Annotated in this window: 53 protein-coding genes (2 of these 53 only partly in view); 30 read left to right on the plus strand and 23 right to left on the minus strand. The window is 64.7% G+C overall.

Going from position 1 to position 56,308, the window contains the following annotated elements:
- From NKH22_RS24590 to NKH22_RS24615, 6 genes are all read left to right on the plus strand, one after another.
- Positions 1-395, plus strand: partial view of a D-tagatose-bisphosphate aldolase, class II, non-catalytic subunit gene (locus NKH22_RS24590; RefSeq protein WP_023673474.1) — the final stretch only. 883 nt of this gene lie to the left of the window's left edge; only the last 395 of its 1,278 coding nucleotides appear in the window; its start codon lies off the left edge, out of view; the stop codon is at positions 393-395.
- A 52-nt stretch (positions 396-447) separates the two neighbouring features.
- Positions 448-1,038 (plus strand): DUF922 domain-containing Zn-dependent protease, encoded by a 591-nt coding sequence (locus NKH22_RS24595; RefSeq protein WP_023673473.1) that lies wholly within the window; start codon positions 448-450, stop codon positions 1,036-1,038.
- A gap of 194 nt (positions 1,039-1,232) precedes the next feature.
- Positions 1,233-2,318, plus strand: coding sequence for an ABC transporter ATP-binding protein (locus NKH22_RS24600; protein WP_023673472.1), 1,086 nt, complete (start codon positions 1,233-1,235; stop codon positions 2,316-2,318).
- Between the two features lie 39 nt (positions 2,319-2,357).
- Positions 2,358-3,683 (plus strand): ABC transporter substrate-binding protein, encoded by a 1,326-nt coding sequence (locus NKH22_RS24605; protein WP_352911373.1) that lies wholly within the window; start codon positions 2,358-2,360, stop codon positions 3,681-3,683.
- A 141-nt stretch (positions 3,684-3,824) separates the two neighbouring features.
- A complete protein-coding gene (locus NKH22_RS24610) occupies positions 3,825-4,724 on the plus strand; it encodes a carbohydrate ABC transporter permease (RefSeq protein ID WP_373432851.1) in 900 nt (299 codons plus the stop codon).
- A gap of 1 nt (position 4,725) precedes the next feature.
- The gene (locus tag NKH22_RS24615) at positions 4,726-5,628 is read left to right on the plus strand and encodes a carbohydrate ABC transporter permease (protein ID WP_023673469.1); all 903 of its coding nucleotides are present in this window, start codon (positions 4,726-4,728) and stop codon (positions 5,626-5,628) included.
- A 31-nt stretch (positions 5,629-5,659) separates the two neighbouring features.
- On the opposite strand, the gene NKH22_RS24620 is transcribed toward NKH22_RS24615, so the two are convergent.
- Positions 5,660-6,364 (minus strand): SDR family oxidoreductase, encoded by a 705-nt coding sequence (locus tag NKH22_RS24620; protein ID WP_352911375.1) that lies wholly within the window; start codon positions 6,362-6,364, stop codon positions 5,660-5,662.
- A 117-nt stretch (positions 6,365-6,481) separates the two neighbouring features.
- Here NKH22_RS24620 and gcvA point away from each other — a divergent pair, with 117 nt between their 5' ends.
- Positions 6,482-7,381: a transcriptional regulator GcvA gene (gene gcvA / locus NKH22_RS24625; RefSeq protein WP_352911378.1), complete on the plus strand. Its 900-nt coding sequence runs from the start codon at positions 6,482-6,484 to the stop codon at positions 7,379-7,381.
- 20 nt (positions 7,382-7,401) lie between these two features.
- Here the strand turns inward: gcvA and NKH22_RS24630 are convergent, their stop codons facing one another.
- Entirely contained in the window at positions 7,402-8,505 is a 1,104-nt protein-coding gene (locus NKH22_RS24630) for a flavin-containing monooxygenase (RefSeq protein WP_023735436.1), read from the minus strand.
- 455 nt (positions 8,506-8,960) lie between these two features.
- Positions 8,961-9,377, minus strand: coding sequence for a winged helix-turn-helix transcriptional regulator (locus NKH22_RS24635; protein WP_023673465.1), 417 nt, complete (start codon positions 9,375-9,377; stop codon positions 8,961-8,963).
- Between the two features lie 137 nt (positions 9,378-9,514).
- On the opposite strand from NKH22_RS24635, the gene NKH22_RS24640 reads away from it, so the two are divergent.
- The gene (locus NKH22_RS24640; RefSeq protein WP_023673464.1) at positions 9,515-10,102 is read left to right on the plus strand and encodes a dihydrofolate reductase family protein; all 588 of its coding nucleotides are present in this window, start codon (positions 9,515-9,517) and stop codon (positions 10,100-10,102) included.
- A 95-nt stretch (positions 10,103-10,197) separates the two neighbouring features.
- On the opposite strand, the gene NKH22_RS24645 is transcribed toward NKH22_RS24640, so the two are convergent.
- Positions 10,198-10,626: a VOC family protein gene (locus NKH22_RS24645; RefSeq protein WP_155922514.1), complete on the minus strand. Its 429-nt coding sequence runs from the start codon at positions 10,624-10,626 to the stop codon at positions 10,198-10,200.
- 247 nt (positions 10,627-10,873) lie between these two features.
- On the opposite strand from NKH22_RS24645, the gene NKH22_RS24650 reads away from it, so the two are divergent.
- Positions 10,874-12,082, plus strand: coding sequence for an MFS transporter (locus NKH22_RS24650; RefSeq protein WP_023735437.1), 1,209 nt, complete (start codon positions 10,874-10,876; stop codon positions 12,080-12,082).
- A 30-nt stretch (positions 12,083-12,112) separates the two neighbouring features.
- Here NKH22_RS24650 and NKH22_RS24655 read toward each other — a convergent pair whose 3' ends face one another.
- The gene (locus NKH22_RS24655) at positions 12,113-14,407 is read right to left on the minus strand and encodes a cation:proton antiporter domain-containing protein (RefSeq protein WP_023735438.1); all 2,295 of its coding nucleotides are present in this window, start codon (positions 14,405-14,407) and stop codon (positions 12,113-12,115) included.
- A 238-nt stretch (positions 14,408-14,645) separates the two neighbouring features.
- On the opposite strand from NKH22_RS24655, the gene NKH22_RS24660 reads away from it, so the two are divergent.
- Positions 14,646-15,377 (plus strand): DUF2270 domain-containing protein, encoded by a 732-nt coding sequence (locus tag NKH22_RS24660; RefSeq protein ID WP_023673885.1) that lies wholly within the window; start codon positions 14,646-14,648, stop codon positions 15,375-15,377.
- A 37-nt stretch (positions 15,378-15,414) separates the two neighbouring features.
- On the opposite strand, the gene NKH22_RS24665 is transcribed toward NKH22_RS24660, so the two are convergent.
- On the minus strand, positions 15,415-15,759 hold the full coding sequence (locus NKH22_RS24665) for a PQ-loop domain-containing transporter (protein WP_023673886.1): 345 nt from the start codon (positions 15,757-15,759) through the stop codon (positions 15,415-15,417).
- 284 nt (positions 15,760-16,043) lie between these two features.
- Here NKH22_RS24665 and NKH22_RS24675 point away from each other — a divergent pair, with 284 nt between their 5' ends.
- Positions 16,044-16,349 (plus strand): hypothetical protein, encoded by a 306-nt coding sequence (locus tag NKH22_RS24675; RefSeq protein ID WP_023689804.1) that lies wholly within the window; start codon positions 16,044-16,046, stop codon positions 16,347-16,349.
- Positions 16,350-16,401: 52 nt separating this feature from the next.
- Here NKH22_RS24675 and NKH22_RS24680 read toward each other — a convergent pair whose 3' ends face one another.
- A complete protein-coding gene (locus NKH22_RS24680; RefSeq protein WP_023730380.1) occupies positions 16,402-17,034 on the minus strand; it encodes a Vgb family protein in 633 nt (210 codons plus the stop codon).
- A gap of 29 nt (positions 17,035-17,063) precedes the next feature.
- Positions 17,064-18,284, minus strand: a complete 1,221-nt coding sequence (locus tag NKH22_RS24685) for a hypothetical protein (protein WP_023685490.1) — start codon at positions 18,282-18,284, stop codon at positions 17,064-17,066.
- A 389-nt stretch (positions 18,285-18,673) separates the two neighbouring features.
- On the opposite strand from NKH22_RS24685, the gene NKH22_RS24690 reads away from it, so the two are divergent.
- The 3 genes from NKH22_RS24690 (at position 18,674) to NKH22_RS24700 (ending at position 20,838) form a co-directional block, all read left to right on the plus strand.
- Entirely contained in the window at positions 18,674-19,426 is a 753-nt protein-coding gene (locus NKH22_RS24690) for a DUF899 domain-containing protein (RefSeq protein WP_023695474.1), read from the plus strand.
- 86 nt (positions 19,427-19,512) lie between these two features.
- Entirely contained in the window at positions 19,513-19,785 is a 273-nt protein-coding gene (locus NKH22_RS24695; protein ID WP_352911383.1) for a hypothetical protein, read from the plus strand.
- Between the two features lie 48 nt (positions 19,786-19,833).
- A complete protein-coding gene (locus NKH22_RS24700; protein WP_023693809.1) occupies positions 19,834-20,838 on the plus strand; it encodes a zinc-dependent alcohol dehydrogenase family protein in 1,005 nt (334 codons plus the stop codon).
- 18 nt (positions 20,839-20,856) lie between these two features.
- On the opposite strand, the gene NKH22_RS24705 is transcribed toward NKH22_RS24700, so the two are convergent.
- The 3 genes from NKH22_RS24705 to NKH22_RS24715 form a co-directional block, all read right to left on the minus strand.
- Complete coding sequence (locus NKH22_RS24705) at positions 20,857-22,719, minus strand: ATP-binding cassette domain-containing protein (protein ID WP_084779757.1); 1,863 nt, start codon at positions 22,717-22,719, stop codon at positions 20,857-20,859.
- A gap of 71 nt (positions 22,720-22,790) precedes the next feature.
- A complete protein-coding gene (locus tag NKH22_RS24710; protein ID WP_032895848.1) occupies positions 22,791-23,936 on the minus strand; it encodes a sugar ABC transporter substrate-binding protein in 1,146 nt (381 codons plus the stop codon).
- A gap of 158 nt (positions 23,937-24,094) precedes the next feature.
- Positions 24,095-24,751: an SGNH/GDSL hydrolase family protein gene (locus tag NKH22_RS24715; RefSeq protein ID WP_023695479.1), complete on the minus strand. Its 657-nt coding sequence runs from the start codon at positions 24,749-24,751 to the stop codon at positions 24,095-24,097.
- 166 nt (positions 24,752-24,917) lie between these two features.
- Between NKH22_RS24715 and NKH22_RS24720 the strand changes: the two genes are divergently transcribed.
- From NKH22_RS24720 to NKH22_RS24730, 3 genes are all read left to right on the plus strand, one after another.
- Positions 24,918-26,153: an ROK family protein gene (locus tag NKH22_RS24720; RefSeq protein ID WP_023695480.1), complete on the plus strand. Its 1,236-nt coding sequence runs from the start codon at positions 24,918-24,920 to the stop codon at positions 26,151-26,153.
- Between the two features lie 243 nt (positions 26,154-26,396).
- Positions 26,397-28,946: a caspase family protein gene (locus NKH22_RS24725; protein WP_023695481.1), complete on the plus strand. Its 2,550-nt coding sequence runs from the start codon at positions 26,397-26,399 to the stop codon at positions 28,944-28,946.
- A 14-nt stretch (positions 28,947-28,960) separates the two neighbouring features.
- Complete coding sequence (locus tag NKH22_RS24730; protein ID WP_023695482.1) at positions 28,961-29,266, plus strand: hypothetical protein; 306 nt, start codon at positions 28,961-28,963, stop codon at positions 29,264-29,266.
- A gap of 24 nt (positions 29,267-29,290) precedes the next feature.
- Here NKH22_RS24730 and NKH22_RS24735 read toward each other — a convergent pair whose 3' ends face one another.
- A complete protein-coding gene (locus NKH22_RS24735; protein WP_023695483.1) occupies positions 29,291-29,653 on the minus strand; it encodes a hypothetical protein in 363 nt (120 codons plus the stop codon).
- Positions 29,654-29,787: 134 nt separating this feature from the next.
- Here NKH22_RS24735 and NKH22_RS24740 point away from each other — a divergent pair, with 134 nt between their 5' ends.
- Positions 29,788-31,884, plus strand: coding sequence for an alpha/beta fold hydrolase (locus NKH22_RS24740; RefSeq protein WP_031195131.1), 2,097 nt, complete (start codon positions 29,788-29,790; stop codon positions 31,882-31,884).
- A gap of 9 nt (positions 31,885-31,893) precedes the next feature.
- Here the strand turns inward: NKH22_RS24740 and NKH22_RS24745 are convergent, their stop codons facing one another.
- Positions 31,894-32,511 carry a TetR/AcrR family transcriptional regulator gene (locus NKH22_RS24745; protein WP_032934286.1) on the minus strand — a complete coding sequence of 206 codons (618 nt, stop codon included), beginning with the start codon at positions 32,509-32,511 and terminating at the stop codon, positions 31,894-31,896.
- A gap of 458 nt (positions 32,512-32,969) precedes the next feature.
- Here NKH22_RS24745 and NKH22_RS24750 point away from each other — a divergent pair, with 458 nt between their 5' ends.
- From NKH22_RS24750 to NKH22_RS24760, 3 genes are read left to right on the plus strand one after another with little or no spacing between them, the layout of a single operon-like run.
- Positions 32,970-33,464 carry a (2Fe-2S)-binding protein gene (locus tag NKH22_RS24750; protein WP_023712507.1) on the plus strand — a complete coding sequence of 165 codons (495 nt, stop codon included), beginning with the start codon at positions 32,970-32,972 and terminating at the stop codon, positions 33,462-33,464.
- Positions 33,461-34,444 (plus strand): FAD binding domain-containing protein, encoded by a 984-nt coding sequence (locus NKH22_RS24755; protein ID WP_352911388.1) that lies wholly within the window; start codon positions 33,461-33,463, stop codon positions 34,442-34,444. The genes NKH22_RS24750 and NKH22_RS24755 overlap by 4 nt, the downstream gene beginning before the upstream one ends.
- Positions 34,441-36,741: a xanthine dehydrogenase family protein molybdopterin-binding subunit gene (locus NKH22_RS24760; protein WP_352911391.1), complete on the plus strand. Its 2,301-nt coding sequence runs from the start codon at positions 34,441-34,443 to the stop codon at positions 36,739-36,741. The genes NKH22_RS24755 and NKH22_RS24760 overlap by 4 nt, the downstream gene beginning before the upstream one ends.
- 184 nt (positions 36,742-36,925) lie before the next feature.
- On the opposite strand, the gene NKH22_RS24765 is transcribed toward NKH22_RS24760, so the two are convergent.
- Complete coding sequence (locus NKH22_RS24765) at positions 36,926-37,936, minus strand: zinc-dependent alcohol dehydrogenase family protein (protein ID WP_352806883.1); 1,011 nt, start codon at positions 37,934-37,936, stop codon at positions 36,926-36,928.
- 106 nt (positions 37,937-38,042) lie between these two features.
- Between NKH22_RS24765 and NKH22_RS24770 the strand changes: the two genes are divergently transcribed.
- Both NKH22_RS24770 and NKH22_RS24775 read left to right on the plus strand, forming a co-directional pair.
- On the plus strand, positions 38,043-38,990 hold the full coding sequence (locus tag NKH22_RS24770; RefSeq protein WP_352806881.1) for a LysR family transcriptional regulator: 948 nt from the start codon (positions 38,043-38,045) through the stop codon (positions 38,988-38,990).
- A 95-nt stretch (positions 38,991-39,085) separates the two neighbouring features.
- The gene (locus tag NKH22_RS24775) at positions 39,086-39,586 is read left to right on the plus strand and encodes a hypothetical protein (RefSeq protein ID WP_352806878.1); all 501 of its coding nucleotides are present in this window, start codon (positions 39,086-39,088) and stop codon (positions 39,584-39,586) included.
- 140 nt (positions 39,587-39,726) lie between these two features.
- On the opposite strand, the gene NKH22_RS24780 is transcribed toward NKH22_RS24775, so the two are convergent.
- From NKH22_RS24780 to NKH22_RS24790, 3 genes are read right to left on the minus strand one after another with little or no spacing between them, the layout of a single operon-like run.
- Positions 39,727-40,617 carry a ribokinase gene (locus NKH22_RS24780; RefSeq protein WP_352806875.1) on the minus strand — a complete coding sequence of 297 codons (891 nt, stop codon included), beginning with the start codon at positions 40,615-40,617 and terminating at the stop codon, positions 39,727-39,729.
- Positions 40,614-41,489 (minus strand): MurR/RpiR family transcriptional regulator, encoded by an 876-nt coding sequence (locus tag NKH22_RS24785; RefSeq protein ID WP_023735446.1) that lies wholly within the window; start codon positions 41,487-41,489, stop codon positions 40,614-40,616. Before NKH22_RS24785 ends, NKH22_RS24780 begins: the two co-directional genes overlap by 4 nt.
- Complete coding sequence (locus NKH22_RS24790) at positions 41,486-42,487, minus strand: TIM barrel protein (protein ID WP_352911396.1); 1,002 nt, start codon at positions 42,485-42,487, stop codon at positions 41,486-41,488. The genes NKH22_RS24785 and NKH22_RS24790 overlap by 4 nt, the downstream gene beginning before the upstream one ends.
- Positions 42,488-42,724: 237 nt before the next feature.
- Here NKH22_RS24790 and NKH22_RS24795 point away from each other — a divergent pair, with 237 nt between their 5' ends.
- Genes NKH22_RS24795 through NKH22_RS24820 form a run of 6 tightly spaced genes read left to right on the plus strand, consistent with a single transcriptional unit; the run spans position 42,725 to position 48,611 of the window.
- Complete coding sequence (locus tag NKH22_RS24795) at positions 42,725-43,327, plus strand: CDP-alcohol phosphatidyltransferase family protein (protein ID WP_027048772.1); 603 nt, start codon at positions 42,725-42,727, stop codon at positions 43,325-43,327.
- A 41-nt stretch (positions 43,328-43,368) separates the two neighbouring features.
- Entirely contained in the window at positions 43,369-45,150 is a 1,782-nt protein-coding gene (locus NKH22_RS24800; protein ID WP_502908598.1) for a bifunctional alpha/beta hydrolase/class I SAM-dependent methyltransferase, read from the plus strand.
- 4 nt (positions 45,151-45,154) lie between these two features.
- Entirely contained in the window at positions 45,155-46,525 is a 1,371-nt protein-coding gene (locus NKH22_RS24805) for a phosphatase PAP2/dual specificity phosphatase family protein (protein WP_352911402.1), read from the plus strand.
- Positions 46,526-46,535: 10 nt separating this feature from the next.
- Positions 46,536-46,970, plus strand: a complete 435-nt coding sequence (locus NKH22_RS24810; RefSeq protein WP_352911405.1) for a hypothetical protein — start codon at positions 46,536-46,538, stop codon at positions 46,968-46,970.
- A gap of 3 nt (positions 46,971-46,973) precedes the next feature.
- The gene (locus tag NKH22_RS24815; protein ID WP_023672504.1) at positions 46,974-47,642 is read left to right on the plus strand and encodes a lysophospholipid acyltransferase family protein; all 669 of its coding nucleotides are present in this window, start codon (positions 46,974-46,976) and stop codon (positions 47,640-47,642) included.
- Between the two features lie 39 nt (positions 47,643-47,681).
- Complete coding sequence (locus NKH22_RS24820) at positions 47,682-48,611, plus strand: phosphatidate cytidylyltransferase (RefSeq protein ID WP_027048767.1); 930 nt, start codon at positions 47,682-47,684, stop codon at positions 48,609-48,611.
- Positions 48,612-48,621: 10 nt separating this feature from the next.
- Here NKH22_RS24820 and NKH22_RS24825 read toward each other — a convergent pair whose 3' ends face one another.
- The 6 genes from NKH22_RS24825 to NKH22_RS24850 form a co-directional block, all read right to left on the minus strand.
- Positions 48,622-50,229 carry an FGGY-family carbohydrate kinase gene (locus NKH22_RS24825; RefSeq protein WP_352911408.1) on the minus strand — a complete coding sequence of 536 codons (1,608 nt, stop codon included), beginning with the start codon at positions 50,227-50,229 and terminating at the stop codon, positions 48,622-48,624.
- A 126-nt stretch (positions 50,230-50,355) separates the two neighbouring features.
- On the minus strand, positions 50,356-51,084 hold the full coding sequence (locus tag NKH22_RS24830) for an SDR family oxidoreductase (RefSeq protein ID WP_023672501.1): 729 nt from the start codon (positions 51,082-51,084) through the stop codon (positions 50,356-50,358).
- Between the two features lie 27 nt (positions 51,085-51,111).
- Positions 51,112-52,371 carry a sugar ABC transporter permease gene (locus NKH22_RS24835; RefSeq protein ID WP_023821252.1) on the minus strand — a complete coding sequence of 420 codons (1,260 nt, stop codon included), beginning with the start codon at positions 52,369-52,371 and terminating at the stop codon, positions 51,112-51,114.
- Positions 52,368-53,192, minus strand: coding sequence for an ATP-binding cassette domain-containing protein (locus tag NKH22_RS24840; protein ID WP_023693835.1), 825 nt, complete (start codon positions 53,190-53,192; stop codon positions 52,368-52,370). Before NKH22_RS24840 ends, NKH22_RS24835 begins: the two co-directional genes overlap by 4 nt.
- A gap of 151 nt (positions 53,193-53,343) precedes the next feature.
- Positions 53,344-54,408 (minus strand): ABC transporter substrate-binding protein, encoded by a 1,065-nt coding sequence (locus NKH22_RS24845; protein WP_023672498.1) that lies wholly within the window; start codon positions 54,406-54,408, stop codon positions 53,344-53,346.
- A gap of 229 nt (positions 54,409-54,637) precedes the next feature.
- Positions 54,638-55,522, minus strand: coding sequence for an AraC family transcriptional regulator (locus NKH22_RS24850; protein WP_023693836.1), 885 nt, complete (start codon positions 55,520-55,522; stop codon positions 54,638-54,640).
- Between the two features lie 309 nt (positions 55,523-55,831).
- Between NKH22_RS24850 and NKH22_RS24855 the strand changes: the two genes are divergently transcribed.
- Positions 55,832-56,308 carry the 5' portion of a maleylacetate reductase gene (locus NKH22_RS24855; protein WP_023693837.1) on the plus strand. It continues 585 nt past the right edge of the window, so the window shows 477 of its 1,062 coding nt (coding positions 1-477); the start codon lies at positions 55,832-55,834; the stop codon falls past the right edge of the window.

Below are 56,308 nucleotides of genomic sequence, written 5' to 3' on the forward strand. Positions count from 1 at the left end.
TGCGCGAGGCGCTTTACGGGCTCGACCTGATCGCCTCCGAAATGGCCAGGGACTATGGCGACCGGTCGCTCGCCCGGACCATGGAAAGCGCGATGCTGGCAGCCCCCGGCCATTGGCACAGCCACTATCATGGCAATGAAGCAGAGCTCTATGTGCAGCGGCATTACAGCTACAGCGACCGCATCCGCTATTATTGGAGCAACCCCACCGCTGTCGCGGCCGTCGAGCGCCTGCGCAAGGCGCTGGACGACGTTGCCATTCCCGAAACGCTGATGCGGCAATTCCTGCCGGCGCTGCCGGCCGAACTCGGGCCGGCGGGCAATCCCGAGGCTATCCTTCTCGAAGCTGTCGATCAGGTGCTGGCCGACTATGACGCGGCCTGCCGTGGGACCTGAGTGCATTGCGCCGGGTTGATCTTTGCCTCAGCCCAGTGTCTCTGACGTTTCCATGAAACCAGCCATGTTCTTTCTCCTGTTCGCGGCCTCCCTGCTGGCGTCGCCGGCACGCGCCGACTGGAAGCCGGTCGAAAAGGTCGAGACCTACGCCATCGCAGGGCGGACCGGCCCGGAACTCTATGCCGCGATCGGCGAAGCCGGCCCCTTGCTCGGCAAGGGTCGGGTCATTGCGCACACCAATTTCAAGCTGACCTGGACCAGGGACTACAGGCCGCAAGGCGACGCCTGCGTGCTCAAATCGGCGCGCCCGAAACTGATCATCACCTACACCTTGCCGAAGCCGGCCGAACCGTTGCCGGCTTCCGTCCAGAAGAACTGGACGGTGTTCATCGCCGGGCTCGCCGCCCACGAGAGAGTGCATGGCGCAGCCATCGCCGAGATGGTGCGCAAGATCGAGGCGGTGAGCGTCGGCCTGACCGTTACTGATGACCCCGCCTGCAGCAAGATCAGAACCGAGCTGACGAGGCAACTCGCCCAGATCTCGCTGGCTCAGCGGCAGGCGAGCCGCGACTTCGACCGGGTCGAATTCGGCCCCGGCGGAAACCTGCAGAAGCTGGTGCTGGCTTTTGTGAATGGGGGGTAGTTTGCCGGCGAACCGGTCATTGCGCCGGTGTTCCGAATGACAAGAGCACCGGCCGCATGGCCGCTTTACAGGCAGGCTTGGTAGCGCTACCGTCTGATCGTCACGCGACCTGTTGGGGGAATGGGAGACGGTCGCGAGGCGGGAGAGGAGCGGTTTCCTTCGGGGCGTCGCAAGAAGCATTCGGGAGGAGATCGATGGCGTCTGTCGCGATCGGCGATGTTTACAAATCGTTCGGGACCGTCGAGGTCCTGCATGGCGTCAGTGTGGATATCGACGACGGCGAATTCGTCACGCTGGTCGGCCCGTCGGGTTGCGGAAAATCGACCCTTCTCAGGATGATCGCCGGCCTGGAAAAGATTTCTCGGGGCGAGATCGCGATCGGGGATCGGGTCGTCAACAACGTTGCGCCGAAAGAGCGCGACGTTGCCATGGTGTTCCAGAACTACGCGCTCTACCCGCACATGACGGTCGCCGAGAACATGGCGTTCTCGCTCATGCTCAAAGGTGTTTCGAAGGCCGATTGCGCTACCAGCATTCAGCGCGCCGCCGAAATCCTCGGGCTGGTGCCATTGCTGACGCGATATCCGCGCCAGCTTTCCGGCGGCCAGCGCCAGCGCGTCGCCATGGGCCGGGCGATCGTGCGCGATCCACAGGTTTTCCTGTTCGACGAACCGCTCTCCAATCTCGACGCCAAGCTCAGGGTGCAGATGCGCGCCGAGATCAAGGAACTGCACCAGCGGCTCAAGACGACCACAGTCTATGTCACCCACGACCAGATCGAGGCCATGACCATGGCCGACAAGATCGTCGTCATGCATGACGGCATCGTCGAACAGATCGGACCGCCGCTGGAGCTCTACGACAGGCCAAACAATCTCTTCGTCGCCAGTTTCATCGGCTCGCCCGCCATGAACCTGATCAAGGGCGAGATCGTCACCGACGGGTCTCCGTCCTTTCGCGGCGCCGGGGGAATTTCCGTGCCGCTGGCCGGCGCGCCGGCCGTTGGCAACGGTCATCCGGTGGTGCTGGGAATACGGCCCGAGCATTTGCGGCTATCGTCAGACCAAGGCATACCAGTCACCGTCGCGGTGGTCGAGCCGACCGGGTCGGAAGTGCAGATCATCGGCCGCACCGCCGGCGGCGACGAGATCGTCGCCAATTTCCGCGAACGCCATGCCTTAACACCGGGCGAATCCATACGGCTCTCTGCCGCGCCTGGCCTGATTCATCTCTTTGACGGCAAGACCGGAACACGATTTGAAACGCGTAACGGATGGTAAGGACCGCATAGCAAGGAAGATAAACCGGAGGAGACGACCATGAAATTCACGAGACGCGATGTAATCCGCACGACCGCAGGTGCCGCGGCGGGAGCTCTGGGAAGCCGGTTCGTCGGCTCGCCGGCTTTTGCCCAGGAGGGCTTGAAATACAAGCCCGAGGAAGGCGCAAAGCTGCGGCTGCTGCGCTGGTCGCCCTTCGTCAAGGGCGATGAGGATCAATGGCTGGCCAACACCAAGCGCTTCACCGAGGCGACAGGTGTCGAGGTTCGTGTCGACAAGGAAAGCTGGGAGGACATTCGCCCCAAGGCAGCGGTCGCGGCCAATGTCGGTTCCGGCCCGGACCTGATGTTCGTCTGGTTCGACGACCCGCATCAATATCCCGACAAGCTGCACGACGTGACCGAGCTCGGCGAGTATCTGGGCTCGAAATATGTCGGCTGGCACGACGGACCAAAGCAATATGCGACGCGGGACGGCAAGTTCGTCGGCCTGCCGCTGGCCACGATCGGCAATGCCATCGTCTATCGCGAAAGCTGGGTGAAGGAGGCCGGCTTCTCCGAATTTCCGAAGGACACGGCAGGCTTCCTCGAGCTTTGCAAGGCGTTGCAGGCGAAGGGACATCCGGCTGGCTTCACGCACGGCCACGGCGTCGGCGACGGCAACAATTACGCGCACTGGCTGCTGTGGAGCCATGGCGGCCAGATGGTCGACGAGAGCGGCAAGGTGGCGATCAACAGCCCCGAGACGCTAAAGGCGATCGGATACGCGCAGGAACTCTACAAGACCTTCATTCCCGGGACCGAAAGCTGGCTCGACGTCAATAACAACCGCGCCTTCCTGGCCGGCGAACTCGGCGTCATCGCCAACGGCATTTCCGCCTACAATACGGCCAAGATCAACAAGGACAACGATCCGAAGCTGGCTGAGATCGCCAAGGACATCCGCACCACCAACCTGCCGATCGGTCCCGTCGGGAAATCGGTCGAACTGTTCCAGGTGACCACCGCCGTCATCTTCAACTACACGCCCTACCCCAATGCGGCCAAGGCCTATCTGCAGTTCATGTTCGAGGATCCGCAGATGACCGACTGGATCACCTCCTCGGCGGGCTATTGCTGCCAGACGCTGAAGGCCTTCGACAACAATCCAGTGTGGACGGCCGACCCGAACAATGCCGCCTATGCCAAGGCCTCGGCGACGCTGCGCCCCAACGGCTATGCCGGGCCGCTCGGCTATGCCTCGGCGGCGACCATGGCCGACTATGTCCTGGTCGACATGTTCGCCAAGGCGGTGACCGGCCAGGCGACGCCGCAGGAGGCGATGGAGGAGGCGGAGAAGCGCGCCAACCGCTACTACCGCGTTTGATCACGGCACCGCCGGGCAGCGTCTAGTGCGCTGCCCGGCCCGTCGCACAATCCCATGGCGGCCGTTGACGCCGTGACCTGATTCCCCGATGAGGAGCCCTTCATGGCCGTGCCGTCCGTTGCCGCCCAGCCGCGTCCGTCGATGCTTTCGCGGATCTCCGAAAGCCGCAACGCGCTGGGCTTCGGCTTCATGCTGCCGGCGGCGGCGCTGCTGCTGGTCTTCCTGACCTATCCGCTCGGGCTGGGCGTCTGGCTCGGCTTCACCGATGCCCGTATCGGCCGCCCCGGCATCTTCATCGGCGTCGAGAATTATCAGTACCTTTGGAATGACAACGTCTTCTGGCTCTCCGTCTTCAACACGCTGCTCTACACGGTCAGCGCCTCGATCCTGAAGTTCGTGCTCGGCCTGTGGCTGGCGCTCATTCTCAATGAAAACCTGCCGTTCAAATCGTTCTTCCGCGCGATAGTCCTGCTGCCTTGGGTGGTGCCCACCGTACTGTCAGCCATCGCCTTCTGGTGGATCTACGATTCGCAGTTCTCCATCCTGTCCTGGGCGCTGCAGCAAATGGGCCTGATCGACCACCGCATCAATTTCCTCGGCGATCCGGAGAATGCGCGCGCTTCGGTTATCGCCGCCAACGTCTGGCGCGGCATTCCTTTCGTCGCCATCACGCTGCTCGCCGGCCTACAGACCATTCCGCAGTCGCTCTACGAGGCGGCCACGCTCGACGGCGCCAGTCGCTGGCAGTTGTTTCGTTATGTGACTCTGCCGCTGCTGACGCCGATCATCGCCATCACCATGACCTTCTCGGTGCTGTTCACTTTCACCGATTTCCAGCTGATCTACGTGCTGACCCGGGGCGGACCGGTGAATGCCACGCATCTGATGGCGACATTGTCTTTCCAGCGCGGCATTTCCGGCGGCCAGCTTGGCGAGGGCGCGGCCATCGCGGTGGCCATGATCCCGTTCCTGCTGGCGGCGATCCTGTTCAGCTATTTCGGCCTGCAACGCCGCAAATGGCAACAAGGCGGCGGAGACTGACATGGTCAAGACGGCCGCGACAAGGAAGGCGAAACGTGGGGATATCGACGAAGGCGGCATGGGCTACCTGCAGAGCCTGCCGCGCCGCGTGGTGACGGTCTATCTGCCGCTGCTGGTGTTCGTCTTCGTGCTGTTGTTTCCGTTTTACTGGATGACGATCACGGCGGTTAAGCCCAATCTCGAGATGACCGACTATGCGCAGTTCAATCCGTTCTGGGTGGTGCATCCGACATTGGAGCACATCCGCTATCTCCTGTTCGAGACCTCCTATCCGGGCTGGCTGCTCAACACGATCATCATCTCGACCGCCGCCACGTTCCTGTCGCTGCTGGCGTCGGTGTTCGCCGCCTATGCGATCGAGCGGTTGCGCTTCTCCGGGGCGCGGCAGGTCGGCCTCGGCATCTTCCTCGCCTATCTGGTGCCGCCCTCGATCCTGTTCATTCCGCTGTCGGTGATGGTGTTCAACCTCGGGCTCTACGACACGCCCTTCGCGCTCATCCTTACCTATCCGACCTTCCTGGTGCCGTTCTGCACGTGGCTGTTGATGGGTTACTTCCGCTCCATCCCGTTCGAACTGGAAGAATGCGCGCTGATAGACGGAGCGAGCCGGTGGCAGATCCTCACCAAGATCGTGCTGCCGCTGTCGGTGCCCGGCCTGATCTCCGCCGGCATATTCGCCTTCACCCTGTCATGGAACGAGTTCATCTATGCGCTGACATTCATCCAGTCCTCGGAAAACAAGACCGTGCCGGTGGGTGTGCTGACCGAGTTGGTGCGCTCCGACGTCTACGAATGGGGGGCGCTGATGGCGGGAGCGCTGATCGGCTCGCTGCCGGTGGTGGTGCTCTATTCGTTCTTCGTCGAGCACTATGTCTCGTCGATGACCGGCGCGGTGAAGGAGTGACGCGCCGGCTCACGCGAGGCGACCGGCGCGGTCAGATCGCGCCGATGATGCCGCCGTCGACGCGGATGTTCTGGCCGGTAATGTAGCCCGCACCTTCGGAAGCGAGGAAGGCGATGGTCGCGGCAATTTCCTCCGAGGTGCCGTAGCGCTGCATCGGCACGCTGTCGCGGCGCTCCTCGGTGGCCGGCAGGCTGTCGATCCAGCCGGGCAGCACATTGTTCATGCGCACATTGTCGGCGGCGTAGGTGTTGGCGAAGATCTTGGTGTAGGCGGCAAGACCGGCGCGGAACACGGCGGATGTCGGGAACATCGGGCTCGGCTCGACCACCCAGGCGGTCGAGATGTTGATGATGGCGCCGGCCTTCTGCTTGACCATCTGCGGCGCCACGATGCGCACCGGCCGGATGACGTTCATCAGATAGACGTCGAGACCGGTGTGCCACTGCTCGTCGGTGATTTCGAGGATCGGCGCGCGTGGCCCGTGGCCGCCGCTGTTGACCAGCACGTCGATGCGGCCGAAGCGCTCGAGCGTCAGGTCGGCGAGCCGCTGCAGATCGTCATTCGACTGGTTGGAGCCGGTGACGCCGAGGCCGTCAATCTCCTTGGCCAGAGCCTCGCCCTTACCGGAGGACGACAGGATCGCGACCTTGAACCCGTCCGCCGCCAGCCGCTTGGCCGCCGCCGCGCCCATACCGCTGCCACCCGCGACGACGACTGCCACTTTTTCTACACTCATTTTTCTCTCCTTGGGGTTTTGCGGCGTGTGTCTCGCGACTTCAAAGGATGATATAGCCGGTCTTGCCATCTGGTTCGAACCAGAAAGCCTGAAATCAAGCTGTAGAAAAACTCCTGCATGCCCGAAGCCTTCCTGAGCCTGCCGCCGTTGAATGCGCTGCGTGCCTTCGAAGCCGCCGCGCGTCATCTCAACTTCCGCATCGCCGCGCAGGAGCTGAACGTGACGCAAGGGGCGGTGGCGCAGCATATACGCGGGCTGGAGGCCGATCTCGGCACAAAACTCTTCGACCGGCTGCCGCGCGGCCTGGCGCTGACCGATGAGGGCCGCGCCTATATGCCCAACATCCGCCGCGCCTTCGAGCTGATCTCGGAGGCCACCTTGCTGCTGCGGCCCGAACCGGCGCGGCTGACGATCAGCGTCACGCCGAGCTTTGCCACCAAATGGCTGATCCCCAAACTGCCGGAGTTCGTCGCCCACAACCCGCTGGTCGATTTGCGAATCCTGGCCAGCGAAAGCCTGTCGAGTTTTCAGGCCGACGGCGTCGACATTGCGGTCAGGCAAGGCCGCCTGCCCTTCGGCGCCGGCCTGATGGTGGATCTTTTGTTTCCACAGCAGATCGTCGCCATCTGCAGCCCTGCCCTGCTGCCGACCGGCGCGAACGAGATCGCGCCGACCGACATCCAGCACCACGTCCTGCTGCACGACGCGCACAATCTATGGCCGGAATTCATGGAAAAGGCGCTCGGCCTGAGGATGGCCGCCGAGGCCAAACGCATGCGCTTCAACCAGACAGGCCTCGCGATCGACGCCGCCATTGCCGGCCAGGGCATCGCGCTGGCCAGCCGGTTTCTCGTATCCGCCGACATTGCCGCCGGCCGGCTGGTGCAGCCGATCAACGCGGAGATGCGTGGGACGCACGATTTCTATGTCGTGATGCCGCGCAAGCAACGGCACCCAGAACCGACGCAAGCCGTGCGGCGATGGCTGCTGGATGAGGGCGATGCGGCGCGGCTGTGATGGATAGCCGATCTCCCCTTTTACCGCCGCCGCGCAATGTCGGCCGCCACCGCCTTCGCCTCCCTGCCGATTTCTCGTAGCAGACCGGTGACCGGATTGTAGAAGCCGACGAGGTAGAGGCCGAGTTGAGAGGCGCGGGCGTTGACGCCACTGCGCTCCGGCTGCAATTCCACGGGCAGAAACTTTTCGTAGCCCGGGCGATAGCCGGTGGCGAGGATGACGGCGTCGAAATTTTCCTGCCTGCCGTCGGTGAACACAGCGCCGCGCTCGGTGAAGCCCGCTATGTCGGGTGCGATCTTGATGGCGCCTTTGGTGATGGCGTCGACCGTGCCGACGTCGATGACCGGGATGCGGCCGATTTCGTCGATCTGCTGCAGGATGCCCTGCTTCGGCCTGACGATGCCGTATTTCTCGAGCTTGCCCAGCGCGAAATCGAGGATGATCGGGAACATCCAGTCGTTCAGCGCCTGCGGCATCGGCCGGCTGGCGATGCCGACCATCTGGATCGGCACGCCGAACAGCTGGCGCGGCACGATGTGGACGCCCTTGCGCACCGAAATGGTCGGACGCGCGCCACTTTCCGCCAAGTCGAGCGCGATCTCGGCGCCGGTGTTGCCCATGCCGACGATCAGCACCGAGCGGCCGGCAAAGGGCGCCGCTTGCGTATAGTCGGCGCTGTGCAGCACCTCGCCCTTGAAAGCCTCGATAGCAGGGAGCCGGGGGACGATCGGCTCGGCATTGTTACCGCTGGCGATGACGACATGGCGCGCCTTGATGTTGTCCGATCCTGTCTCGACCAGAAAACCGCCGTCCCCGAGGCGAATGGCTTTCACCGTCACGCCGAAGCGCGGGCGCAGATCGAATTTTTCCGCGTAGTCGTCGAGATAGCGGACCACCATTTCGCGCGGCACGTAGCGCGGATAATTTTTGGGAAAGGGCAGGAACGGCAGCGACGAGAACGACTTGACCGTATGCAGATGCAGCCGCCGATAGTGCCGCCGCCAGGCGGGCGCGATCTCCTGCGATTTTTCGAGCAGGATGAAATCCACTCCTGCCCGCTTCAGGCAGGCACCGACCGCAAGGCCGGCGGGCCCGGCGCCGACAATAACGACAGTGGTGTCCAAGCGATTCTCCTCCCGCTAGCTCCTTAGGCTACGCGTAGAAGCGCAGGCGGGACAAGGCGCGCCTCACCTTCTCCCCTTGTTGGAGAAGGTGGATCGGCGCGCTAGCGCCGAGACGCCTTCGCATCGCGGCGCGCACGCTGCGCATCCTGTCCGGTCTCGGCTCACCCCCGGTGACGAATGTCTATCCCGGCAATCGCCCATGCTGTCGGACGGGCTGCCTGTCGCCGGCCGCACCGCGGTCGAAGAGCTCTACGTGCATGGCGGCATGGGCCAATCGGCATGCATGCCGCCCCCGCCATCGCGCGCTGGCTGGAAGAGGCCGTGGTTCGGGCGATGGCAATCCGAAGCAGACATGGCTCCGGCCACAGCGATTTGCGGGATGGGAAGGGTGAGGCTGCGCGACGTCGTGTCGATGTAGCCCGCCATCGGCCCGACGGGAGGGCTGGCGTTGCTCCCTAGCCGATATGCTCGGCGCGCAGCTTCTTCTTTATCTGCTCCAGGCCTGCCTCGCCGCCCGTCGCCAGTTCATCGGCGATCCTTGCCAGCTTGTCATCGGCGTTGCGGTATTTGCTGCCCCAGGCGCCGAGCGTCGCCAGCACCGGCAACAGGTCGATGCCCGCCTCGGTCAGCTTATAGATCGCCTTGAGCTTGTGCGTGGGGTCGTCGCTTCTGGTGACAATGCCCTCATCCTGCAAGGTCTGCAGCCGCTCGGCCAGCGTGCGCGACGAGATGCCTTCGCCTGATAGCAGAAACTCCCGGAAGTGCCTTTTTCCCGCGAAAATCATGTCGCGGATGATCAGCAGCGTCCAGCGGTCACCGAGCAATTCGAGCGACAGGCTGATGGGGCAGCCGGATCTTTCCCTGGTCGACATTCTCAATGCTTCCATTTCTAAATCACTTTACTATTGACATCATTTTTCTCTCGTGTCAATGGTTCCGAAAGTAAAGCAATCACCAACGCCGCCTGACCTGGCGCTGGTGACACCAGAGCTCAATCAGGAGAACAACGATGAGAAAACTGATCCTGCAGATGCAGATGTCGGTCGACGGTTTTGTCGGCGCGGCCGGCGATGAGCACTGGCAGCTCTGGGAATGGGGCGCCAACTGCCCGTGGGACGACGACTTGAAGCAGGATTTCAACGCGGTGTTCGCCGGCATCGATACCATTCTGCTCAGCCGCAAGATGGCCGAAGAAGGCTATCTAACCCATTGGGGCAATGCGGCAAAAAACTATCCGCGCGATCCCTTCTACGCCTTTGCGCAGCGCATCGTCGAGGCGCGCAAGGTGGTGCTGAGCGACAAGCTCGCGGCATCGCGGTGGGAGCGCACGACGCTTGCCAGCGGCGACCTGCCGCGCGAGGTCAAGGCGCTGAAAGCTGAAGGTGAAGGCGACATGGCGGTATTCGGCGGCGCCGGCTTTGCCTCGGCGCTGATTGCAGCGGGACTGGTCGATGAGTTCCAGCTGTTCATCAATCCGGCCGCGCTGGGCGACGGCGAGCGGATTTTCGACTGTGGCGGCTTCCTGAAATTGCGCCTGCTCGGCTCTAAAGCCTATGCCTGCGGAATGGTGGTGAACCGCTACGCGCCGGCAATGTGAAGCAGTTCAGAGATTGAATCCGTGGACCGCTTCAACTCTTTGTTTTTGCGAGAACTCCGGACGGATCACCGCAACCCGCTCCTCGTGAACCTGCGCTAGAAATTGATCTCGACCGAAGCGGCACTTCGCTTTGCCGGCCCGTGAAACACCGCCTCGATGTTGTTGCCGTCGGGGTCGAGCAGGAAGGCGGCGTAGTAGCCGGGGTGGTAGGGCCGCTCACCCGGCGCGCCATTGTCGGCCCCGCCGGCATCGAGGCCAGCCTTGTAGAACGCATCGACCATGGCCTTGTCCCTGGCCTGGAAGGCCAGATGATGGCGCCCGGTCAGCTGTCCCCTCGCCGCCCGGCTGTCGAGGCTTGAGATGAACAGCTCGTCGGCCCAGAAATAGTCCTCGGCCTCGCCGCCGATCGGAATGCCGAGCACCTTGAAGACGGCTTCATAGAAGCGCCGGCTCGCCTTGAGGTCCCTGACCACCAGCTGGACGTGGTCGATGAGGCGGCCGCGATGCAGTTCCATGAGCGATATCTCCCGTCGCGAGACCACAAAGCTAGTGCCGCGGAGCGGCTCGTCAATTCGGCAGTCTATCTTGTCGGCGCGCTTGGCAGCCTTACGCCCCTGCTTTTGTCATATCCGGATGGACTTCCACGCAGACCGGATAAAAAATGCAATCGGATCGTCGGATTCGAAATCCCGCCAACGTCCTTCGGACGCAAGCGGCGCAACGGAGCTGGAGCGAGTGGCGCCGCATCGAAACCGATCTCGGGAGAAGAGCATGAACAGTTCCTACCGTTGGGTGATCGTCGCGTGCGGCGCGCTGATGACCTGTGTGGCGCTCGGCGCGATGTTTTCGCTGGCGATCTTTCTCGAGCCGATGGCGCTCGACACCAACTGGTCGCGAACCGGCATTTCCAGCGCCATGACGCTGAATTTCTTGGTGATGGGCGCAGGCGGTTTCGCCTGGGGCGCCATCTATGACCGTGTCGGCGCCCGCCCGGTGGTTTTTGCCGGCGCGGTGCTGCTCGGTCTGTCGCTGGTGGTGGCAAGCCGAGCCCAATCGCTGCTGGTCTTCCAGCTGAGCTATGGCGTCATCGTCGGGCTGGCGGCCAGCGCCTTCTTCGCGCCGATGATCGCGCTGACCACCGCCTGGTTCGAGACCCATCGCAGCCTGGCCGTGTCGCTGGTCTCGGCCGGCATGGGCGTGGCGCCGATGACCATTTCGCCCTTCGCACGCTGGCTGATCACGGCCTATGACTGGCGTACCGCCATGTTCGACATCGGGATCATGGCTTGGGTGCTGTTGCTGCCGGCCGTCTTCCTGGTGCTCCAGCCGTCGGCGGCGGTCGCGGCAGCGGATGGCAGCGCGCCCGCACCTGCCGCGGCCCCCGGCATGTCAGTCGGCCAGGCGTTGCGCTCGCCGCAATTCCTGGTGCTGGGCATGACCTTCTTCGCCTGTTGCGCGGCGCATTCGGGGCCGATCTTCCACATGGTGAGCTATGCCATGTCGTGCGGCGTGGCGCCGATGGCAGCCGTGTCGATCTACAGCGTCGAGGGCCTTGCCGGCCTTGGCGGGCGCGTGCTCTACGGCGTGCTCGGCGACAGGCTGGGCGCCAAGCCGGTGCTGATCGTGGGCCTCGCCATCCAGGCGGTGGTGATCGCCGCCTATCTCGCCGTCGGCAATCTCGAGCAGTTCTATCTCCTGGCGATCATCTTCGGCGCCACATATGGCGGCGTCATGCCGCTCTATGCGGTTCTGGCGCGCGACTATTTCGGGCCACGCATCATCGGCACGATACTTGGCGCCGCGACCCTGTTGTCCAGCCTCGGCATGTCGTTCGGCCCGCTCGCCGGCGGCATGATCTTCGACGCCTATGCCAGCTATTCCTGGCTGTTCATCGGCTCGGCGCTGATCGGCCTCGGTGCTGCCGGCATCGCCATCGCCTTCCCGCCGCAGCCCGGCCGAGAGAGGCTGCAGGCGGCATGAGCGAAATTTCCCCTCGAGGGGAAATACTCATCACCCTGTCCCCGTTCCCGAGCGCAGCTCTTCTCTGCCCTCGTCGTCGCGGCTGAGCCTGGCGTCCGAGATCAGCACCACCGGGCATTGGCAGCGCTGCAGCACGCCGGTGGTCGTCTCGCCGAAGAAGAGTTCCTCGCCAGGGCGCCGCGCCACGCCCATGACGATCAGCGCCGCCCCCCTGCCGGCCTGGCGGGCAATGGCATCGGCGGCGGCGGCCCGGCTGCGGATGGCCGTCTCGATCTCGACGCCATAGCGGTCGGCTAGTGCGACGGTATCCTTCAGCACCGCCTCCCTGCGGCGATGCGAGACAGTGTCGCGCGGTTCGTCGCGGCCGACGCGCGCGACATAAAGTATCTTGACCCGCGCACCCGTGACCGCTGCAATCGCCAGCGCCATTTCGGCACCCCGGCGGGCGATCGCGGTGCCGTTGACCGGAACCAGAATCTTCCCGCCTTCAGGTCCTAGCCTTGGCATCTGGCGGCCGGCGCCGGTCGCCTTCAGCACCAGGCATAGCGGGCCCTCGAAGGCGCCGGCGATCTCGTTGATGCGGCGGGCAAACCCACCTTTCGACGTGACCGCGCGGCCGAGCCCGATCAGCAGCAGCCCATAGCCTTTGCGCGCCTCCTTGGCAACCGTTTCGGCCGAAAGCTCGGCCTCGTGGCGCCGCGTGACAGGCGCCGCGCGGGCCAGCTCCTCGTCCGAACTCCTGGCGGCCTCGCGGCTGTCCTCGGCACCCTTTTCGATCGGCTCGAGCTTCGCATCCGTGCCGGGCTCGGCCTCCTCCCCCTCGCCTCGGGCATGCAGCACCGTCGTCGGCCTGCCGGCGCCCACGACTCCTGCGAGGTAAGCAGCAAAGCGGCCGACAACGCCCTCATCGGTCACCACCAGCAGTCGTTCCAGATTGGCGATGAAGCCGCGTTGGTCGATCTCCTCGCGCTCCAGACGCTTCTTCTCGTTCTCGCCCATCGGCAAGCGGCCGAGTGCCCAACGCAAGGTCGGCGGCATGGCGAGCGTGGTGATGACGGCCATGGTCACGATCATGGTGAAAAGATCGTGCGACAGAACGCCGATCGACAGGCCAATCGAGGCGACGATGACTTCGGTCGAGCCGCGCGCGTTCATGCCGCAACCGACGGCGATGCCTTCCTTGCGGCTCATGCCGGCAAGCTCGGCGCCGATGAAGGCGCCGGCGAATTTGCCGAAGCTGGCGATCAGCACCAAAGCGGCCGTGAGTAGCGCAAGCTCGTGGTCGACAAGCACGGTGAGATCCGCCGAAAGGCCGGCGACGCCGAAGAAAACCGGCATGAACAGCGCCATGATGACGCCGCGCAATTGCCCTTCGATATGACGCGACAGGATCGGCGATTCCCCAACCAGTATGCCGGCGACGAAGGCGCCAAGCACGGTGTGGACGCCGATCAGATCGGTGATCAGCGCCATTGCGCCCATGATGGCGAGAATGACGGTGACGACGGCGTATTCGCTGCGGAACGTATCGTTGGTCCAGCGGATGGCGTCGAAGACGATGCGGCGGCCAATCGTGAAGGAAAACCCCATGAAGGCGGCAACGCCGACAATGGTGAAGGCAAGGCTGCCGAGCTCGAAGCGCCCCTTGGTGGCGATGCCGATGGTGATGGCGATGATCACCCAGCCGATCGTGTCCTCGATGATGGCCGACGAGACGATGGTCTGACCGAGATCGCGGCGCATGAAGTTCATCTCGCGCACCACCATGGCGACGATCTTGACCGAGGAGATCGACAGCGCCGTGCCGAGGAAGAGACCGGCGACAATGCGCTCGGTTCCGTCGGCCAGCAGCGAGGCCGGCATGAGCTGTGCGGCGGTGAAGCCGAGCGCGAAAGGCACGGCGACGCCCGCGGCGGAGATGGAAAAGCACGCACGGCCGACCCTGCGCACCAGCCGCAGATCCGTCTCCATCCCGGTGAGCAACAGAAGCATCAACACGCCGAGCTGTGCGATGGCGCTGATCATGCTCTTTTGGGTGGCGTCGCCTGAAAAGATCACGCGTTCTGCTTCCGGCAATAGCCAGCCGAGCAGCGATGGCCCGAGCAGGATGCCGCCGATGAGCTGACCCATCACCGCCGGCTGGCCGAGACGCTCCAGCAATTCGCCGATGCCGCGGCCGACGAGAAGCAGAAGGAGGATTTCGAGAACGAAAATGCCCTCGCTGGACATGCCGGTCTTTTCGGCTGCCAACGATGCGGCCGGCATGAATGCGAAGGCTGCCGCGGCAAGCGCGACCGACCGGCGCCGGTTGACCACGAAGGACATGCACCCCCTCATCGTGCCCGGTATAACGTTTGCGGGCGAGATCGGTTGCACGCCACGCTCCCTTGGCGCGCCGCAGGTTCCTCCTTACCTGAATCGCATAACGGGCCTATCTGACTGCGGATAAACCGCCGAGACCCGGGCCGGCGACGGAACATTTTCAACCGATTGCGCGTTGCGCGGATGGGGATGACCGGCGTCGTTTCGGCCGGCCATGGCGTTGGGAGGCGCGTGGCAAGGGATGTCCCAGGTCAAGACCGTGAAAACCGACGAAGCGGCTGCAGCGCCGCGGGCCTCTGATGCGTTCGCGCTGAAGCTCACCTCATCGGAATTCGTGGCCACCATGTCGCATTTCCACCGCGCCGAAATCGCCCGCATGGCCGGCTGGCGCGACCGGCTGGACCGTACCAGCAACTGGGCGATTACTGTCGTCGCCGCCATGCTCTCAGTCTCACTCTCGACGCCCAGCGCCCATCATGGGGTGCTGCTCTTTGCCATGCTGCTGACCACGCTGCTGCTATGGATCGAGGCGCGGCGCTATCGTTTCTTCGACGTCTACCGGGCCAGGGTGCGCCAGTTCGAGCGCTATTATTTCGCGCAGATTTTCTCGCCGCAGCCCGACTACGCCTCCAACTGGCTGGCCATCGTCGGCGAAGGCCTGCGTTCGCCGCGCTTCCTGATCTCGCAACGCGCGGCGTTGGTGCGCCGGCTGCGCCGCAACTACATTTTCATGTACACGATCCTGATGCTGGCGTGGGTGCTGAAGATCACGACGCCCAGTCTGCAGCGCGAAGGGTCGCCGATAGGCTTGGGCGCGTCATTTCTCGACGCCGCGCGCGTGGCGCAGCTCGGCCCGGTTCCAGGCATCTATGTCGTGTGCATGGTCGGGCTGTTCTATGTCGGCCTACTCGCAGCCGCTTTCCTCATCTCAAGCGACGAGGGCGAGCTTTCGCATGGCACCGTGCATGTCTGAGAGCGGCCTCGAAAAGCGCAATCTGCCGCGGTGATCTTCAGCAGACATTGTCGACCATCAGAGCGGTCGCTTCCGACCGGCTTGCGGCTTCCTCAACCGGAAGCCGTGCGCGATGGCGCTTGTAGGCGGTGAGCGCGATGACCAGCACGCAGCATACGGCGTTCAGCCAGTTGATCGCCGCCAGAGCGGGATCGTTCAGATTGATGTGGGCGTAGAGTCCCGTCGTGGCGTTGGCGCCTGTCCACAACAGCCAGGTCGCGTAGGAAATCGCCGACGCCCCGTGCCTGTCCCGGGCCACCCGCACGATCTGCGGCAGGTAGGACACCACCCGCAAGCCATTGAAAATAGTGAAAAGATAAAAAGACAGATCAGCAAGTGTCATCCGAAACCCCTGTCATGGCCGGACGTCCCATAGCGTTCCTTGCAGTGGCGGCATGTGAGCCCGTTCACATGCCGGTTTCGATTTTCCTGTTGCGGCCCGGCATCCGGATTCTTTCGCCATGGGGGCGTTCGCCGTGAGCCAGCCCGACGAGGTCGACATGAACCAGATCTTGTTTCGGCCGACGGCGCGGGAGTGCTAAACAGATCTCGTGCTTGGGCAAAGTTCGGGTTGACCGCTGCCAAGCGCGCGGCGACTATCCCTGCAACGTGCAGGAGGACATGAGAATGGACGAACCCGATCGCTGGCGGCACATGGCGAGCGCCCCCAAGGACGGCAGCCGCATCCTGGTCACGGTCAGGCCATCGGAACAGGGGCCGGCCGAGGTCGACCTCGCTTACTGGTCGCGCGCCGACCAGTTCGGCACGGAGGGCTGGCGCTCTTCCGATTCGTCGCCAGGACGGGTGATCGAATACCCCGAACCGGAGTTGAAATGCTGGATGCCGCTGCCGACGGCCAATCTGAGCCGGGCTTCAATGCCAAGTCCGTGGCAAGGCGAAGACGTCCCGCTGCTCGACGGCTCCGGGATATGATCTCGGCGGGATGACCGTAGGAAATACGCTGCCGGCCCAATACTTGACGGCCTTACTTCGGCCGACGCACCGATCGCACCATGCCGCCAGGGCCGCTGCCGCAAAAGAAGCGGTCGCCGCCGTCGGATTCGAGCCCGGAAACGCCCACCCCCGCCGGCATGTCGAGCCGTTCCAGCACCTTGCCAGTTTGCGGATCGACGCGCCGGACATCGCTCTGGTCGCCTTCCCAGGTGCCGTGCCAGAGCTCGCCATCGACCCAGGTCACTCCGGTGACGAAGCGGTTTGAGTCGATGGTGCGCAGGATTTTCCCGGTCTCGGGATCGATCTGGTGGATCTTGCGCTCCCGGTTCTGCCCCACCCAGAGCGTGCCCTCGGCCCAGGTCATGCCGGAATCGCGGCCGCCGCCGGGCGCCGGGATGGTGGAGAGCACCTTGCCGGTATCGGGGTCGATCTTCTGGATGCGGTCCCCGGCGAGCTGGAACAGATGCCGGCCGTCATAGGCGGTGCCGGCATGTGCCGCGACATCGATCGAGCGCAGCGTCTCGCCGCTTGCCGGATCGAAGGCGGTCAGCCGCTCGCCCGTCGCAAACCAGACATTCTGTCCGTCGAAGCTCACGCCGTGCACGGTGTCGACATCAGGAAAGGGCCCGTATTCGCGCAGGATTTCCGCTGCTGAATGTTTCATGTCCTGGTCCTCGATCATGGTCACCTTTCCTAGCCGTTCGGCAGCGGCGACGGGAGTAACAAGGTGGTCGTGAAACCAGCGACCGGTGGCGTCATCCAGCGCCGCGCCCGGCCGTGGCCGAAGGACTGCACTTTGCCGGTCTCGGCCAACTGCTCGAGCGCCCGCTGTACGCTGCGCTGTCCGGCGCCCAGCGCCAGCGCCAACGCCGAGCTGGCCCAGGATTCACCATCGGCCAGGAAGGCCAGCACCGCGGCGTGCCGCTCCTCGATCGGCCGCGCCAGCACCGCCACGGAGCCTGCTTCGCGCGGCTTTAGCGCAAAGCCCTGGCTGGTCGCGCCGATGCCCGCCAGCGGCCGCAATTCGGCGCGCAGCCGGCCGATCTCGACCCGCAGCCTGGCGCGATGCGATTCATCGGCATGCCGGCCGCCAAAGGCGCGGGCAATCAGCGTCGCCCTCGGCACATCCGCCGGCCAGGCTTCGGCAAGCGCGCGCGCCAGCGCAAACAGCACCGGCCGCGTTGCCAGCGAGATCGTTGTTTCCTGCTTGTGCACGATATAGCGGAACGTATCGACGACCAGCGCGCGCGACGCCTGCAGCGCCTCGACTTCTTCGAGCAACAGCGGATGCTCCTCGCCGCCTGCGATCAGCCGCGCCGCCGGCGTCTCCAGCGCCAGGAAGGCGCTGTCGACCTCCGCCATGAGACCCGGAATGCCGGCCCGGCGGGCGGCATGGCGCGCCCACTCAAGGGCTGCGCGCGCGGCCTTCGTCTTCAGGCGCCGCATGGCGATGCCGGCAACCGCGAGTTCATGCGCGGCGCGTGAGGCCGGCGGAAGCGGCGACGGATCGAGCCCAGCCAGCACGTCTTCAGCCTCGTCGAGGCGGCCGATCAGCAGCAGGCGGCGCACTTTGAGATGCCCGGCATGCGCCGCGTTCAGCCGGTCGCCATGCTTTTCCAATGTCGACCGCGCCGCGTCGAGCGCCTTGGACGGCCAGCCGAGATCACGCGAAACAAGTGCGATCTCGGCTTCGGCGACAACGCACCTGGCGCGCGCCACCGCCTCCTTTGGACCGAAGGCACGGCCGGCCCTACGCAACAGTACTTTGGCGCGATCGAAATCGCCGAGCTGCGCCATGGCAATGCCGCGCAACGCCAGCGCCGGGGCATCCTCGCGCAAGGCGACGCGGTCGAGTGCCGCCAGCGGATTGCCCGCCGCCAGCGCCAGCCCTGCCGCGGTGATCAGCGAGTCCATGCAAATCCCGTCACATTTGTAACTCCCACCGCTCCCCTTATCGGCCCTAACTTAAGTCACCACCGCCAAGCAGCAAGCCGCGGACGGCGACCTAGCCATCTGGACTGGTTGAAGACGCCCAGGCCTGCGTTGACGGCAATATTCGCATTCGCTAGCCTGAGCATCTCAGACAGTCGCGTTAAGCTTCTCAATAAGGAAAAACCGACCATGCCTGCTTCCGAGGACTTCGAGCCCACCGTGCGGCCTCGCCACCCCTGCTGCGGTGGCCCGCCTGCAAATGCCGTCACATTTGTAACTCCGCCCTCGCCGCCTCGCGGCCCTAGCCTGCCTCACGATCAACAGGCAACGACAAGCCACAACGGCTCAACAACTGGCAAAGGAAACAAGCAATGACCAAGCACGTGGCAATGAAGACCCCACCGGTCGTTTCAAGGCAGGAATGGGAAGCCGAGCGCGAAAAGATGCTGGTGAAGGAAAAGGCAACGATGCGCGCCAGGGACGCGCTGTCGGCCGAGCGCCGGCGCATGCCATGGATGGAAGTAGACAAGGCCTATGTGTTTGAAGGTCCCAACGGCAAAGCGAGCCTGCTCGATTTGTTCGAGGGCCGGCGCCAGTTGATCGTCTACCGCGCCTTCTACGAACCCGGCGTCCACGGCTGGCCCGAACATGCCTGCCGCGGCTGTTCGCTCGGCGCCGACCAGGTCGGCCATCTCGCCCATCTCAACGCCCGCAACACCACGCTTGCCTATGCCTCCCGCGCGCCGCAGGCCGACATTGCCAGCTTGAAGCAGCGGATGGGTTGGGAGATGCCCTGGTACACAATCACCGACAGTTTCGACAAGGATTTCGGCGTCGACGAATGGCACGGCCACAACGTGTTCATCCAGGACGGCAAGAAAGTGTATCGCACCTACTTCATCAACAACCGCGGCGACGAGCAGATGGGCACGGTCTGGAGCTACCTCGACGCAACGCCGCTCGGCCGCCAGGAAATCTGGGAGGATTCGCCCGAAGGCTATCCGCAGACCGAGCTCTACAGCTGGTGGAACTGGCACGACAATTACGACGCCGCACCCGACAAGACGTGGGAGGAAGTGTCGGCGGCCGGCGAAGCCGCGTTCCGCAACAAGGACGGCAAGTAAGGACCTGGAGCGGCCCCCATCCGGCTTGGTTTCCTGTCCGGCACGGGACAGGAAACCCGGGCATTGATCATCAAGGGATTACGACCATGAGCGATATCGGCACAGGCACCGGCAGTGAGGTCCCTCAACGCTCCGATGCAGTTTCTCTCCGCACCGCCGAGTGGCTGTGCCTCGCCGCGGCCCCTGTTTTCGCCGTGATGGCGCTGCTTACCTGCATTCACGCCGGCGACGGCGTCATGTCGTGCCTGGGGGCCGATGCCTCCCCGCTCACCGGCATGCCGCTGATGTATCTCTTGATGAGCGCCGTCCATCTGGCGCCTTGGCTGCGCGTGATTTCCGGCCGGCCGGTCCGGCGATAGGCTGGACCGCCGCCGCCATGCTAACGCTCTTTACGTCGGAGAGAGACTATGAAGCTGGTCAGGCTGAGAGCGCCGGGCGGGTTGGACAAGCTCGACCTGGTCGAGGAGGATCAGCCCCGGCCTGGGCCGGGAGAAATGCTGGTCAGGATTCGCGCCTGCGCGCTGAACATGCGCGACGATTTCGCCGTACAGGGCAAGGTGCCGCTCGCCGACGGCCGCGTGCCGCTGTCGGATGGCGCCGGCGAGGTGATCGCGATCGGTGACGGCGTCGACACGTTCAAGCCGGGCGACAGCGTCGTCAGTGTTTTCTACCCCTGGTGGCTGGCCAGCGACATGAGATCCGATACAAGCCGCGACATTCCCGGAGACAGTTTCGACGGCTTCGCAAGCGAGTATGTGTGCATGCCGGCGCAGGCCTTCACCACGGCGCCGGCGGGCTATACGCATCTCGAGGCGGCAACGCTGACCTGCACGGGCGTCACCGCCTGGCGCGGCCTGGTGACATGCGGCAAGGTAAAGCCCGGCGACACGGTGCTGATCCTTGGCACCGGCAGCGTGTCATTGTTTGCGCTGCAATTTGCCAAGGCCGCCGGCGCAAGGGTCATCGCCACGTCGTCCGATGAAGAGAAGCTGGAGAAGCTCAGACGACTCGGGGCCGACAGCGTCATCAACTACAAGGCGGTGCCGGAGTGGGGCGGCAGGGCCAGGGAACTGACGGACGGACGCGGCGTCGATCATGTGATCGAGGTCGGCGGACCGGCGACGCTGGCGCAGTCGATAGCGGCCTGCCGGACAGGCGGGCATATCGCACTCATCGGCGTCCTGACCGGCTTTGCAGCAGAAGTTTCAATCCCGGCGCTGTTTTCAAACCAGATCCGCATCAGCGGAATTTCCATCGGCAGCAAAGCCGACCAGCAGGACATGATCCGTGCGATAGAGGTCAACCGCCTGAAGCCTGTCATCGACAGCAGCTTTCCACTGCAGGATATCGCCGCCGCCTTCAGGCACTACGAAGCGCAAAGGCATTTCGGCAAGGTCTGCCTCGAGCTTTAGATCCTGCGATCGGCATTCCTACCCAGCGGCCGGCGCCAGCGTCCCGCTTGCCATCAGGCCCCAGAGCTGATCGGCGGTCAGCTGTTTGGCCGAGCCGTCGTAAGCCACCCTGCCGAGGCTGAGCACGACGATCCTGTCGGCCAGCGCCCTGACCGTCGACAGGTCGTGCGTGACCAGGATGACGCCGGTGCCGCTGGCGGCGATCGAACGGATCAGCTTGACGACCTGCGCGGTCTGCTTGACGCCGAGCGCGGCGGTAGGCTCGTCGAGGCAGATCAGCTTGACGTGATCGGCAAGCGCGCGGGCAATGGCGATGGACTGCCGCTGGCCGCCCGACAGCGAGCGCACCAGAACGTTTTCGTCGCGAAGCGTGACGCCCAGCGCGGCAAGCCGGGCACGACACTGCTCGGCGGCCTTTCGGTCGTCGCGAACCGGGAAGACACCGAGCCAACGCCGCGTTTCCTCACGCCCGAGGATCATATTGTGGGCGACGCTGAGGTTCGGGCAGAGCGCCAAATCCTGATAGACCGTCTCCAGGCCGGCGCCGCGTGCATCCTGCGGGCTCCTGAAGGAAATCGGCTGGCCCTCGAGGGTCATCGCGCCGGCATCGGGCTGGATGGCGCCCGAAATAATCTTCATCAGCGTCGACTTGCCGGCGCCATTGTCGCCGAGCAGACAGACGATCTCGCCTTTGCCGACCGTGAAACTCGCCTCTTCCAATGCCGTCAGCGCGCCGTAGGATTTGCGGGCGCCGGCAATCGAGAATGCCGGACCTTGCGGGGCTTCTGCATTGCCCGCCGTCACGGCAGGGCCGGCCGAGGCGACGGCACCATTGTCCGCCACCGTGAAGTTGGTCGCGGCGGCCCGAGCGCGCCGGCCGCGAAAACCGATCGCAGCCTGGTCGGCCACCAACGCCAGCAACAGCATGCTTCCCACCGAAATGGATTGCCACCATGATTGCAGGCCGACGAAGATCAATCCTGCATTTAGGATGCCTATGGTGGCAACACCGATGGCGATGCCGAGCGGCCTGCCGGAGCCGCCGGAAAACGCAACGCCGCCGAGAATTGCAGCGGTGAGCACGTCGAGCTCGAAGCGAACGCCGATGGTCGGCGTGATGCTGCCGAGACGACCGGCGATCAGAACCGAGACCAGGCCGATCAGCAAGCCATTGGCGGCGTAGAGGCCAACCACCGTGCGCCCCACCGGAATGCCGCAGAGTTCGGCTGCGCGCGGGTCGCCGCCTATGGCGTAGAGCCTCAAGCCGGTGACCGTGCTGGTCAAGACAAAGGCTCCGATGACAAAGACAGATGCGGCGATGATCACGGTGTACTGGATGCCGAAGATCTTGCCCCGCCCCAATTCGAGCAGAGCCTCGGGAAAACCATAGACCGCGGTGCTGGAGACGACGAAGGCAAGGCCGCCATAGAGCGCCAGCATCGCCAGCGTGACGATCAACGGCGAGATGCTCAGCCTGCGCACCAGCAGACCGTTGAGCAGACCGAGCAAAAGGCCCAGACCCAGGCCGACGCAGATTGCCAGCGGCGCGCTCTGCGTCGCCACCGCAACCTTGGCAGTGATGATGCCGATCAAGGCGACCATGCTGCCGATGGAGAGGTCGACATAGCCGGCGATCAGCAGCGCGGAGGTGCCGAGCACGGCGATCAGGATCGAGGTCGAGTTGACGCCAATGACGACGAAATTGTCGAGGCTGAAGAAGGATTTGTTCAACAGCGAGAAGGCGATGATCAAGCCCAGCGCGACCAGCGCCAGCCCGATGCGGCCAGACGCTTCGCCCGGCGCCTTGACGCCCGGCAGCAAGGATGAAAACCGGCCCGTTTGCAGCGGTGTCGTCCCCGTTCGAAGGCTGTCTGTGCTCATGCTAGCCTCTGACTGAAGCGGGCGGTTTCAGGTCAGGCTGACCCGCCCGTATCGCGCGGGAAAAACAGGCGCTACTTTGCCTCGGATGACCAGGGGAAATTCACATACTGGTCGCGCGTGTCGTAGCAGATGTTGCCGTACATCCTGAGATAGATGTCGCGGCGCTTCGGGTCCTTGTAGACCGCGGCCGGGTCGGCGACATCGGCCTCGTACTGGGCCATGTAGTCGCTGGTCAGCGCCACGGGCAGGATATCCATCGCCTGCGGGATGCTCTTGCCCTCCAGCCAGTCGGCGGCATGCTGGCCCATGGCATAAGCGAAGACCGGCGACGCCAGGCTGATGCTTGCCTTGTAGGGACCGCCGCCTTTCTTGATCGCGGCGACTGCCTCCGGTTCGCCGTCGATGCCGCCAAGGAACTGGTCCGGCCGCGCCTTGCCCGCCGCTTCCAGGGCAGCCAGCGCGCCGAGCACGACCGTGTCGGCGCCGAGCACGACATCGACGTCGGGATGGGCCTGGAGAATGGTGCTCATCGTGGCAAAGCCGCCTTCCTTGTTGACGGGATTGGGCGAGATGTCGGCGACGATGGTGACGCCTGGCATAGCCTTGAAGATGTCGCGCATGGCGGCAAAGCGCGGCGCCAGGAATTCCATGCTGTCATGCGACAGGATGACGACATTGGCCTTGCCGCCGAGCTTGTCCTTTATGTAGGCCGCGGCCGCTTCGGCCAGCACCTTGCCGGTCTCGTATTGCGGCGCGTTGAGCAGCGACGTCGCCGGCGGCGGCACGATGGTGCCGACATAGGCGCCCGACCAGATAAGCTCCTGCAGGCTGCGGCTCATCGAGGCCGGGTCCACGGGGGCTGCGACCAGACCGCCGATCTTGGAGGCGAGAAACAATTGCACCTGCTCGACCCCCTTGGCGGCGTCATTGTTGGCAAGCGCGCGGCGATATTCCAGGCCGCGATCCTTGGCGGCGGCGGCCAGGCCGCGGTCGACGCCCTGCATGAATTCACGCTCGTTGTCCTGCGCGAAGGCCAGCACCTTGCTCAGGCCGGGCGGTGGGCTGCAGGCCGGCGCCTTCGGATCGAACGGCGCAAATACCGCCGGCTTGGTGAGCCCGGCCGGGCCGTCCTGCGCGCTTGCCAGAATGGTACCGCCCGCGAGCACACCGGCAACGCCGAGCAGCGTCGCCAGCATCATGTTCCTGTCAGATCGCATTTTACTTCCTCCCTGTCGTTGATTGTTGCCGCGCATCGCAAGCCTCGCGGTCGCTACTCTTCCCAGTCTCCCCAGATACCCACCTTCCCGCTCGCAAGTCAAAACTTTTTCCAGTGGAATTAATTAATCAGAGATAGTCGGGTGACTCGCCCACGCGATCACGCCTTGGCGATCAGCGACTGGACGACTTTGGCCAATTCCGTGCCGAGCACGCGATGCGCGTCGCTGTCGAGGTGAATGCCGTCTACCGCGCTCGACTCGACGACATCGCCGGCGTTGAAGAACGCGGCGCCGGCGCGCCGGGCCGCATCGCGGAACAGGCCGGCAAAGTGCATCGACTTTGCGGCGCCGCCCAGGAACATCTGGCCGAACCAGTCGACCTCCAGCATCGGCGGCGGCGCTACTATCAGGACCGCGGGCGCCACGCCCGCGGGGCCAGCTTCGCTGCGCAGGACAATTCTGGCCAAGATCTCAATGGAATCAGCGACGTCATTCGGCGTTACCGAGAACCTATGCTTGAGATCGTTGGTGCCGAGCATCAGGATGACGAGGTCGAGCGGCATATGCGTTTCCAGGCACACCGGGAGCGATTTGAGCCCGTTCTTGTGGAGACCTTCGATCGGATCGTCGTGCACGGTGGTGCGCCCGCCCTGCCCTTCTTCGATCACATCCCATCCGTTGCCGAGCTGGCGGCGCATGATGCCCGGCCAGCGGCGGTCGGGCGTGAAGCGGTGCCGTCCGACGCGGGCCAGGGTGGGAATGGCGCCATAGGTATTGGAATCACCAAAGCACATGATGGTCCGGGTCTGCGTCACGGCATTGCTCCTCCAGGCTTGCATACTTTGAACGACAGCAGGCCGGCTGGCGTCAACTACATTTTTCCATCGGGTGGATTTAAGTGTTGCCTTGCCAGGCCCGCATTGCTACGTCAGCGCTTTGATCGGCTCGCCTTGCGGCCAAACTCCTTGCGCAGGGGAAAGCGTGACCGGCACCAGCTTCTTCAGTCTCGAAAAGATCGCCGAGGGGCGCAGCGGCGGAACCACGCAGGCCGAGAGCCGCATTTACAACGAACGCCTGATCGTCTCGCTGATCCGCCGGCACGGCCAGCTGGCCAAGACCGATTTGACGCGGCTGACCGGGCTGGCCGCGCAAACCATCACCACCATCGTCAACCGCGCCGCCGACAACAAGCTGCTGCTGCGCCTGGAGCCTTTGCGCGGACGGCTGGGGCAACCCTCGGTTCCCTATGCGTTGAACCCGAAAGCCGCGTACGCCTTCGGCCTCAAGGTCGACCATCGCAGCGCCGATGTCGCCCTGGTCAATTTCGTCGGCAACGTGATGGCGTTCGAACGCACGCTGTTCGACTATCCGACGCCCGTCGAGGTGATGAAATTCGCCAAGGGCGCCATCGCGCGCATGTGCCGCAAGCACAGATCGATAGAAAAAGACCGCATCGCGGGTCTTGGCATCGCCTCGCCATTCCATCAGTGGAACCTAAGCGAAGAGGGCGCGGTGCCGGCGGGCAGGCTGGATGCCTGGAAGGAAATCGACATTCGCGCCGAACTGGACCGGGCGTTCGACTGGCCGGTGTTCCTCTACAACGACGCCACGGTGTCGGCCGCGGCCGAACTGATGTTTGGCGCCGGCGGATCCCGCGCCGACTTTCTCTACGCCTATGTCGGGCACTTCATCGGCGGCGGCCTGGTGCTCGATCATCACTTGTTCCCCGGCCGCAACAAGCTGGCCGGGGCGCTGGGCGACATGCCGGTGCCCGCGCCGGGGCGCAAGGGCGACCGCATGATGCCGTTGCTGCGCGTCGCTTCGCTGCATTCGCTCGCCGGCAAGCTCAACGACCAGGACAATGGGGACAAGGATGCCGGCCGCATCTGGTCGTCGCCTGACGATTGGGGAGACCTTGGAGAGCCGCTCACCGCGTGGATCGATGAGGTTTCGGACGGGCTTGCCTATGCCGCCCGCAGCGCCGTTGCCTTGCTCGACATCGACAATGTGGTGATCGATGGCGCCATACCGAATGGCGTGCGCAAGGAGATCGCCAAGGCCATGCGCAGAAAGCTGGCACGGATCCTTGTCGATCGTCCCGAGCCGTTCTCGGTCATCGAAGGGACGTTTGGCCATCTCGGTCCCGTCATCGGCGGCGCCAGCATTCCGCTGCTGGTCAAATATTCGAACGACAAGGACCTGCTCTTCAAGGAGTAGGGTTGCGGCTGGCCGGCCGGGCGGATCACCAAAACAGCGATCTGTGAGACTTGTCACATACCCGATCTCGAAGCGCGTGCTACTGCCACCCTACGGTCAACCAGCGCTGAAAGAAATCGGCTGCCATGGTCTGGCGGTGACGGGGCTTTCACTTTATCCTGTGGCAGGTTGCATACTCTTAACGGACCTCATGCCGCAGAATGCCTTCGTCGGCGTAAGGCGGCAGTTGCCAGGAGTTTTGCCATGCTCCGACTTTGTGGATTCATCGCGGTCTTCATCCTCGCCGGCCTCACGACGTTCGAGGCCTGCGCCGATCGAAGGGTCGCGCTTGTTATCGGCAATTCCGAATACCGCAACATTCCGGCGCTGCAGAACCCGGCCAAGGATGCCCAGAACGTATCGGCCACGTTCCGGCTGGCGGGCTTCGAGGTTTTCGTCGCCGAGAATCTCACCAAGCAGCAGTTCGAAGGTCAGTTCCGGGACTATCTGGCCGCCGCCGACGGCGCCGATCTCGCCGTCGTCTACTATTCCGGGCACGGCTTTCAGATCGGCGGCGAGAATTTCCTAATACCGGTCGACGCCTCGTTGAAGAAGGCGGCCGATATCGAGGTCCAGGCCATCAAGCTCAACGACGTGCTGGCGCAGCTGCGCTCGAAGTCGAAGATCCAGGTGATCATCCTCGATGCCTGCCGCAACAACCCCTTCCCGCGCAACAATTACTGGCTGCGCGACCAGCTTGTCACCGCCGGCAATACCGGGCTGGCGCAGGTGCGAAGCTCGCTCAACACGCTGATTGCCTTCGCCACCGAACCAGGCGCGGTCGCCTATGACGGCAGCGGCGACCTCAGCCCGTTTTCATCGGCCTTTTCGCGGCGCGCGCTGGCGCCGAACCAGGAGATCCGCACGGTCATGTCGGCGGTGCGCCGCGATGTCGTGCAGGCCACCAACGGCATGCAGGTGCCATGGGAAAATTCCTCACTGATCGACGACGTGGTGCTGGTGCGCCGCAACAATCGGCCTTCGCTGCCGCCAGTGCTGGAGAAGGTGGTGCTGTCGGGGGTCGGTCCTGTCGCTCTCGGCCTGCCGGAGCCGGTCGATGTCGATGGCGGCGCTATCAGCGTCAGCATCGAACGGCCGCCGGCAATGGGCCGTCTGGTGCTGGACGGCAAAGACGTCGCGGTGGGCGAACCGATCCAGGGCAAGGACCTGCCGCGCCTGCAGATGGATATCCCCAAAGGAGCCGCCACGCAGGACGAGGTGGATATGCTGGCCTATGCCACGCATGACAATTGGGGCGGCGGGAGCCAGGGCATATTGGTGTTCCGCGTCAAGAGCGGCGAAGGTGCGGCGGGTCAGCAGATCATGGCTTCGCTCGAGGCCGAGCAGAAGCAGCAGGTGCTGGAGCGCGGCATCCACATCACCGGCGCTGCCGAAGCAATCGAGAACCGCAAGCTTGATATTCCCGTCGGCGTCGGCCCGGTCGCGCTCAATCTGGATTTCCCCACCGACGATCCGGCGGTCAGCCTGAAGGTCTCGGGGTATCCGGCAACGGGAACGCTGTCATTGCCTGATCGAACCTTGTCGCCGCAATCCAGCCTTCTGGCCGGTGAAGTCGACCATCTCCGTTACGAGCCGCAGATCGGCGCCGGCGCGCCGGTCGAGGTCGGCTTCGAAATCCGCGCCGACAGCAGCTCCGCCAAGCCGGCGACGATGAAGCTGTCGCCGACGGTCGAGGCTTGCGACACCGCCGCCGGCGAGCCTCTCGACCTGCAAGGCGTGGTGCCCGGCCTGCTGCCGAACGAGATCGGCGCCGGTGCGGTGGCAGCCTGCGAGGCGGCGGTGAAAACCTATCCAGACGTCGCCCGCTTCCACTACGAGCTCGGCCGCGCGCTGCTTGCGGCCGGCAGGGTCGGCGAGGCCAGGGCAGCCATCGAGCATGCCGCCAAGAAAGGCCATGTGCGCGCCGTCTTCGAACTCGGCTATCTCAACGCAACCGGAACCGGGACGGCCATCGACCGCACCCAGGCCAACGCTCTCTACAAGGCTGCCGCAGACAAGGGCGATCCTTACGGCATGACCTCGTGGGGACGCGCGCTGTTCAATGGCTATGGCGTCAACCGCGATACGGCCAAGGGCCTCGACCTGCTGCTCAAGGCGGCGGCCATGGGGCACACCTATGCCATGAACGATCTTGCCGCCATCTTCACCGAGGGCCGCAACGGCGTGCCTGCCGATCCGGCCCGCGCCGTCGCCTTCCTGCAAGCGGGGGTGCAGCGCCAGGACATGTATTCGATGAACCTGCTCGGCCGCAATTACCTGGCCGGCCAGGGCATCGACAAGGATCCGAAGACGGCGCAGGCGTTGTTCCAGCAGGCCACCGATCTTGGCCAGCCCTACGCTCCGGGCAGCCTCGCCCGCATGTACAGGGACGGCGCCGGTGTGCGCCAGGACCCGGCGGAAGCGCAAAGGCTGTTCGAACTGGCGACCACGCGCGGCGATCCGTCGAGCGCCTATGATCGCGCGGCGCTTGAAATGGCGAAAGGCGACAAGGCCGATCAGGCTGTCGCGGTGCGCTTCCTGGCATTCGCCGTCGCGCTCGATCTGCGCAAGGAGCTGCCGGACGCCAAAAAGGGCCTGGCGCAGTTCGGCACCAAGCCGAAAACGGCAGCTTTGGACGCCCTGCGTCGAGAGCTCAAGTCGAAGATTCCCGCGTCCGGTTCGCTGGACACGCAACTGGTCAATGCGGCCCGGGGGGTCTGGGAAGAAGCCAATCCGCGTCGGGATTTGTTCTGAACAATAAGGAGGCCATGGTGGGCAAGGCATTCAAGCAGACATTCGGGCAGGCATTCATCGGGATAATTCTATCCGGCGTTCTGGCCGGGCTCATGGGCTGCACCTCGGTGTCGCCGATGTTTGAGCCGGCATCGCCGGTGAAACATCGCAAGGTGGTTCGCGCAGCACCCCAGCCAAAGGTGGTCAGATTCAAGAAGGCGGCCACCGGCAAAGTGATCAAGCCGGCCGAGGAGATCCCGCAAAAGCCGCCCGTGATTCCTTCTCTCGGCGGCAGCGGAAGCGGCGGTGGGGCTGGCGGCGGCGGCGGCGGTTGGGGATGAGATCGTCGACCAAGGGCGCTGCACTCAGCGGCCCCAAAGGGTCTTGCTAAGATCCGCATGAGCCTTGGACAACGTCAAGCCGAAATCGTCCATCCCTGTCGCGGCATCGGTTGGCCAGCGGACAATTCGGCGCAGCGCTGCACGGAAAAGGCAGCGGACGAACGCTGCCAGTGCAGAGGCCACGACCGCCGCCGGATCGAGTCTGCGAGCCGCCAATGCCCGATGGGCCTGTTGTGTTTCGAGATAGCGGGCCAGCGCAACATCGTGACGCGATGGTGCGCCAAGCTCCTGCCGGTCGCGCCCGGGGTCGTCATGCCAGATGGGCCACTCGGTCGGGCCAGGGTGATGCACGGTATCCTCCTGCGAAAAGAGATCCAGTGCGAACAATCTCCTCAAGCGCCGTGAGCAACGCGTGGGAACCTGCGTGATGGAATCGTGAAAAGCGCCTCGGCGGCGGAATAAGTGTTGAAATGGACCGAGCTTGAGCGGATCGTCGTCGCGCTGTGACCGTGGCGGATCCGATGACCGGACCTTATCTTCACCTGCTGGGTGGTTTCGACTTTGCCGGCGTCGGGGCCACGGTTCCAGCCATCAGCCGCAAGGCGCGTGCGATGGTCGCCTATCTCGCGCTGCAGTCGGGGCATTCGCAGTCGCGCGAGAAGCTGGCGACCCTGCTCTGGGGCATCAACAGCGAGGCGCAGGCGCGAATGAGCCTGCGGCAAGCGGTATCGTCTGTCAGGAAGGCCATGCAGACGTGCGGCGGCGGCCGCTTCCTCACCGATGGCAACAGCGTCGCTCTGCATCTCGACGGCCTTGATTTCGACGTCGCGCGGTTCGAGGCGCTGGTCGCCAGCCCGGCACCCGAAGACCTCGAGCTGGCGCTCAATGTCTACCGCGGCGACCTGCTCGACGGCTTCGGCCTGAAGGAGGAGCCATTCGAGGACTGGCTGAGGATCGAACGCGAGCGGCTGCGGGCACTGGCCGTCGCGGCGCTCGACAGGCTCGTCGCGCATTATGCAGCGACGAACGATCCTGCCGCATGCGTGCGCGCGGCGGCGCGCCTGCTGGCCATGGACCCGTTGAGGGAGGATGTCCACCGTGCCCTGATGCGCGCCTATGCGGCGCAAGGCAGGACCAATCTCGCGCTGAAGCAATATGAGCACTGCCGCACCGCGCTTCTACGCGATCTCAAGCTGCAGCCGGAGCCGGAGACGCGGCAATTGTTCGAGACGCTGCGCACACGCCGCACAATGGCGCCGGCACGGCCACCCACGACTGATGCGGATGACGCTACCGGCTTCAGCCACGAACTCGCAGCCCCCCCGACCCACTATGTCAAATCGGCCGGGATCAACATCGCGTATCAGGTGACCGGCGACGGTCCGGTCGACCTGATCCATGTGCCGGGATGGGTCTCCAACCTCGACCACGCCTGGGGCTCGCCGCGGCTTTCGCATGTGCACCGGCGGCTCGGCACTTTCTCGCGCCTAATCCGCATGGACAAGCGCGGCACCGGGCTCTCGGACCGCAATGTCGGTCTGCCGACCCTGGAAGAGCGGATGGAAGATGTGCGGGCAGTGCTGGATGCGGTTGGCTCGAAGCGCACGGTGCTTTTCGGCAGCTCCGAGGGCGGCCCGATGTGCATGCTGTTCGCGGCGACCTATCCCGAGCGCACAGCGGCACTCGTGCTCAATGGGGCCTACGCCCGCGGCAGGTGGTCACAAGACTATCCGTGGGCGAAGACAAGCGAGCAGGTGGAAGAGGATCTGGCGATCGTCGAGAAAGAATGGGGAGCGGCGGCGGATATGAGCAACGCGGCGCCCAGTCTGATGAGCGACACGTTCGAGACAGAATGGTTCGCCGCCTATCTCAGGAATTCTGCCTCGCCCGCCGACGCGATCGCCCTGTGGCGCTGGGGAGCCGAAATCGATGTTCGCGACATTCTGCCTGCTGTCCATGTTCCGACACTGATCATGCAGACGACTGGCGACGGCTGGGTGAAGCGGGAAGAAGGACGTTACCTGGCGACGCACATCGAGGGCGCCCGATACATTGAGTTCGCCGGCCGCGACCACGTCATCTGGGGCGAGAATTCCGATCGGATCGTCGACGAGATCCAGGCTTTCGTCACCGGCGCCTTGCCGGCGGCCCCAGGCGAACGGCTGCTTGTGTCGGTGCTGTCCCTCGATATGACGGGCTCGCCTTTCGGCATCGACCCGGCCGAGCGGCACGCCGAAGCGCTCCGTGGCGAACTCCTCGCGGCCGAAGGCAGAGAGATCAGCCGATCGGACGGCAAGGTGCTCGCGGTGTTCCAGCGGCCAACGCGGTCGATCCAGTGCGCGATCGCCATCCGCGATCGCTTGCGGCAATCCGGTGTCGAGGTCCGCTCGGCGGTGCATATCGGCGAGTGCGAGCAGCGGGGCCATCAATTTTCAGGCGCGGCGATCGAACTGTCATCGCGTCTGCTTGACCATGCGCGGCCGGGCGAAATCATCGCATCAAGGACGGTGCGCGATCTCGTGGTCGGCTCCGGCCTGCGGTTCGAGGAGCGTGGCGAAATGGCGGCAAGCGGGCTGCCCGGCGCGTTTCGGTTCTATGCGGTCGATGGTTCGGCTTGAGCCGCTAGGTCACCTCTTCCCAGCCCCGAACCGCAGCCCGTCCATCAGCAGCGATACCAGCCGGCGCGAGCGGTCGCGCCAGTCCTTGGTGTCGGGGGCCGAGTAGATGCCGCCGAGTGCATGCAGCACATCGGAGGCGTCGACGTCGCTGCGGATCGAGCCTTCGGCCACTGCCGCCTCGACCAGTTGCCGCAAGGCCAGCGACACCCGGCCCGACATGTCGGAGAACACGGCGGAATTCGTGTTGAACAGGATGCGCAGGCTGGCCGCCAAGCCGCGCTTGGTGGCGATGTAGTCGACGAAGCGCTGCATCCACTGTTCCAGCGCCACATCGGCCGAATGGTGGCTGGCGAGGTCATCGGCAGCCGCGCAGAGCGCCTCGACTTCACGCCGATAGACCACTTCGACCAGATGCTCGCGGGTTGGAAAATGCCGGTAGAGCGTGCCGATACCGACGCCCGCCTGGCGCGCGATCTCCTCCAGCGAGGCATCGACGCCGTGCTCGGCAAAGGCCGCTGCCGCGACCTCGACCAGCCGGTCGCGGTTGCGCTGCGCATCGGCGCGCAGCGGCCTTGGCGCTGCGGCTTCGCGCTTCTCGTCGGCAATTGCTTGCGACTGCTCGGTCAATTTTTTCTCCACTGTCGATATATGGGGGCTTGAATCCAAAGGGGTAAGCCCCCAACTAGATAAACGGAGGCGCCTCCGTTTTAGTGGAGCAGTCTTATCATATAATCAGGGGAGCCGGTATGTCACGTGTTGAGATTGTGAAGACTGAAGCATCCCCTGCCGGCTGGAGAGTCGGGGCGGCAGAGCTGCCAATCTTCCCCCTCGTGGGGGAGATGTCCGGCAGGACAGAGGGGGGCGCTGTCCCGCCAGCCTATCAAAGCCTGACCAACACCCGCTTGGAAAAGGTCTATTTCGACGCATGTAAATCGGGAACGTCGCATTCCTTCGCGCCCCCTCTGCCCTGCCGGGCATCTCCCCCACAAGGGGGGAGATTAGGCGCGCCGTCGCCTCTTCGCTTGTCCTCTCCCACTCGAGCCATTTCAATCCCCTAGCGTCAAGCAACTGGAGCCAGACGCCTCATGACCGACCAAACCAAATCCACCACTATCCCAATCCGTCTCACCATCAACGGACACAGTCACGAACTGCAGGTCGAGCCGCGCGTCACGCTGCTCGATGCATTGCGTGATCGCCTCGACCTGACCGGCACCAAGAAGGGTTGCGACCAGGGCCAGTGCGGCGCCTGCACGGTGCATGTCGACGGCCAGCGCGTGCTGTCCTGCCTGACGCTTGCAGCACAGGTCGAAGGCCGCGAGATCACCACCATCGAAGGATTGGCCGGCGATGACGGCACGCTCAACGCGGTTCAGGCTGCTTTCCTCGACCAGGATGCTTTCCAGTGCGGCTACTGCACGCCGGGACAGATCATGTCGGCGGTCGCCTGCATCCGCGAGGGCCATGCCGGCTCGGATGACGAGATCCGCGAATACATGGCCGGCAATCTGTGCCGCTGCGGCGCCTATCCGCACATCGTTGCCGCCGTGCGCCAGGCGGCACTGGAGGTCGCGTCATGAGGGATTTTTCCTACGTTCGCGCCGATAGTATCGATGCGGCACGACAGGCAGCCGCCCTGCCTGGGGCCATGCTGCTTGCCGGTGGCACGACGCTGGTCGATCTCGCCAAATGCGGAGTGGCCGAACCCGACAGCCTGGTCGACATCACCCATCTCACAGGGCTCGACGCCATCAAGGTCGACGCTGACAGTGCTATGATCGGCGCGCTGGCCAAGATGAGCCACGTCGCCGACCATGCCGAGATCAAGAGCCGCTTTCCCGCGGTCTCCGAAGCGCTGTGGCAGGCGGCTTCCGCGCAACTGCGCAACATGGCGACCATCGGCGGCAATCTGATGCAGCGCACGCGCTGCCCCTATTTCCGCGATCCCGCGAATTTTTCCGCCTGCAACAAGCGCTCGCCCGGCAGCGGCTGCTCGGCGATCGGCGGCGTCACCCGCGGCCATGCCGTGCTCGGCACCAGCGACGCCTGCATCGCCATGTATCCCGGTGACCTCGCCACCGCGCTGGTCGCCTTCGACGCCGTGGTTCATCTTGGCGAACGCCAGGTTGCCGTCGACGACTTCTTTCTCCTGCCCGGCGCCACGCCCGACAGGGAACATGCCATCCAACCGGGCGAGATGATCACCGCCATCAGCATACCGGCTTCCGGCACGGCCCGGCGTTCGACCTATCTCAAGATCCGCGACCGGCAGTCGTATGAGTTCGCGGCTGCAAGTGCCGCAGTCGGCATCGACTTCGAAGCCGATGGCCGCACCATTCGCGACCTGCGCGTCGCGCTGGGCGGCGTCGCGACGAAGCCGTGGCGGGCGCGGGCCGTGGAGGCGGCGCTGAAGGGCAAGGTGCTCAGCGAAGACACGGTGCGGGCCGCCAGCCGGCTCGCCGTAGAAGGTGCCATCGACCACGGCGCCAACCACTACAAGATCGAACTGGCGCCGCGCGTCGTTGCCCGCGCCATCCTCAAGACGGGAGCCATGTCATGACCATTCACGACCCGAGGACACGGCACGGCGACGCTTCGGACGGCACTGCCGATCAGGTTGGCGGGCGGCTGTCGCGCGTCGACGGCCCGGCCAAGATTACCGGTGCGGCAAAATATGCCGTCGAGCAGCAGCTCGACGGGCTAACCTACGGCGTCCTGGTCGAAAGCACGATCGCGTCAGGCAAGGTGCGCTCGATCGACACGTCAGCCGCCGAGGCGGCACCTGGTGTGCTCAAGGTGCTGACGCCGGACACCATCATGCCGCTGAAGACTGCATCGGACTGGTTCGGCACACCGCCGCCGGACAAGCCCTACTGCCCGCTGGCGCGCGATATCACCTTTTCGGGCCAGCATGTCGCCGCGGTCATCGCGGAGACCTTCGAGCAGGCCGTTGCGGCCGCAGCCCTGGTCAAGGTCAGCTATGACGAGACGCCGGCCATCGTCGACCTCAGCGACGCCAAGGCGGGCGACGGCATTCCGATCGCCGCCATGACCAAGGAATGGGGCGATGCGCAGGCCGCTTTCGCCGCTGCCCCGGTGCGCGTCTGCGGCGCCTATAACACGCCGCGCGAATACCAGGCGCCGATGGAGCCGCATGGCCTCATCGCCCGCTGGGAGGGCGACAAGCTCACCGTGTGGGAACCGAGCCAGTGGCTCGACGGCATGGCCCGCACCTATGCCGAATGGTTCGGCGTGCCGTTCGAGAATGTGCGCCTGGTCTCGCCCTATATTGGCGGCGGCTTCGGCTCCAAGGCGCTGGCGCTCGGCCATGGCGCGGTGGCTGCTGCCGCAGCCAAGATGCTGGGACGTCCGGTGCGGGTCGTGATGACGCGGCCGCAGACTTTTACCGGCTATGGCGGCCGCGCCGCGACCCGCCAGACGGTGACGATCGGCGCCGACCGTGACGGAAAGATCCAGTCGATCGTGCATCGCGGCGTCAATGAAACGTCGATCGACGGCATGTGGGTCGAGCCTTTGGGCGTGGTCACCTCGATCATGTATGCGACGCCCAACTTCTCCTCGAAGCAGAATGTCGTGCGGGTGAATTCGGTGGTGCCTGGCGCGATGCGCGCGCCGGGCGAAAACCCTAGCGCCTTCGGCATCGAAAGCGCCATTGACGAGCTCGCCTACGAGGTCGGCATCGATCCGCTGGAGATCCGGCTGAGGAATTACGCCGAGCAGGATCCGCACGCAAAAAAGGCTTGGTCGACGCGGCAGTTGCGCGAGGCTTTCGCGGCTGGCGCCGAACGCTTCGGCTGGGCCCAGCGCACGTCCAAACCGCGTTCAATGCGCGACGGCAACCAGCTGATCGGCTGGGGCGTCGCCGCCGGCACCTACCCGGTGCGGCGCGCTTATGGCGAGGCCATCGTGCGTATCCTTGCCAACGGCTCGGTCGAGGTCGAAAGCTCCTCGATCGACATGGGCCAGGGCACCTACACGATCCTGGCGCAGACGGCGGCCGAAACGGTAGGCGTGGCGGCCGACCATGTCGTGGTGAAGCTCGGTGATTCCCGGTATCCCCGCGCCGGCGTCGCCGGCGGGTCGCGGCTGGCCGGCGTGATGACGGGCGCGGTCTACAAGGCGGCGACATCGGCGCTCGACCAGCTGGTCGGTCTGGCGATCAGCGATTCGCGCTCGCCCTTCCACGCGCTGCAGGCGAACACGCTGGTCGTCGCCAACGGCCGCATCAGGTCGCCGCGCGGCGATGGTCCCGATGTCTCGATCGCCGACCTGCTGGCCAGCGTCGGCCGCGACCGCATCGAGGCCACAGGCGACACCATGCCGGCGAACTCGACGGCCGCCGATCGCTACAAGAACTACACCACCATCGCGGCGGCATTGCCGCACACCGAGGGCGACTATTCGCGCCACTCCTGGTGCGCGCATTTCATCGAGGTGCGCGTCGACGAGGATTTCGGCACGGTGCGCGTATCGCGCGTGGTGTCGGCGCTGGATTCGGGCCGGCTCTACAACCCGAAACTCGCCGAAAGCCAGTGGAAGGGCGGCATCATCATGGGCATCGGCCAGGCGCTGCTCGAAGAAGGCATCGTCGACCGCAGGCATGGCCGCATCGTCAACAACAATCTCGGCGACTATCTGGTGCCGACCAATGCCGACATCCCCGATATCGAGGTCATCTCGGTCGGCATTCCCGACCTGCACTCTTCGGTGCTCGGCGGCAAGGGTGTCGGCGAACTGGCCATCGTCGGCGTAGCGCCAGCGGTCGCCAATGCGGTGTTCCATGCGACGGGAAAAAGAGTGCGGGATTTGCCGATCACGCTGGAGAAGTTGATCTAGGAAGCGGCGTGCGTAATCTCCCCCCTTGAGGGGGAGATGTCGCCGAAGGCGACAGAGGGGGTCGCCTCTCGTAGAGCGCCAACCTCCTTCCGCCGCAGTAGGTCGAGCCCGGTCGGACCGACCCCCTCTGCCCTGCCGGGCATCTCCCCCTCAAGGGGGGAGATTGGCTGCTCGCGCGCCTCGGCTACCAGTCGAGCTTGAACGCAAGCTTGCCGAAATGCTGCCCGCCTGCCGCCATGTGCGCGTAGGCTTCGGCCGCCTGCTCCTGGCTGAACACCTTGTCGACGACCGGGTCGATGCGGGCGGCGGCGATGGCGCGGACGGCGGCGCGAAGGTCAGATACCGACCCGGTGTTATTGCCGACCACCTTCAGCGCCTTGATGATGATCGGCAGCAGGTCGACCGTGGCCTCGGCGCCGGTGACGAAACCGATGGTGAACAGCGTGCCGCCAGGCGCGGTGGCGTTGACGGCGCGGGCGAAGGTGGCGGTGCCGGCGGTCTCGACGACGAGGTCGGCGCCGAGGCCGCCGGTCAGTTCCAGCACCTTGCCGTCCCAGTCGGGTGTCGCGCGGTAGTTGATGAGATGATCGGCGCCGAGTGCCTTCGCCCGCCCCAGCTTCTCGTCCGACGAAGAAGTGATGATGACGGTGGCGCCGGCGGCTTTCGCCAGCTGCAGGGTGAAGATGGAGACGCCGCCGGTGCCGAGCAGCACGACGACCGAGCCCGGCCCGACATCGGCGGCGCGGACAGCGTTCCAGGCGGTGGTCCCGGCGATCGGCAGCGTCGACGCCGCCTCGAAGGAGAGACGAGCCGGTACCGGCACGAGCGAGTTGGCCGGCAGCGCGACATATTCAGCGAGCGACCCCGGCAGCGAAATTCCGCGCATCTGTGTCATCTCGTTAGGCCGGGGCGGACCGCCGATCCAGCGCGGCTTGGCATGGGCAACGACGCGATCGCCGACGGCGAAATCCGTAACGCCCTCCCCCAGCGCGACGATCTCGCCGGCGCCGTCGGCGACGGGAATGAGCGGAAAGCCGGGCACGCGATAATTGCCGCTGGCCACCGCCACATCGACGAAATTCAGGCTCGCGGCGCGCTGGCGGATCAGCACTTCGCCGCGCTGCGGTTCAGGCGTGGCAATGGTGGTGGCGCGAAAGGCGTCCAGTTTGGCGGCGGTCAGTTCGATGGCTTTCATGGCTCACGCATTCCTGTTTAAGGGGTCAATCGTCAGGATTGAGTGAAGCTATCTGCTGCGCTACAAGCAGATAATCCGGAATTTTTACATTTGAGTCCTGTGCTTTATGCAGCAATCACACGACCCCGCCAGCCTTGCCGAAATGGCCGCCTTTGCGGCCATCACCGAAGCGCGCTCCTTCACCAAGGCAGCGTTGCGCGTCGGGCGCGACTCGACGGTTCTGTCACGCCGCCTGCAATCGCTGGAGCAGCGGCTCGGCGTGCGGCTGCTGCACCGGACCACCCGAAGCGTATCGTTGACGGAGGCGGGAGCGGAGTTCCTGGTACGCGTCCGCGCCATCCTGGCCTCGGTAGACGAAGCCCAGGCTGCTGCTTCCGCGCATGCCAGCGGGACGCCGCGCGGCTTGCTGCGGCTGGCGCTGCCGGGAACCTTTGGGCGTATGTGGATCGGGCCGCTGTTGCCGCACTTTCTAGCGACGTTCCCGGATGTCCGCATCGAGGCCGAGTTCTCCAACCGGTTCGTCGATCTCGTTGCAGAGAACTTCGATGTCGCCGTCCGTCTCGGCGCGCTGGAGGACTCGCGCCTGGTGGCGCGCAAGATCGCGACACGGCGGCGGTTGCTGTGCGCTGCTCCCTCCTACCTCGCCCGCAGGGGCGCGCCGGAAGCGCCGGAAGCGCTGACCGAACACGCCTGCCTCGGCTTCTCCGGCTTCCAGACCTTTCCCACCTGGGAGATGACCGACAGTTCGGGCCGCCGCGTTAACGTCGAAGTCTCGGGGCCGATGGTTTGCGACGATGCCGAAGTGCTGGTCGAAGCCGCGGTGCAAGGCCTCGGCCTGATGATGAGCACCGATTGGCTGGTCGGGCGCGAACTCGCCGACGGACGGCTGGTGCCGTTGCTGGAGGACTGGACGCTGGCCGACGAAGGCGCTGTCTATGTCGTCATGCCCTCGGCCAGGGGACAAGCCGCCAAGACACGCGCCTTCGCCGAATGGATCGGCAAGCGCTTCGCGCCGGAGCCGCCCTGGACGTCGAGGCCGGTCTCAAAGGCTTGATCAATGGGGCGCGCCGGGGGCTAAGACGGCATATGCCGCTGTCACCAGGCCTTTTGTCCTGTATGATCTCGTTGAAGGAAGCTTGGGAGGGGATCATGCAAAGTGCATTGGCGAAGTTCATCATGGCAGGTTCCGTTCTTGCCGCGCTGCAAGCCGCGCAGCCGGCTTTTGCCGCGTCCTGCAGTTGGAGCGCCAAGATGGAAGAAGACGAAGGCGGCAGCGTGCTGACGGCTTCGGTGTGCGGCGGACCGAAGGCCGATGCGCATCTGATGCTCGTCTGTTTCGACAAGCCGGTGCTGAGCTACGATCTGGGTGCGGCCGGCCAGCAGCTGGAGCCCGGCATCAGCGCTTCCTTCACCTTCAAGGGTGGTGACAAGAGCGTGACCAAAAAGCTCGACCTCGAAGCCATGTATAATTACTTCACGGCTGAGCTGAGCAAAGACGATCCACTGCTCGGCCTGTTGCGCGGCAAGGGCGACGTCACGGTTACGGCCGACAAATATGGCGGGAACAGCTTTCCACTGACCGGCTCGAGCGCGGCCATCGGCAAGGTGCTGGCGCAGTGCGGCAAAGGTTCGGCCGGCGACGCGGACTGAAGCTCCCCACTTTCGACCACGCAGCTTGGTCCCGCGCCTCCGTCAGGGCAAAGCCAAGCAGGTTCTCGCCGCGCCCGGTTTGCCGTTTCGCTCATCGACGGGGGCACGGGTTTTGGAGGCGCAACATGCGGCCTGAGTTTTCAACGCGAGCTGCGCTCTCCCTCCGGTGTCGCCACCAGCGAGGCGGCGGCGGCATTGGCGGTGGCAATCGCCGCTTCCACCGGATGGCCACGCGCGAGGCCTGCCGCGAAGGCGCCGACGAATTCGTCGCCGGCGCCATGGGTGCTGACGACTTTTACCGGAATGGCCGCCAGCGCGAAGGCCGCGCCGATCCGGTCGCAATAGGCGACACCTTCGCCGCCGGCGGTGACGATCGCCGAGGGGTAGGTATCGATCAGCCGCCGCGCGGCTTCGGTTGCGCCGACGAGCGTATCGACGACCGGAACGCCGGCCAAAAATTCCGCTTCGATGGCGTTGACGATGACGATGTCTATCAGCGCGGTCAATTCGGCCGACAGTGTTCGCGCCGGTGCGGCGTTGAGCACGACGCGGCCGCCGGATGCCTTCACCGCGCGCGCGGCAGCGATGTTTGCGGCCTCGGGCACTTCGTTTTGCAGCAACAGCACTGCCGTCTGTACCACCACCTCCCTTGCTGCCACGACGTCATCATCGTCCAGCGTGAGATTGCTGCCGGAGACGATCACCGCACCATAGTCGCCATCGCTGTCTAAGATCGCCACGCTCATGCCGGAGCCTGCGCCTGCCGCCACGCGCACGAAGCGGCGATCGACGCCGGCGCGATCTAGATTGGCCAGCAGCGCCGTGCCGAAATCGTCGTCGCCGACGGCGCCGATCATCGCCGCGCGCACGCCGGCGCGTGCCGCCGAGACCGCCTGGTTGCCGCCCTTGCCGCCGCATTTCGGCTGCCAGGCACGGCCGGTCACCGTCTCCCCCTTGCGCGGACGGTCGGGCGCGTCGACCATGATGTCGTAATGCAGGCTGCCGAAGACGGTGACCAGCGGAACCGTCATGTGCCCCGGTCTTTTCGCTTCGAGGTGACCGCCGACATGGTGCGGCCGAGATTGCGCTCCGCCGCCTGATAGTCGCGCTGTGCCACCGCCACGAACAGCGCGTCGAGAATGTTGAGCTGCGCGATGCGCGCCGCCGCGTTCTCGCCCATCAGCGGCGATCCTTGCGCGGTCGAGCACAGCACGATGTCGGCAATCTGGGCCAGCGGCGAGTTGTCGTAATTGGTGATGGCCAGCGTGCGGGCGCCGTTCTTGCGGGCAAGATGGATGGCGTCGATGACGGCCGACGTGTTGCCGGAATGCGAGAAGCCGACGGCTATGTCGTCGGCCCCAAGCAGCGAGGCCGACATCAGCATCATGTGCGAGTCGTCATAGACCGATGCGCGGATGCCGATGCGCAGGAATTTGTGCGAGACATCGCGGGCGATCTGGGCGGAGCCGCCGACGCCATAGAAATCGCGGTTCCTGGCGCGGTAGAGCAGATCGGCGGCACGGTCGAAATCGTCCATGTCGAGGATCGCGAGCGTCTCCTCCAGCGCCTGGATCGAGGTGCGGAACACTTTCTGCACGATCTCGGCCGAGCTGTCGTCGACCGACAGTTCCTGGTGCATCTCGGCGGTCGGGAGGCGGCTGTATTCATAGACGGCGGTGCGGAAGTCGCGGTAGCCGGAGAAGCCGAGTTTCTTGGCGATCTTGACCACCATCGCCTCCGACACGCCGGCCTCCTCGGCGATCTGCTTGAGCGGAATGGTCTCGTCGAAACCGCGCCGGCCGAAGACGGTTTCCACCACCTTGGCCTCAAGCGGGGTGAGATGCGGCATCATCATGCGGATGCGCGGCCCCACGGCTTTCAGATCGAGATTGCTCAACGTCATCCACGTCCCCTCGTCTCCGGCCCGAGCATGGCTTCCTGGACGATAGCCTGCGACGTCACGGCGTCCTGGCTGGCCATCGCGGCGGACAGGCGGTTATCCTTCTCCAGCCGGTCGACAACGCGCAGCAGGCGCTTGACGGTGGCGATGTTGACTTCGCATTCGCGCACCGGATCGAGCCCGGTCATGTCGGGGAAAGTGTCGAAGTAGATGGCGCCGGCGTAGCCGTCGCGACGGATCTGGCGCAGCAGTTCGATGGTCTGCAGCGTGTGCACCGCGCCGACCATCAGGCCGTCGTCGCGCTTGGCATAGCCATCGTTGAGATGGACGCCGAGCAGCTTGCTGTGGCGAGCGATCAGCGCCGCGGCGAAGGCCGGCTGTTCGTCGGCATAGAGCACATGGGCAAAATCGAGCGTGACGCCGAGATTGGGTAGGCCGACATCGCGGATCGCCAGCAAGGTGGTCGCGGCATCCGGCATCAGCGAGTAGGAGCGCGGTTCGTTAGGCTTGTACTCCAGGCTGATCTGGCAGCCGGGATCATGCGCGGCAACTTCACGAATCCCCTCGATTTCGTGCTGCCAGAGCGTCGCATAGTCAGTTTGAAATGCATAGTCGAAGCCATCCTGGCCCAGCCACAGCGTCATCAGACTGGCGCCGGCCGCGCGCACCGCATCGATACCGGCCTTAGTCAAGTCGATGGCTTCGCGGCGCACCGCCGGGTCCGGATTGGTGAAGGCGCCGAGCTTGAAGGCCGGATTGGAGTAGTAACGCATGGCAAAGCCATTGATGGAAAGCCCGAAATCGTCAAGCTTTTGCGCGATCTCAGCCGGCTTTTCACTGACATGGTCGGGGAAATTAAGATCAAGGTCGGTCAGCCCGTCGACCTTGGCCGCGCGGGCTGCCATCTGCAGCATGGACGGCTTGCCGGTGAGATCAGGCCATTCGGCTTGCGGCCGCGAGGCGAAGGAATTCAGGCGGGTGGCAAAGCGACTGTTTGTCATGATGAACCTTTCAGTGTTTACTTCACATAAATACGAATATTTGTAAAGTTCTCATTTCCGAGGCGGTTTGTAGCGCGCAACATCCTGCTTGGCGGAGATCTTCGGCTGCGCCTCTGCATCCATGCCGGGAGTTTCGAGTCCCGCAACGGTGCGGATGCTGGTGCGAGCCCTTGCGCCCTGCCTGCCGATTGACCAATCTCGCCGACACTGTCATGAGCCGCGGTTGGGGGATCGCACATGCCAACGCTTTATCAACTGAAACCGGCCTTTCAGGCCAGGCTGCGGCCGCTGGCCGACCGGCTGGCCGATGCCGGCGTCACCGCCAACCAGATCACGCTTCTCGCCGCCGCGCTCTCCATCGCCACCGGCCTGGTGGTCGCGGCCTTTGCCTTCCATCCCCTGGTTTTCCTCTTGATGCCGGTGGTGCTGTTCGTGCGCATGGCGCTCAACGCCATTGACGGGATGCTGGCCAGGGAACATGGGCAAGCATCAAAACTCGGCATGTATCTCAACGAACTCTGCGACGTCGTCTCGGACTTGGCGCTGATCCTGGCCTTTGCCACCTTGTTCCCGGCCTGGGGTGTCGTCGCCTTCGCTATTACCGCCATGCTTGTCGAGTTCGCCGGCGTGCTTGGCGTTGCCGCAGGCAGCGGGCGCAACTATGCCGGGCCGTTCGGCAAGAGCGACCGAGCCCTGGTGCTCGGCGTCATCGCCTTCCTCATCGCCTGCGGCCTGTGGTTCCAAGCGATTGTGCCCTTTGTGTTTCCGGTCATGGCTACACTGTCAGTCGTAACCGCCATCAACCGGATACGCGGCGGCCTTAGAGCGGGCGGCGCATGATGCCAAAGCGTCAGGCACCCGACCGCCAGAGGGAAACCATGATCCACCAGACCATTGCAGCCGGAGCACCGGCAAGCCTCGAGCGCATCGCGCAGGAGCGCACGTTCAAGAGCCATGACGGCACCGAGATCTTCTACCGCTACTGGCCGGCCGCCGGGTCGACGCCAAAGGGTGCGATCCTTCTGTTCCATCGCGGCCACGAGCATGGCGGCCGCATGGCGCATCTGGTCGACGAACTCGCCATGCCCGACCATGCCTTCTACGCCTGGGACGCGCGCGGCAATGGCCGCTCGGCCGGCGAGCGCGGCTATGCGCCATCCTTTGCCGCCCTGGTTCGTGACATCGACTGCCTGGTGCGTGAGATCGGCCGGGATGGTTTTGGCCAGCGCGACATCGCGCTGATCGCGCAGTCCTTCGGCGCCGTGCTGGCCGCTGCATGGGTGCATGACTATGCGCCCGACATCCGCGCGCTGGTGGTGGCTTCACCGGCCTTTTCGGTCAAGCTCTACGTGCCCTTCGCCAAGGAGGGCATTGCGCTGTGGCAGAAGCTCAAGGGCCGCTTCTTCGTCAATTCCTACGTCAAGGCGAAGTTCCTGACGCATGATGCCGAGCGCATCGCTTCCTTCGACGCCGATCCGCTGATCACGCGACCGATCGCCTCCAACATCCTGGTCGAGCTTTACGACCACGCTGCCCGCATCGTCTCGGACGCGCGCGCCATCACCGTGCCGACGCAGCTCTTGATCTCCGGCAGCGATTGGGTGGTGCGGCATGGACCGCAGCACGAATTCTTCGTCAATCTCGGCAGCAGCGCCAAGGAGCGGCATGTGCTGCCCGGCTTCTTCCACGACACGCTGGGCGAGCGCGATCGCAAGCAGGCGCTGGACTTGATCCGGCCGTTCCTCGAAAAGCAATTTGCCACGCCGGAGAAAACCATCGACTTGCTTCAGGCCGACCGCGCCGGCTACACCCGCGACGAGGCCGAGAGGCTCGCCTCGCCGCTGACGCTGTTGTCGCCCAAGGGAATTTTCTGGGCGATGAGTCGCGCCTCGATCCGCATGGGCGCCTGGCTGTCTTCGGGCATGAAGATTGGCATCGCCACCGGCTTCGATTCCGGCTCGACGCTCGACTATGTCTACGAGAACGACGCGCGCGGCAGCGGCTTCATCGGCCGCATGATCGACCGCACCTTCCTCGACGCCATCGGCTGGCGCGGCATCCGCCAGCGCAAGCTGCATCTGGAAGAGCTGATCGGCAACGCCGCCGCCAGCCTGATGGCGGCTGGCCGTCCCGTCCACATGCTCGACATCGCCGCCGGTCACGGCCGTTATGTGCTCGATGCCGTCGCAAAATGCACTGAACCGCCGGCAAGCGTCCGGCTGCAGGATTATTCCGAACTCAATGTCGGGCTCGGCTCGAAGCTGATCGCCGAGCGGCAACTGCCTACCAGCGTCACCTTCCATCAGGCCGACGCCTTCGATGCCGACATGCTGGCTGGGTTGACCCCGGCGCCGGACCTCGCCATCGTCTCCGGGCTCTACGAATTGTTCGCCGACAATGCGCTGATTTCCCGTTCGCTCGGTGGACTGGCCAGCGCCATGCAACCCGGCAGCCTGCTCGTCTACACCAACCAGCCGTGGCATCCGCAACTGGAGATGATCGCGCGCAGCCTGACCTCGCATCGCGGCGGCCAGGCCTGGGTGATGCGGCGGCGCACGCAGGGCGAAATGGACCAGTTGGTGACGGCTGCCGGTTTCGAGAAGATCGACCAGCGCATCGACCAATGGGGCATCTTCACCGTCTCGGTCGCACGGCGCGTCTGAGACCATGGCCCTGCCTGTCACTGACCCTGCCCCGGCGCGGGAACCCTATTTGGGCATCGTGCTGAGGGCAGCCCTTTGGCTGGTCCTGCTGGCGCCGTTCTTCTACGCGACCTATGGCTTTGCCAACTGGCTGGCGTCGCGGCGCGACCATGTCGGCAGCATCGTGTTTGCCTGGGAATACGCCATCCCGTTCGTCGCCTGGACGATCGTGCCCTATTGGTCGATCAATCTGTTCTACGGCCTATCGCTGCTGCTCAACACGACCAGGCGCGGCGTCGACCGGCTCGCCGGCCGCTATCTCTCGGCGCAGATCATTGCCGTCGCCTGCTTCATCGCGTTCCCGCTGACGGCGACCTTCGTGCGGCCGGAAACCACCGGCCTGCCGGGTTTCCTGTTTGCGGTGCTCGGTGGTTTCGACAAGCCGTTCAACCAAGCGCCATCCCTGCACATCGCACTCCTGGTGATCATCTGGGACCATTGGCGTCACGTTCTGGCACGTCACCGTCTCGGCGGCATTCTCCGCCCGGTCTGGCACGTCTGGTGTTTTCTCATCGGCGCCTCGGTGCTGACGACCTGGCAGCACCATTTCATCGACATTCCGACCGGCGCCCTGCTCGGCCTGTTTGCGCTGTGGCTGTTTCCGTCCAAGGGCGAGCTGCCATTCTGGGGTTTTCGGTTGACCGCCGACCCAAGGGCGCGGCGGCTGGCGGGTTATTACGGGCTGGGGGCGGCCCTTGCCCTGGCCGGCGCTGCCGAGGGCGCGTTGGTCTCCGCCGATTTTCTCATCCTGTTGTGGCCGGCATTGGCGCTGGCCATCGTCGCCTTCGGCTATGCTGGGGCCGGCGCCAAAGTGTTCCAGAAGGCAGCCGATGGTAGCGTCTCACTGGCCAACCGTATCCTGCTCCTGCCCTACCGGCTTGGCGCCCGGATCAATGTGTGGGTATGGACCCGCCAACTGGCGCCGCAAGTGGAGATCACCGACGGTGTTTTCCTCGGCCGGTTTCCGAGTGCCGACGAGGCCAACCGCTTCGGCACAGTGATCGACCTTGCCGGCGAGATGGAACGGCCGCGCGGCGTGACCTGCCGCTGGATCAGCTACGCGATGCTCGACCTCGTGGCGCCGCCTCACGACAGGCTGGAGCGAGCGGTGGCGGCGATCGAGCTGGCGCGCCGGCGCGGCACCGTCCTGGTCTGCTGCGCGCTCGGCTTCCAGCGCAGTGCGGCCATCGTCGCCGACTGGCTGGTGGTGACGGGGCGCTCGTACACAGCTGCACAGGCGCGCAAGAAACTCGCCGCGTCGGGCAGGCCCGTGCACGTTCAGATCGGGCTGGATGAACCGGGGCTGGAAGAACCGGGGCTGGAAGAACCGACATGAGTTGGCCGGCATGAGTGGCGACAATTTTCCCGAGAAGGCCGAAATATTCGCCGCCGGGCTGATGGTGCAGGCGGTGTGGCCGATCCTGCTGGTGGTCGCGGCTGTGATGGCAGCGCCGGTCATCGGCCTGGTGGCCGGACCGCAGACGACAGCGCTGTCCGCGGCGGCCTGGCTGGTCGCGGCGGCGGGCGCCGTGGCCACGCTGGCTCTTTCGGCCTTGCTTTTGTTCGATGCGCTGCTGTTCCGGCTGATGGCAAGCCACGCCAGCGAGGCCGCCGGGGGTGCCGCGGTCGACGATGTGCTGGCGCGCATGCGCCTGAAGCCCACCGCTGCCGGCGGCCGCTCGCTTGACCGTCGCATTGCAGGCACGCGCCGCCTGCTGACAAGGCAGCGCATGGCGCTCGCCATGTTTGCTGCGGCATCCCTTTTCGCAGCATTTGTTTGAGCCATGACAAAACTTCACCTGCGCGCCAACACCTTCACCTTGCTGCAGACGGTGACGTCGGTCGGCCTGTCGGCGGCGGCCTGGGTGGTAACCGGCGTCAGACCAATCTGGAACGGCAGCCAGCCGTCGGAGCGGCAGCGCATCTACTTCGCCAACCATGCCAGCCATGGTGATTTCATCCTGCTGTCGGCCTGTCTGAGTGAGAAGGTGCGCGCCCGGACCCATGCGATCGCGGCGGCCGAATATTGGGGCAAGTCGCGGCTGCGCCGCTTCATCGCGCAGGACATGCTGTCGTCCGTGCTCATCCACCGGCAGTGGACCGACGAAACGCAACACCCGATCTCGATCATGCTGTCGGTGCTCGACGACGGCCACTCGCTGATCCTGTTTCCCGAAGGCACTCGCAACACGACGGAGGCGGATCTGCTGCCGTTCCGCTCCGGCCTCTACAATCTGTCGATGGCGCGGCCCGATGTCGAACTCATCCCGTGCTGGATCGAGAACATGTCGCGCGTGCTGCCCAAGGGCCAGTTCCTGCCGGTGCCGCTTCTGTGCCGCGTCGTCTTCGGTCCGCCGGTGGCGATCGCGCCCGGCGAAGAACGCCGCACCTTCCTCGAGCGCGCGCGCCAGACGCTGCTGTCGCTCAACCCGCGTCCCGATCGGGACCACTAGCATGACCAGGCAAAGAGACTTCGTATGACACTGCCGCCAATGCATGAAACCGTCATCCTGCTGGCCGGCCTGATCTGCGTGCTGACCATGGCGAGCATCGTTGCCGGTATCCTCTCATGGCGGGCGCCGAAGCCGCTGCCCTCGACGCTCGTCAACTTGAACCAGCGCATCAACGCCTGGTGGGTGATGGTGCTGGCGATCACCGTCGCCTTCTTCTTCGGCCGCACCGGCATGACCATCCTGTTTGCGCTGATCTCGTTTGCCGCGCTGCGCGAGTTCGTGACGCTGACGCACAGCCGGCGCAGCGACCACTGGGTGCTGCTCGGCATGTTCGGCATCATCATTCCCTTCCAGTACTGGCTGGTGTGGACCGCCTGGTACGGGCTCTTCACCATTTTCATCCCCGTCTACTGCTTCCTCTTGATGCCGGCGGTCACCGCGCTCAACGGCGACACCGAGCGCTTCCTCGAGCGCGTGTCCGCGCAGCAATGGGCGGTCATGATCTCGGTCTACTGCGTCAGCCATGTGCCGGCGCTGCTGACCCTCAACGTGCCCGGTTTCGAGGGCCGCAACCTCCTGCTCATCGCCTTCCTGATCATCACCGTGCAAGGCAGCGACGTGCTGCAATACATTTTCGGCAAGCTGTTCGGCAGGCATCTTCTGTCGCCCTCCGTCTCGCCCTCGAAGACCTGGGAAGGGCTGGTCGGCGGGCTGGTGGCATCGAGCCTTCTCGGCGCGCTGCTGTCGTTCCTGACGCCGTTCTCGCCGCTGGCGGCGGCAGGCGTCGCCTTCATCGCCTGCCTGATGGGGTTCCTCGGCGGGCTGGTGGCGTCGGCGATCAAGCGCGACCAGGGCGTCAAGGACTGGGGTCACCTGATCGAGGGTCACGGCGGCATGATGGACCGCGCCGACAGCCTGGTCTTCGCCGCACCGGTGTTCTTCCACATCGTCCGCTATTTCTGGACGTGAGCCAAGCCGTTCAATCGCGGATGGCGCGGCCTGCCTGCTGCAGCAATTCGAAGGCGGCGAAGCGCTTGTCGTGCCAGGGCACGAGGTCGCCACCGGCCGGGCGATAGATGTCGCCGATGCGCGACATGCCGGTCATCGCCGAGATCACATCGGGAAATTTTTGCGCCGCCACCGCAGCCAATATGGCTGAGCCGAGCAGCACCGGTTCGGGCGAGGTCGAACCGGCGACGGTCAGGCCTGTGGTGTCGGCCAAAAGCTGACGTACCAGCTCGCTTTGCGCCGCACCGCCGCTGACGACGATAGTGTCGATGGCAATGCCTTTTTTGGCCATCGCCGCCAGGATCTGGCGAACGCCGTAGCCGATGCCCAGCAGGCCGGCGACATAGAGCGCGACCAGACTGTCGAGGGACGTGTCCATGCCAAGCCCGGCGATCAGGGCCTTGGACTCGGGATCGGCGAAGGGCGAGCGGTTGCCGAGGAATTCCGGCACGACATGCAGTCCATCGGCTAGGTGCGCTACTGCGGACAGGTCGGCGGACTGTTTCGCCGCCTGCTGACCAAGCCAAGCGGTCAGGCCGAGACCTTCCGCCTTGGCTTTTGCGGATGCCTCAGCCGTGGCCGGATGGAAAGCGACGAGGTGGTCGATTGCAGCACCCGCCGCCGATTGCCCGCCTTCATTGAGCCAAAGCCCCGGCACCATCGAGGAAAAATACGGACCCCAGACGCCGGGCACGAAGGCCGGCTCGCTGGTGCTGGCCATGGTGCAGGCCGAAGTGCCGAACACATAGGCCATGCGCGACTGCAAGGTGCCGACCGAGCCCTGCCCGCCAACCGTGCCGACTCCCCCGGCATGGGCATCGATCAGGCCGGCAGCAACCGGCGTTCCCGGCAGCAGGCCGAGATCGGCCGCGGCGGCCTCAGTGAGGCCTTGGGCAAGTGCCGTGCCACCCTCGACGATTTCGGTGCCGATGCGGGCAAAGCCTTCATCGGTGAGCGTGCCGAGGCCGATGGCGCGGAAATAGGCTTCGTCCCAGCGCCGCTCATGACCGAGATAGGTCCATTTGCAGGTCAGCGTGCAGATCGAGCGCCCCAGGCTGCCGGTTGAGCGCCAGGTCAGATAGTCGGTGAGGTCGAAGAAATGCTCGGCGGCATCGAAGGTGTCGGGCAGGTTTTCGCGCAGCCACAACAGCTTCGGCGTTTCCATCTCCGGCGATATGGTGCCGCCGACATAATCGAGCACGGCGTGCTTGCCGGCATTGATGCGCTGCGCCTGGTCGAGCGCGCGATGGTCCATCCAGACGATGATGTTGCGCTGGCTGTCGCCGGAACGGCCGACCGGCAACGGCGCGCCGTTCTTGCCGACCACGACCAGCGAACAGGTGGCGTCGAAGCCGATGCCGTCAATGTCGCGCCCGGCGAGCCCCGACTTCGTCACCGCCTCGCGCACGCTGGCGCAAACCGCACGCCAGATGTCCTCGCTCGACTGTTCGGCGATTTCGCCGGGCTCGATGAACAGAGCGATGTCGCGCTTCGCCGAGGCAAGCATGGTGCCCTTATTGTCGAACACCCCCGCCCTGGCACTGCCAGTGCCGACGTCGATGCCGAGGAAGTGGGACATGGGGAACCTCAGAGGTTAGGCAGTAGGCAGTAGGCAGTAGGCAGTAGGCAGTAGGCGAGATGGTCAGCAGTGAACGGTCAGTTGCAAGAGCCTCTCCCCATTCCCTACTGCCTAATGCCTACTGCCTCACAAATCATTGCTCTGCGGCAGGATCACCAGATCGCGGATAGTGACATTTCTCGGCCTAGTCAGCATGAACAGCACGGCTTCGGCGACCTCGACCGGTTGAATCAGGCCGCCCTTGGCCAGTTCATCCTCAAGCTTGTCCTTCGGCCAGTCGCTGATCAGCGCTGTCACCACCGGCCCCGGCTGCACCGCGCCGACGCGCAGGCCGTGCGGGGCGACCTGCCGGCGCACCGTGTGGACGAAGGCCTGCACGGCATGCTTGGAGGCGGTGTAGATCGGCTCCCAGACCACCGGCACCAGTCCGGCGATCGAGGACGTCACGATGATGTCGCCGGTCTTTCGTTCGACCATATGCGGCAGCACGGCGTGTATGGAACGGAACACCGCGTTGATGTTGAGGTTCAGCATGCGGTCCCACACATCGGGGTCGCCTTCGAGCACCGGGCCTCCGACATAGGCGCCGGCATTGGCGTGGAAGATATCGAGCTGGCCGGCCTTGTCCAGGATTTGCGGCATCATCGTCGCGACGCTGGCCGGCTCCATCAGATCGATCACCAGCGGGATCGCGTTGGGACCGAGTTCGGTGCAGACGCTTTTCAGCGCGTCGGCGGCGCGGTCGACGAGCACAACGCGAACGCCGGCGGCAATCAGCGCTCTCGCGCATTCCAGGCCTATGCCCGACGCGGCGCCGGTGATCGCCGCGACTTTTCCACTCAAATCCTGAGCCATTCTTCTATCCTCGTATTCTCTGTTGGTTCAGGCTCGGCCGTGGGAAACCCGCGAGCGGCGTGCCAGGGAGTCGACGATGACCGCAATTGCCAGAACGGCGCCGGTGATCATGTAGCGAAGCGACGATGACAGATCGAGCAAGGTCAGCCCGCTGGCGATCGACTGGATGACGATGATGCCGAGCAGCGCGGAATAGGCGCTGCCACGGCCGCCAAACAGGCTGGTGCCGCCTATGACCGCCGCCGCAATGGCGTTGAGGTTGACGTCGCCGGTGCCGGCCTGCTGGCTGGCGGAGGCCAGCCGCGCCGCCGACAGGACGCCGCCGAGGGCGGCAAACATCGAGCACATGACGAAGGCGCTGAGGTAGATCGAGCGCACCTTGATGCCGGCCCGGCGCGCCGCTTCGCGGTTGCCGCCGACGGCGGTCATCGAGCGGCCCCATTGGGTGCGGGTCAGCGCATAGTTCATCGCCACCACCAGGCCGACGAACAGGCCGAACATCCACGGTATGCCGCGCGCCTGGTTGAGATAACCGACGATCAGTTCGAGCAGGATGGTCAGGGCGGCGACGCGCACGATGAGGCCGCCGACAGACGGCGCCGACAAATTGACGGCCCGGCGGCGGCTGACGGTGCGCAGGCCGGTGATCAGCATGACGATGCCGGGCAATGCCGCCAGTGCATAGGACAGCCAGTCCGGCATGACCAGCAACTGGCCGAAATTCACCAGGTTCGAGCCATAGGGCAGATTGATCGAGCCGGTGGAGCCCAGAATATACAGCTGCAGGCCCAGCACGGCGAGCAAGCCGGCGAGCGTCGAGACGAAACTCGGCATGCCGAGCCGGTTGAACAGCAAGGCATAGAGCGCGCCGATGAAACCGCCGACGGCAATCGCGGCGAGGATGGCGAGCGCCACCGGCCAGCCTTGGTTGACCCACAGCGTGCCCACCATGGCCGAGGCAAAGCCGCTGATCGAGCCGACCGACAGGTCGATCTCGCCGACCATCAGCACACAGACGATGCCGAGCGCGATGACGCCGACGGTCGAGCAGTCGAACAGGAGATTGACCAGATTGCTCGACGAGACGAAGACCGGATTGAGGGCGGTGAACACGCTCCAGATGATGACCAGGCCGACGATGACCGGCAACGAGCCGAGGTCGCCGGAGCGGACGCGGTCGAAGAAGGCGCTGATGGCGCCACCGACGCCGGCCTGGTGCTTGACGCGCACGTCGCTGCGGTCGAGCGCCGTCGACGAGGAGGTGTCCTGCTTGGGCTCCGCGCTCATGGCCGCTGCTCCTGGTTGTGCGCTTGTTCGGCGGCCTTGCGCCGTTCGGCGCGGCGCGACACTGCATTGTTGGCGGCGCCGGTGATGGCGCTGACCAGTTCCTGGTTCGAGGCGTCGGGTTCGAAGACGCCGTTGTTGCGGCCAAGCCTGAGCACCACGATGCGGTCGGCGACGGCGCGCACGTCCTCCATATTGTGACTGATCATCAGCACGCCGAGCCCACGCTCGCGCACCCGGTCGATGAGGTTCAGCACTTCCGCCGTCTGGGCGACGCCAAGCGCGGCGGTCGGCTCGTCGAGGAGGATGACCTTGGGGTCGAGCAGCAGCGAGCGGGCGATCGCCACGGTCTGGCGCTGGCCGCCGGAAAGCGAGGCGACCGCCTCGCGGACGCTTGGAATACGCGCAGACAATTCGTTGAGCAGCGTCCAGGCGCGGATCTCCATCGCCACCTCGTCCAGCCGCAGCGGGTTGAGCTCCTTGCCGAGAAAGATGTTGGCGACGACGTCGAGGTTTTCGCACAGTGCGAGATCCTGGAAGACGGTGGCGATGCCGAGCGTCAGCGCGGCACTCGGGTCAGGCATGGTCACTTGCCTGCCACGGAAATTGATGGTCCCCGAGCTCGGCTGGTGGACGCCGGCCAGAATCTTGACCAGCGTCGACTTGCCGGCTCCATTGTCGCCGACCAGCGCCACCACCTCGCCGGCATGGACATCGAGATCGATATCGGTGAGCGCCGAAACGGCGCCGAAATTCTTCGAGATGCCGCGCAGGCTGAGCACCAGCTCGCCTGCCGAAACCGGTCCGTCAGAGATGTCAGACATGGTGGCAAACCTTTCCGGATGGGCGGTCAAGAGTGACTGCTAACTTCCGGCCGCCGCAAGGGCGGCCGGAAAGCAGGATCAGGATTCTAGGTCATCCTTTTATGCATGTCTTATCCCAAAACCGCTGCGCGATTTTGGGCGACCTGCATTTTCACTTTGTGATGCCGAGCTTCTTGCAGCCTTCGGCATAGCGGTCGACGCAAAGCTCTTCGGCGGTGTTGATCTTCTTGTCGATGATCTCGGCCTTTAGGTTTTCCTGCGTCACCACCGCCGGCGTGAACAGCTGCGAAGGAGTGTCGTAGAGGGTCATTTCGGCCTTCGGCGTCTCGCCCGACAGAAGCTGGACGGCGACGTTGGCGGCAGCCGCCGCAACGATCTCGCTCGGCTTGGAGATGGTGTTGTACTGGTCGCCGGCGATGATCAGCTGCAGGGCGGCGATCGTCGCGTCGTTGCCGGTCACCGGCGGCACCGGATCGACACCGGCGGCCTTGAAAGCGGCGATGGCGCCACCACCGGTGCCGTCATTGGCCGCAACGACGCCGACGATCTGCGTGGAGAAGCGGGTGATCTGGCCGCTTGCCCATTGCTGCGCCTTCGGCGGCGCCCATTCCGGCGTGTCGTATTCGGCAAGGATCTTGTAGCCGCTGTTGTCGAGACTGGAATGGATGCCCTTCTTGATCAGCCCGGCGGCCGCGTCGGTCGGCGATCCGTTGATCTGCAGCAGGCCGCCGCTGGCGGGGTCGACCTTCAGCGCCTTGAGGTGTTCGACGAGCGAGTCGGCAATGGCCTTGCCGATGCCTTCATTGTTGAACGAGACGTAGAAGTCGGCAGGTGCGGTCGGGATCGGGCGATCATACGCGATGACCTTGACGCCCTGGCTCTGCGCCAGCTTGACCAGCGAGGCGGCGGCAGTCGAGTCGACAGGGTCGAGCACGATCGCCTTGGCGCCTTGCGAGATCACCGAGTTGAACTGCTGCTGCTGGCGCGAGGCGTCGGCATCGGCGTTCTGGTAGATCACCTTGCAGCCGGGGCAGAGTTTTTTCATCTCGGCGACGAAGCCGGGATAGTCGTGCTGCTCGTAGCGCGTCGAGGCCTGGTCGGGCATCAAGAAGGCGACCGTGGCGTCGGTAACCGGGGCGGCAAAGGCAGCGGTGCCGCCAAGAAGAGAAAGAGTGAGCGCGATGGCTCCCGTCGATTTCCAGGCAAATCTGGTCATTTCGATAGCTCCGTTTCAAGGAATGGTTTCATGAAGCCCTGGACACCACATGGCGCCGGGCCTTGACTGCAGTCGGGCTGTTGCGAGGAACAACGGAGCACTTGATCCGTGCTGCGCATCCTCTTGATATCCCTGGATTTCGGGACAAGCGATCTCCAGCACGGGGCGCCTCCAACGCACCCCGCGTTCTTACCTCAGTAAATGTCTAGGCTCCTCCCGGTCCTCCCTGTTAGGCGGCAATCTCCGCGCTGATGTTTTCCGCCAGCAGGGCCCTGAAGCGCGAAGGCGACATGCCTTTCTGGGTCAGGAACTGGCGGTTGAAATTCGAGATGTTGTTGTAGCCGGCGGCATAGCAGATCTCGGTGATCGGCATGTCGGCCTCACTCATCAGCAGCTGGCAGGCAAGGTTGATGCGCAGCCGGTTGACATACTGCACCAGGGCCATGCCGGTATGGCGGCGGAAGCTGCGCGAAAACGCGCTCGGGCTGCGGCCGGCAATCGCCGCCAGATCGCTTTCGCTGAACGGCTCGGTCAGGTTGGCGTTGATATAGGCAAGCGCCTTGTTGACGCCGGCCGACATGAAGCCTGAGGGATCTGGCAGATAGCTGGCGCTGGTGAGCGTCCGCACATCGGCGGCGCGGCTCAGAATATCGACCAGCTCCATGAACAAAGCGATGCGGCGAACGCCTTGCGCTTCGACCAGTTCGGCCAGCACAGGTGCGGCGAGCTTGGCCGTAGCGGTGGAGAATAGCGCGCCGCGGCGGCTGAGCTCGAGAATGTTTTCACAACCGGCAAGTTCCGGCAACGCGGCGGTGGCGTCGGCGATGAACTCTTGCGAGAACTGCACGACGCGGCCGCGCAGCGGCACGCTGGCGCCTGCCGGCACGTCGCTAACCCAATTGTGCGGCAGGTTCGGGCCAGTGAGCACGAGATTGCCGGGCTCGAACTCGCCGATGAAGTCGCCGACGAAATAATGGCCCGTGGTGGCGACGACGTGATGGATTTCGTATTCGGGGTGGAAGTGCCAGCGCACCGTGTGGAAGGGGTAGCCGTGGGCCCAGGCCTTGAACGACTCGCCGCGTCTGATCTGGACGACTTCCAAGTCCGGATTCATGTCAGTTCCTCCCGGCGCCGGTCCGGTCATGCGACCAGTTGCAGTGCCATCTCCCGCAGGCCGCGTTTGCCGCTCTCTGCAGTGACCAAAGCTTAGGCGGCAATTCATGCAGCCGCCACCACGGTGTGTCCACCTCACTGATACTTTTTTGACGTTTTTGTGGTCAAGGCGATACGTTTGCGAGTACGCGGGAGAGATCAGGCCCCGCTTGCGAGACGGTGACGACGCAAACGATGTCGTCGGCAGCGAGAGCTGGTCGCTCGATTTCGGCTCCGTCACAATGATAGTATGCAAAGGGAGCGGAGCGGCATGACAAGGACGTTCACCTATTCCGGCAGCCCTGGGCATATTGTCTTCGGCAATGGCGCGTCGTCCGAGGTGGGCACCTGGATCGAAAAGCTCGGCTGCAAGCGCGCGCTGGTGCTGTCGACGCCGCATCGGGCTGCCGACGGCGAGGCGCTTGCCAAGTCCCTCGGCGCGCTGGCGGCCGGCACCTTTTCGGGCGCCGCCATGCACACGCCGGTCGAGGTAACCCAAACGGCAATGGCCAAGGCGACCGAGGTCAAGGCTGACTGCGTTGTCGCGCTTGGCGGCGGCTCTACCACCGGTCTCGGCAAGGCGATCGCCTGGCGCACCGACCTGCCGCAGATCGTCATCCCGACCACCTATGCCGGCTCGGAGGTGACGCCGATCCTCGGTCAGACCGAGAACGGCGAAAAAACCACAATGCGTGACGCAAGGATCCTGCCGGAAGTGGTGATCTACGATCCAGAGCTGACCGTCGGC

Source organism: Mesorhizobium sp. M1252, assembly GCF_040318265.1.
GTDB lineage: Bacteria > Pseudomonadota > Alphaproteobacteria > Rhizobiales > Rhizobiaceae > Mesorhizobium.

Coding starts and splice junctions, on each gene's coding strand:
- NKH22_RS24595 (WP_023673473.1), top strand. CDS start 448: ATGAAACCAGCCATGTTCTTTCTCCTGTTCGCGGCCTCCCTGCTGGCG.
- NKH22_RS24600 (WP_023673472.1), top strand. CDS start 1,233: ATGGCGTCTGTCGCGATCGGCGATGTTTACAAATCGTTCGGGACCGTC.
- NKH22_RS24605 (WP_352911373.1), top strand. CDS start 2,358: ATGAAATTCACGAGACGCGATGTAATCCGCACGACCGCAGGTGCCGCG.
- NKH22_RS24610 (WP_373432851.1), top strand. CDS start 3,825: ATGCTTTCGCGGATCTCCGAAAGCCGCAACGCGCTGGGCTTCGGCTTC.
- NKH22_RS24615 (WP_023673469.1), top strand. CDS start 4,726: ATGGTCAAGACGGCCGCGACAAGGAAGGCGAAACGTGGGGATATCGAC.
- NKH22_RS24620 (WP_352911375.1), bottom strand. CDS start 6,364: ATGAGTGTAGAAAAAGTGGCAGTCGTCGTCGCGGGTGGCAGCGGTATG.
- gcvA (WP_352911378.1), top strand. CDS start 6,482: ATGCCCGAAGCCTTCCTGAGCCTGCCGCCGTTGAATGCGCTGCGTGCC.
- NKH22_RS24635 (WP_023673465.1), bottom strand. CDS start 9,377: ATGTCGACCAGGGAAAGATCCGGCTGCCCCATCAGCCTGTCGCTCGAA.
- NKH22_RS24640 (WP_023673464.1), top strand. CDS start 9,515: ATGAGAAAACTGATCCTGCAGATGCAGATGTCGGTCGACGGTTTTGTC.
- NKH22_RS24650 (WP_023735437.1), top strand. CDS start 10,874: ATGAACAGTTCCTACCGTTGGGTGATCGTCGCGTGCGGCGCGCTGATG.
- NKH22_RS24655 (WP_023735438.1), bottom strand. CDS start 14,407: ATGTCCTTCGTGGTCAACCGGCGCCGGTCGGTCGCGCTTGCCGCGGCA.
- NKH22_RS24660 (WP_023673885.1), top strand. CDS start 14,646: ATGTCCCAGGTCAAGACCGTGAAAACCGACGAAGCGGCTGCAGCGCCG.
- NKH22_RS24665 (WP_023673886.1), bottom strand. CDS start 15,759: ATGACACTTGCTGATCTGTCTTTTTATCTTTTCACTATTTTCAATGGC.
- NKH22_RS24675 (WP_023689804.1), top strand. CDS start 16,044: ATGGACGAACCCGATCGCTGGCGGCACATGGCGAGCGCCCCCAAGGAC.
- NKH22_RS24680 (WP_023730380.1), bottom strand. CDS start 17,034: ATGAAACATTCAGCAGCGGAAATCCTGCGCGAATACGGGCCCTTTCCT.
- NKH22_RS24685 (WP_023685490.1), bottom strand. CDS start 18,284: ATGGACTCGCTGATCACCGCGGCAGGGCTGGCGCTGGCGGCGGGCAAT.
- NKH22_RS24690 (WP_023695474.1), top strand. CDS start 18,674: ATGACCAAGCACGTGGCAATGAAGACCCCACCGGTCGTTTCAAGGCAG.
- NKH22_RS24695 (WP_352911383.1), top strand. CDS start 19,513: ATGAGCGATATCGGCACAGGCACCGGCAGTGAGGTCCCTCAACGCTCC.
- NKH22_RS24700 (WP_023693809.1), top strand. CDS start 19,834: ATGAAGCTGGTCAGGCTGAGAGCGCCGGGCGGGTTGGACAAGCTCGAC.
- NKH22_RS24705 (WP_084779757.1), bottom strand. CDS start 22,719: ATGAGCACAGACAGCCTTCGAACGGGGACGACACCGCTGCAAACGGGC.
- NKH22_RS24710 (WP_032895848.1), bottom strand. CDS start 23,936: ATGCGATCTGACAGGAACATGATGCTGGCGACGCTGCTCGGCGTTGCC.
- NKH22_RS24725 (WP_023695481.1), top strand. CDS start 26,397: ATGCTCCGACTTTGTGGATTCATCGCGGTCTTCATCCTCGCCGGCCTC.
- NKH22_RS24730 (WP_023695482.1), top strand. CDS start 28,961: ATGGTGGGCAAGGCATTCAAGCAGACATTCGGGCAGGCATTCATCGGG.
- NKH22_RS24740 (WP_031195131.1), top strand. CDS start 29,788: ATGACCGGACCTTATCTTCACCTGCTGGGTGGTTTCGACTTTGCCGGC.
- NKH22_RS24750 (WP_023712507.1), top strand. CDS start 32,970: ATGACCGACCAAACCAAATCCACCACTATCCCAATCCGTCTCACCATC.
- NKH22_RS24755 (WP_352911388.1), top strand. CDS start 33,461: ATGAGGGATTTTTCCTACGTTCGCGCCGATAGTATCGATGCGGCACGA.
- NKH22_RS24760 (WP_352911391.1), top strand. CDS start 34,441: ATGACCATTCACGACCCGAGGACACGGCACGGCGACGCTTCGGACGGC.
- NKH22_RS24765 (WP_352806883.1), bottom strand. CDS start 37,936: ATGAAAGCCATCGAACTGACCGCCGCCAAACTGGACGCCTTTCGCGCC.
- NKH22_RS24770 (WP_352806881.1), top strand. CDS start 38,043: ATGCAGCAATCACACGACCCCGCCAGCCTTGCCGAAATGGCCGCCTTT.
- NKH22_RS24775 (WP_352806878.1), top strand. CDS start 39,086: ATGCAAAGTGCATTGGCGAAGTTCATCATGGCAGGTTCCGTTCTTGCC.
- NKH22_RS24780 (WP_352806875.1), bottom strand. CDS start 40,617: ATGACGGTTCCGCTGGTCACCGTCTTCGGCAGCCTGCATTACGACATC.
- NKH22_RS24785 (WP_023735446.1), bottom strand. CDS start 41,489: ATGACGTTGAGCAATCTCGATCTGAAAGCCGTGGGGCCGCGCATCCGC.
- NKH22_RS24790 (WP_352911396.1), bottom strand. CDS start 42,487: ATGACAAACAGTCGCTTTGCCACCCGCCTGAATTCCTTCGCCTCGCGG.
- NKH22_RS24795 (WP_027048772.1), top strand. CDS start 42,725: ATGCCAACGCTTTATCAACTGAAACCGGCCTTTCAGGCCAGGCTGCGG.
- NKH22_RS24805 (WP_352911402.1), top strand. CDS start 45,155: ATGGCCCTGCCTGTCACTGACCCTGCCCCGGCGCGGGAACCCTATTTG.
- NKH22_RS24810 (WP_352911405.1), top strand. CDS start 46,536: ATGAGTGGCGACAATTTTCCCGAGAAGGCCGAAATATTCGCCGCCGGG.
- NKH22_RS24815 (WP_023672504.1), top strand. CDS start 46,974: ATGACAAAACTTCACCTGCGCGCCAACACCTTCACCTTGCTGCAGACG.
- NKH22_RS24820 (WP_027048767.1), top strand. CDS start 47,682: ATGCATGAAACCGTCATCCTGCTGGCCGGCCTGATCTGCGTGCTGACC.
- NKH22_RS24825 (WP_352911408.1), bottom strand. CDS start 50,229: ATGTCCCACTTCCTCGGCATCGACGTCGGCACTGGCAGTGCCAGGGCG.
- NKH22_RS24830 (WP_023672501.1), bottom strand. CDS start 51,084: ATGGCTCAGGATTTGAGTGGAAAAGTCGCGGCGATCACCGGCGCCGCG.
- NKH22_RS24835 (WP_023821252.1), bottom strand. CDS start 52,371: ATGAGCGCGGAGCCCAAGCAGGACACCTCCTCGTCGACGGCGCTCGAC.
- NKH22_RS24840 (WP_023693835.1), bottom strand. CDS start 53,192: ATGTCTGACATCTCTGACGGACCGGTTTCGGCAGGCGAGCTGGTGCTC.
- NKH22_RS24845 (WP_023672498.1), bottom strand. CDS start 54,408: ATGACCAGATTTGCCTGGAAATCGACGGGAGCCATCGCGCTCACTCTT.
- NKH22_RS24850 (WP_023693836.1), bottom strand. CDS start 55,522: ATGAATCCGGACTTGGAAGTCGTCCAGATCAGACGCGGCGAGTCGTTC.